The following is a 56,202-nucleotide window of genomic DNA, read 5'->3' as shown; positions in this document are numbered from 1 at the left end:
GCGCGGCCGCGCTGCGGTACGCGCCCAGCGCCTCCAGGGCCCCCGCGATCAGCAGCGGCAGCAGTGCGAGCCCCAGGAGCCCGGCGAGGAGCTGGAGCACCTGGCGGGCCGTCTCCTCGCCCACCGCCGGGTCGCCGATCGCGAACAGGTCGAGGAGCGTCAGATAGGCGGCGTGCAGCGGGTGCTCGTCCGTCGCGACGATCGCGGCGACGGTCAGCGCCGTCACGGCCGCGACGACCCCGACGAGCGCCCAGCGCAGCCGGGGCGACAGGAGTTCGCGGGGCGACGCGCCCCGGCTCGCGCGGCGGCGGGGGAGGGCCGGCTCGCGGCCGATCGCCTCCAGGACGACCGCGCCGCGCCCGGCCGCCGCCCGCACCTCGGCGTCGTCCGGCAGCAGCAGCGGTGCGAAACCGCCGCTGCTGTCGGAGCCGTCCGCGCCGGCCGGGTCGGTGCTGGTGGAGGAGAGCAGGGCGAGCGTGGCCAGACCGGGCTCGGCGAGCGCGTCCGGATCCTCCGGCAGCCGCTCGGCGGCCCGCAGCAGCAGACCGTCGGCCTGCACCACCTTCCGCGTCCCGGCGACGGCCGTGGCGGCCAGCGCGGGCGCGGCGGTGTCGGCGTCGGACAGCACGATGGTGGCGGCGTCGCGCGGCTCGGGTCCCGGGCCGGCTCCGGCGGCGAGCTGCTCGCCCGCCCGGTCCAGCAGGTCGGCCATCCGGTGCCCGAGGTTGCGGTTGTACATCCGCAGCACCAGCCGCACGCCCGGCGCGAGCCTGCGGGCCAGGAACGCGGCCCGCATGTTGACCTCGTCGTCCTCGTACAGCAGCGCCAGCGCCTCCGCCTCGCGCACCCCCGCCCGGAGCAGGGTCGGCTCGTCGGGCGCCGTGCCCTCGGCGTACCGGATCCGCGCGTGCGGACCTCCCGGACCGGGTGCGACGAGGACGACGTCCCGCCGGTACACGTCGGCCAGTTCCGCGGCGAGCCGGTGCGCGAGCGCGTCGTCCCCGAGGACGAGCATGGCCCGCTCCGCCGTCGTCACCCCCGCTGCCTCCCCCATGGCGGCCTCCGCTCAGCGCTCGTGGCGGACGGGCTCGGCGAGCGGCAGCCGCTCCTCCGCGGGGCCCGGGTCCGCGACCGGCCGGCTGCGGCGGGCGGTGACCCAGGTGGCGACGGGCTCCGTGTAGCGGGCGGTCAGCGGGCCGACGACGACCAGGATGAGGACGTACGCGGTCGCCAGCGGGCCCAGCGAGGGCTCGATCCCGGCGGAGACGGCCAGTCCCGCGATGACGATGGAGAACTCGCCGCGCGCGACCAGCGTCCCGCCGGCCCGCCAGGCGCCCTTCGCGGAGATGCCGTTGCGGCGCGCGGCCCAGTACCCGGTGGCGATCTTCGTACCGGCCGTGACCACGGCCAGCGCCAGCGCGGGCAGCAGGACGGGCGGGATGCTCGCCGGGTCGGTGTGCAGTCCGAAGAAGACGAAGAACACGGCGGCGAACAGGTCCCGCAGCGGGCTGAGCAGATGGTGCGCGCCCTCCGCGACCTCCCCGGACAGCGCGATGCCGACGAGGAACGCGCCGACCGCCGCCGAGACCTGGAGCTGCTGGGCGATGCCCGCGACGAGCAGCGTCAGCCCCAGGACCACCAGGAGCAGCTTCTCCGGGTCGTCGCTGGAGACGAAGCGGGAGATCAGCCGCCCGTACCGCACGGCGACGAAGAGCACGAGCCCGGCGACGCCCAGCGCGATCGCGAGCGTCGCGCTGCCCGCGGCGAGCCCGGCCCCGGCCAGCAGCGCCGTCACGATCGGCAGGTAGACGGCCATCGCGAGGTCCTCCAGGACCAGGATGCTCAGCACCACCGGGGTCTCCCGGTTCCCGAGCCGGCCCAGGTCCCCGAGCACCTTGGCGATGACCCCGGACGACGAGATCCACGTGACCCCGGCCAGCACCACCGCCGCCACGGGCCCCCACCCGAGCAGCAGCGCCATCGCCGCTCCCGGCAGCGCGTTGAGCGCCCCGTCGACGAGTCCGGCCGGGTACTGCGTCTTCAGATTGGTGACCAGATCGGTCGCCGTGTACTCCAGACCGAGCATCAGGAGCAGCAGGATGACCCCGATCTCGGCCCCGATGGCGACGAACTCCTCGCTGGCGCCGAGCGGCAGCAGCCCCCCTTCGCCGAAGGCGAGACCGGCCAGGAGATACAGGGGTATGGGCGAGAACTTCAGCCGCCCGGCCATCCGGCCGAGCAGGCCGAGACCGAGGATGATCGCTCCGAACTCGATGAGGAAAACGGCGGACGAATGCACCGATCACTCTCTTCCGAGGATAGTGGCGGCGGCGTCGACGCCTTCGTGGGTACCGATGACGATGAGGGTGTCCCCGCCGGCGAGCCGGAAGCCGGGGCCGGGGGAGGGGACGGCGTCCGCGCGGCGCAGGACCGCGACGATGGAGACGCCGGTCTCCGTGCGCATGCGGGTCTCGCCGAGGGTGCGCCCGTTCCAGTGGGAGACGGAGGACAGCTCGATGCGTTCGGCCACCAGGCCCAGCTCGGTGGTGTGGAGCAGGTTCGGACTGTGGTGGGCGGGCATCAGCGCGTCGATGAGCGCGGCGGACTCACCTGCGGTCAGGTGCAGGGACTGCAGGCAGGCGTCGGGGTCGTCCGAGCGGTAGACGTTGACGCTGCGCGTGCCGTCGCGGTGGGCGATCACCGACAGGTGCCGGTGTTCCCGGGTGGTGAGGTCGTACTGGACGCCGACGCCGGGCAACGGCGTCGAGCTCATCCGTGAAGTGGGCACGGCCCGGACTCCTCGTGTCGTCTCTGCGGGGGCGCGCGGCGAGGAGGCCGGTGGCCCTCCGCACGGGCGGGCGGTCCGGGGCCGCGGCCGGTCCATGCTGCCATCTCCGGGGGCCTTCGCACATGGGTGCCGGCACGGATGGACAGGGGCCCCGGCCGGGCCGCAGGATGGAACGGCGAATAGGCTTCTGCGCAGGTCAGACGGGTGCGAGCGGAGTCGGGGAGAGCGAGACGGTGTCACTGTACGGACGGATCTTCCTCCTCAACGCGGCCGTGCTGGTCCTCGCCGCCGGGCTGCTCCTCGGCCCCGTCACGGTCTCCACCCCGGTGCTCCTCGGCGAGGCGATCGTCGTCGTCTGCGGCCTCGTCCTCATGCTCGTCCTCAACGCGGTGCTGCTGCGCGTCGGCCTCGCCCCGCTCGGCCGGCTCGGCCGGGCGATGGCCACGGCCGACCTCCTCAAGCCCGGCACCCGCACCGAGGTCACCGGCCGCGGCGAGATCGCCGACCTGACCGGTGCCTTCAACGCCATGCTCGACCGCCTGGAGACCGAGCGGGCCACCAGCAGCGGCCGCGTCCTCACCGCGCAGGAGGCCGAACGGCAGCGGATCGCCCGCGAACTGCACGACGAGGTCGGCCAGACCCTCACCGCCGTGCTCCTCCAGCTCAAGCACACCGCCGACCACGCCCCGCGGGAGCTGCGCGAGGACCTGCGGCAGGCACAGGAGACCACCCGGGCGAGCCTGGAGGAGATCCGCCGGATCGCCCGCCGGCTGCGCCCCGGGGTCCTGGAGGAGCTGGGCCTGCACAGCGCCCTGCGCTCCCTCGCCGGCGAGCTCTCCACCCCGGGCCTGCGGGTCACCACGCACCTCGCGCCCGCCGCCGGCCCGCTCGACCCCGCGACGGAACTCGTCGTCTACCGGGTCGCCCAGGAGAGCCTGACGAACGCGGCCCGGCACGCGGGCGCCGGCCACGTCGAGCTCCGCCTCGGTCCCGCCCCGGGCGGCGGCACCCGCCTCCTCGTCCGCGACGACGGACGGGGCACGGACGGCGCCGCCGAGGGCGCCGGCATCGGAGGCATGCGGGAGCGCGCCCTGCTGGTCGGCGCCGAACTGCGGGTGGGGCCGGGGGAGACGGGAGGCACGGAGGTACGCCTCGACCTGCCGGTCCGGCGGACGGCGGACCCGGCGCCCGTCCCCGCGGCGGCTCCGGTCCCGGTCCCGGTCCCGGTTCCGGTGCCGGTTCCCGCGGCCGCACCCGCGCCGGGAGCCGTACCCGTGCCCTTGCCCGTACCCGCGCCTCGGCGCGCACCCGCGCCCGAGCCCGTATCCGCGCCCGCACCCGACCCCGTACCGGACCCGACTCCTGGACTCGAGCGATGACCTCCTCCGTACGCCCGCCCGCCCGGATCCTCCTCGTCGACGACCACGCGCTGGTACGGCGGGGAGTCCGGCTGATCCTCGACGCCGAGCCGGACCTGGAGGTCGTCGCGGAGGCGGGGGACGGGGCCGAGGCCGTCGCCGCCGCGCGCGCGGACGGCGGGCTCGACCTGGCCGTCCTCGACATCGCGATGCCCCGGATGACCGGGCTCCAGGCGGCCCGCGAACTCGCCCGGCTCCGGCCGGGACTGCGGATCCTGATGCTGACCATGTACGACAACGAGGAGTACTTCTTCGAGGCGCTGCGGGCCGGCGCCAACGGGTACGTGCCGAAGTCCGTCGCCGACCGGGACCTGGTCGAGGCGTGCCGGTCGGCGCTGCGCGACGAACCGTTCATCTACCCGGGCGCGGAGACCGCGCTCATCCGCAGCTACCTCGACCGGGCGCGGTCCGGCGCGGGCCTGCCCGAGCGGCCGGTCACCGAGCGGGAGGAGGAGATCCTCAAGCTGGTCGCGGAGGGGCACACCTCCAAGGAGATCGGCGACCTGCTCTTCATCAGCCCGAAGACGGTGGAGCGGCACCGCGCCAACATCCTCCAGAAGCTCGGGCTGCGCGACCGGCTGGAGCTGACGCGGTACGCGATCCGCGCCGGGCTCATCGAGCCCTGAACCCGCTACGGCGCGTCCGGTGCCGGCTTTCCGCGCCGCGAGGCCATCAGCAGCCGCTGGAGCTCGCGCGCGGCCCGCGGCGGGGCCACGTCGCTGCGGTGCGCCAGGGCGATGGTGCGGCGCAGGCCGGGCCGGGCGAGGGCGGTGACCCGCAGGTCGCGTCCGGCGCGGGCGGCGACCATGGCCGGGACGACGGCGAGCCCGAGCCCGGCGCGGACGAACCCGAGGACCGCGTCCAGCTCGCCGCCCTCGACCGTGAAGGTGGGTTCGAAACCGGCCGCCCGGCAGGCGCCCACGGTCAGTTCCCGCAGGTCGTAGCCGTGCCGGAACATCACGAGCGGCTGGTCGCGCAGATCGGTGATCCGCACCGGGCGGCGCGGCGGCGGCGCGGAGGCGGCCGAGACGACGACCAGGTCCTCGCGCAGCAGCTCCACGGTGGTCAGCGCCGGTGACGGGGTGGGCAGCGGCAGCACGACGAGCGCCAGGTCCAGCGCGCCGCGGGCCAGCTCCCGCACCAGGTCGTGCGAGCCGCCCTCCTCGATGAGCAGCTCGATCCCCGGGTGGAGGTCGTGGAAGGTGCGCAGCACGTCGGGGAGGAGGCCGGTGCAGAGGCTGGGGGTCGCGCCGAGCCGCACCCGGCCGCGCTTGAGCTGGGCCAGCTCCTGCACCTCGCGGCGGGCCGTCTCGGTGTCGGCGAGGATGCGGCGGGCGAGCGGCAGGAGGGCCTCGCCGGCGTCGGTGAGCGCGATGTTGCCCCGGGCCCGGCTGAACAGCTCCGCGCCCAGTTCCTGCTCCAGCGCCTTGATCTGCTGGGAGAGCGAGGGCTGCGAGACGTGGACGCGTTCGGCGGCCCGGGTGAAGTGGCGGGTCTCGGCGACGGCCACGAAATAGAGGAGCTGCTGGAACTGCATGACGCCCAGCCTAGGGCACGCGCATAGCTTCAGCCTATGGAGATCAGCCGGACCATGTCTTGGACCTCTCGGGTCCTTCGGCCCTAGCGTCGAGGACATGGCTCTGGCACCCAGCAAGGACACGGCGGCGCCCGCCCGCCCGCCGTCCCGCACCCCGTCCCGCGGCTTCTGGTCGTCGACCATCGGCAAGAAGACCGTGATGGCCGCGAGCGGCCTGATCATGCTCGCCTACCTGGTCGCCCACGTGGCGGGCAACCTCAAGGTCTTCTTCGGCCCGGAGGAGTTCAACGGCTACGCGCACTGGCTCCGCGTCATGGGCGCCCCGGTCCTGCACCACGAGTGGGGCCTGTGGATCGCCCGGGTGGTGCTCCTCGCCGCCGTGTTCGCGCACGCCGTCTCCGCGTACCAGCTCAGCCGCCGCGACATCAAGGCGCGCCCGACCCGGTACGCCCACAAGCGCAAGGGCTCCTCCTACGCCACCCGCACCATGCGCTGGGGCGGGATCATCCTCGGCCTCTTCATCGTCTGGCACGTCCTCGACCTCACCACCGGCACCGTCCACCCCGGCGGCTTCGAGGAGGGCAAGCCGTACCAGAACGTCATCGACACCTTCTCGACCTGGTACGGCAACACGATCTACATCGTCGCCATGCTCGCCGTCGGCCTGCACGTCCGGCACGGCTTCTGGAGCGCCGCCCAGACCCTCGGCGTCGGCAACGCCCGGCGCGAACGCGCCCTGCGCCTCGCCGCCGACACCCTCGCGCTCGTCCTGACCGCGGGCTTCATCGCCGTCCCCGTCGGCGTCATGACCGGAGTGGTGAACTGACCATGAGCTACCTCGACTTCCGCACCGGCGACCCGATCGCCGACACCAGGGCCCCGGCCGGCCCGATCGCCGAACGGTGGGACACCCGCCGCTTCGAGGCCAGGCTGGTCAACCCCGCCAACCGGCGCAAGCACCGCGTCATCGTCGTCGGGACCGGCCTCGCCGGCGGCTCCGCCGGTGCCACCCTCGCCGAACAGGGCTACCACGTCGTCCAGTTCTGCTTCCAGGACTCGCCGCGCCGCGCCCACTCCATCGCCGCCCAGGGCGGCATCAACGCCGCCAAGAACTACCGCAACGACGGCGACTCCATCCACCGCCTCTTCTACGACACCGTCAAGGGCGGCGACTTCCGCGCCCGCGAGTCCAACGTCCACCGGCTCGCCCAGATCTCCGTCGAGATCATCGACCAGTGCGTCGCCCAGGGCGTCCCCTTCGCCCGCGAGTACGGCGGCCTCCTCGACACCCGCTCCTTCGGCGGCGTCCAGGTCTCCCGCACCTTCTACGCCCGCGGCCAGACCGGCCAGCAGCTCCTCCTCGGCGCCTACCAGGCGCTGTCCCGGCAGATCGCCGCCGGCAACGTCGAGATGCACGCCCGTACGGAGATGCTCGACCTGCTCGTCGTCGACGGCCGGGCCCGGGGCATCGTCGCCCGCGACCTGATCACCGGCACGATCTCCACCCACTACGCGGACGCCGTCGTCCTCGCCAGCGGCGGCTACGGCAACGTCTTCTACCTCTCCACCAACGCGATGAACTCCAACGCCACCGCCGTCTGGCGGGCCCACCGGCGCGGCGCGTACTTCGCCAACCCCTGCTTCACCCAGATCCACCCCACCTGCATCCCGCGCACCGGCGACCACCAGTCCAAGCTGACGCTGATGAGCGAGTCGCTCCGCAACGACGGCCGCATCTGGGTCCCCAGGGCCAAGGGCGACACCCGCCCCGCCGCCGAGATCCCCGAGGACGAGCGCGACTACTACCTGGAGCGCATCTACCCCTCCTTCGGCAACCTGGTCCCCCGCGACATCGCCTCCCGCGCCGCGAAGAACGTCTGCGACGAAGGCAGGGGAGTGGGCCCGGGCGGCCAGGGCGTCTACCTCGACTTCGCCGACGCCATCGCCCGGATGGGCCGCGCCGCCGTCGAGGCCAAGTACGGCAACCTCTTCGACATGTACGCGCGGATCACCGCGGAGAACCCGTACGAGGTCCCCATGCGGATCTACCCCGCCGTCCACTACACGATGGGCGGACTCTGGGTCGACTACGACCTCCAGACCACCGTGCCCGGCCTCTTCGCCATCGGCGAGGCCAACTTCTCCGACCACGGCGCCAACCGGCTCGGCGCCTCCGCCCTCATGCAGGGCCTCGCCGACGGCTACTTCGTCCTGCCCGCCACCATCAACGACTACCTCGCCCGCCACCCGAAGCCGGAGCCCGTCACCGACGAACACCCCGCCGTCCGCGAGGTGCTGGCCGAGACCGAGGACCGGCTCCACCTCCTCCTGGCCGTCGACGGCGACCGCACGCCCGACTCCTTCCACCGCGAACTCGGCGAGGTCATGTGGGAGTTCTGCGGCATGGCCCGCAGCGACGAGGGACTGCGCACCGCGCTCCGCCGCATCCCCGAGATCCGCGAGGAGTTCTGGCGCCGCATCAAGGTCCCCGGCACCGGTGAGGAGTTCAACCAGTCGCTGGAGAAGGCCAACCGGATCGTCGACTACCTCGAACTCGCCGAGCTGATGTGCCTCGACGCCCTGCACCGCGAGGAGTCCTGCGGCGGCCACTTCCGCGAGGAGTCCCAGACCCCGGACGGCGAGGCCGCCCGCCGCGACGAGGACTTCTCCTACGCGGCCGCCTGGGAGTTCGGCGGCACCGGCGGCGCCCCCGTCCTCCACCAGGAAACCCTCGACTTCGAGTACGTCCACCCCACCCAGCGGAGCTACGCATGAAGCTCAACCTGCGCGTCTGGCGCCAGCCGAACACCGGCGCCGAAGGCGCCATGGCCACCTACGAGGTGGACGGCATCTCCCCCGACATGTCGTTCCTGGAGATGCTCGACACCCTCAACGAGGACCTCATCCTGCGCGGCGAGGACCCGGTCGCCTTCGACCACGACTGCCGCGAGGGCATCTGCGGCGCGTGCAGCCTCGTCATCAACGGCGACGCCCACGGCCCCGAGCGCACCACCACCTGCCAGCTCCACATGCGCTCCTTCCGCGACGGCGACACCATCGACGTCGAGCCCTGGCGCGCCTCCGCCTTCCCGGTCGTCAAGGACCTCGTCGTCGACCGCACGGCCTTCGACCGGATCATCCAGGCCGGCGGCTACGTCACCGCTCCCACCGGCGCCGCGCCGGAGGCCCACGCGACCCCGGTGCCGAAGGCGGACGCGGACTCCGCCTTCGAGCACGCCGAGTGCATCGGCTGCGGCGCCTGCGTCGCCGCCTGCCCGAACGGCTCGGCGATGCTCTTCACCTCCGCCAAGGTCAACCACCTCAACGTGCTGCCCCAGGGCGCCCCGGAGCGCGAGACCCGGGTCCTCGACATGGTCGCCCAGATGGACGCCGAGGGCTTCGGTGGCTGCACGCTCACCGGCGAGTGCGCCACCGCCTGCCCGAAGGGCATCCCGCTGCCGTCGATCGCGGCCATGAACAAGGAGTGGCTGCGGGCCCGGCGCAAAGTGAGGTGACGCATTCCGCGAAGGGCGGGAACCACGCGTCGGCCCGGGCCGTTCTCCCCGGGCCGACGCCGTCCCGACAGAGGAGAGTCTTGCCCGACGCACCGCGCACCACCCCGTCCGCCTCCGCCTTCACCAGCGCGTTCCCGCTGCCGTCGCTCGCCGACCAGGCCGAGCGGCTGATCGGCCTCGGGGTGCCCGCCCTCACCGGCATCGACGCCGGCGAGCTCCGGGCCTTCGCCGAGAAGGCCGCCGTCGACGCCCCGGCCGGCTCGCTGCTGGCCGTCCACCCGGACGCCGCGCCCGCCTCCGCCCTGGCCCCGTCGCTGAGGCTCGCGGACAAGCCCGGCTTCCTCGTGGTCGACATGGAGGACGTGGACGCCTTCACCCCGCAGGGCGTAGAGCTTCCCGACGGCCCCTTCTACCTGGTCCACGACCTGGACCGGGGCGACCACATGGGCAACTGGAGCCCCGAGGAGGCCCTGCCGGCCCTCACCGCCGTCGGGCGGACCCCGCTCGTCCTCACCGAGGGCATCCACTGGCTGCTCCAGCGGCCCGAGGTCCTGGAGCGCAACAAGTGCTTCATGACGATCGGTTCGCGCCTCCGCAAGGCCAACGGCTCCTTCGACGCCCGCACTCCGGCCATCTGGATCAGCAACGGCACCGGCCGCGACGGCAAGGAGCGCAAGGGCGCGCCCAAGGTCGGCTGGTGCTGGTGGAACAACCGCCACACCTGGCTCGGCTTCGGCTCGACCACCGGTCGCGCCGGCTAGTCCGCCCCCGCCGGATCCTGCCGGGCCGATCCGGAAGGAGACGCCTGGTCCGTCGCACCGGTGATCCCCAGGGCCCGGGCCAGATAGGGCGCGGTGCGGCTCTCCGCCGCCCGCGCCACCCGGTCCGGGGGGCCCTCGGCGACGATCCGGCCGCCGTCCGCGCCGCCGCCCGGGCCGAGGTCGACCACCCAGTCCGCGCCGGCCGCCACGTCCATGTCGTGCTCCACCACGACGACCGTGTGCCCGCCGTCGACCAGACCGCGCAACTGGCGCACCAGCACCTCGACATCGGCCGGATGCAGACCGGTGGTCGGCTCGTCGAGCACGTACAGGGTGTGCGCGCGGCGCGGTCGCTGGAGCTCGGAGGCGAGCTTGATCCGCTGGGCCTCGCCGCCCGACAGCTCGGTGGCCGGCTGGCCGAGCCGCAGATAGCCGAGCCCGACGTCGAGGAGGGTGGTGAGGCTGCGGGCCGCCGCCGGGACGTCCGCGAAGAACTCCGCCGCCGACTCGACGGTCAGGTCGAGGACTTCGGAGATCGTCAGGCCGCGCAGCCGCACCTGGAGGGTCTCCGGGTTGTAGCGGGCGCCGCGGCAGTCCGGGCAGGGCGCGTACGTGCTCGGCAGGAAGAGCAGCTCCACCGAGACGAACCCCTCGCCCTGGCAGGTCTCGCAGCGCCCGCCGGGCACGTTGAAGGAGAAGCGGCCCACCTTGTAGCCGCGGGCCCGGGCCTCCTCGGTCTCCGCGAAGAGCTTCCGCACCACGTCGAACAGGCCGGTGTACGTGGCCAGGTTGGACCGCGGGGTGCGGCCGATCGGCCGCTGGTCCACCGTCACCGTCCGTCCCGCGCCCTCCCCTTCGCCGGTGAGCGCCCCCACGAGCGTGGACTTCCCGGAGCCGGAGACGCCGGTGACGGCCGTGAGGGCGCCCCGGGGGAAGGCCGCGTCCACGCCGCGCAGGTTGTGCCGGGTGACGGGGCCGGTGCGCACCCACGCGCCGGGTTCGAGGGGCGGCCGCGCGGGCACGGGTTCCGGGTCGAAGAGGAAGCGGCGGGTGGCCGACTCCTCGACGTGCGCGAGGAGTCCGGGCGGACCGCTGTGGAGGACCCGGCCGCCGTGCTCGCCCGCGCGCGGGCCGACGTCGACGAGCCAGTCGGCGTGCCGGACGACATCGAGGTGGTGCTCGACGACGAAGACCGTGTTGCCCGCCGCCTTGAGCCGGTCGAGGACCACGAGCAGGGCCTCGGTGTCGGCCGGGTGCAGTCCGGCGGACGGCTCGTCGAGCACGTACACGACGCCGAAGAGACCGGCGCGGAGCTGGGTGGCGAGCCGCAACCGCTGGAGCTCGCCGTTGGACAGGGTGGGGGTGGTGCGGTCCAGGCCGAGGTAGCCGAGGCCGAGTTCGGTGACGGTCGCGATCCGGGCGAGCAGGTCCTCGGCGAGGACGCGCGCGGTCTCAGGGGCGCCGGGGGCGGCGGCCGGGGCCAGCACCTCCGCCAGCGCGGTCAGCGGCAGCGCCGCCAGTTCGGCGATGGTCCGGCCGGCGAAGGTGACGGCCAGTGCCTCCGGACGCAGCCGGCTTCCGCCGCACACCGGGCAGGGCGCGCTGGTGAGGAAGCGTTCCGCCTTCGCCCGCAGCGCGGGGCTCTTCGAGTCGGAGTAGGTGCGCAGGACGAGCCGCCGGGCCCCCGTGTACGTGCCCTGGTACGGGCGCTGGATCCGGCCGGCCTCCCGGACCGGGTGCACGGTGACGACCGGCTGCTCGTCGGTGAAGAGGATCCACTCCCGGTCCTTCGGGTCCAGCTCGCGCCACGGCCGGTCGACGTCGTGGCCGAGGGCGGCGAGGACGTGGCGGAGGTTCTTGCCCTGCCAGGCGCCCGGCCAGGAGGCGACGGCGCCCTCGCGGATCGACAGGCCGGGGTCGGGGACGAGGAGCTCCTCGCTGGTCTCGTGGATCAGGCCGAGGCCGTGGCAGGACGGGCAGGCGCCGGCCGCCGTGTTGGGGGAGAAGGCGTCGGAGTCGAGGCGGGGCGCCCCGGCCGGGTGGTCACCGGCGCGGGAGTAGAGCATGCGCAGCGAGTTCGACAGCGTGGTGACCGTGCCGACGGAGGAGCGGGCGTTCGGGGCGGCCCGCCGCTGTTCGAGGGAGACCGCGGGGGGCAGTCCGGTGATCTCCCCGACCTTCGGCGCGCCGACCTGGTGGATGAGCCGGCGGGCGTAGGGGGCGACGGACTCGAAGTAGCGGCGCTGGGCCTCCGCGTAGATCGTCCCGAAGGCGAGGGAGGACTTCCCGGAGCCCGAGACGCCGGTGAAGACGGTGAGGGTGTCGCGGGGGATGTCGACGTCCACGCTCCGGAGGTTGTGCTCGCGGGCGCCGCGGACACGGACGAAGGGGTCATGGCCGGAGAGGGGATCCTGCATCTGGAGATTTTATCCAATATCCGTTTCTCCGCCGGTCCGGGGGTGCTCCCGTCGGACGTTCCCGTCCCCCGGACCGGTGAGGGCGTCCCCGCCCCCGCGCGGCGCGAGCCCGGCGGCCCTGGCCAGCCCGCGGTACGAGGCGAGCAGCGCCTCCCGGTCGTAGGTGCTCGTCGTCACCAGGACCTCGTCCGCCCCGGTCTCCTTCACCGCGAGCGCCAGCCCCTCCGCCACCCGGTCCTCGGTGCCGTACAGGTGCCCGGTGAGGCCGTCCTCGTAGAGGCCGCGCTGGCGGTCCGTCATCACCAGCCCCTCGATCCGCTCCGGCGGCGCGAGGGGCGGGAAGTCGCCCCGGGTGCGGGCGTGCGCCGTCGCCCACGCCTCCGGCACGAGCAGCCGGCGGGCCTCCTCCCCGGTCGGGGCCACCGCGACCGTGCCCGCGACGACGACGTACGGCTCCCGGGCCCAGGCGGAGGGCCGGAAGGCGGAGCGGTACGCGTCCACGGCGGCGAGCAGCCGCTCGCGGCGGCGCAGATCGCCCACGACCAGCGGCAGCCCCGCCTCGGCCGCGATCCGGGCGCCCTCGCCCGTCGCGAGCACGAACGGCGGCACCCGCAGGCCCTCCGCCGGACGGGCGTGGACACCGGGGTGGCCCGTCCCGGTGCCGGTGAACCAGCCCAGCAGCTCCTGGATCCGCTCCGGGAAGGTCTCGGCCTCGTCCATGTCGTGCCCCAGGGCGCGGCGGACCCCGTCGGTGAAGCCCAGCGAGCGGCCGAGACCCATGTCGATCCGGCCCGGGAACAGCGACTCCAGGACGCCGAACTGCTCGGCCACCACCATGGGCCGGTGGTTCGGCAGCATCACCCCTCCGGTGCCCACCCGGATGGCCGAGGTGGCGCCAGCGATGGCCGCCGCGAGCACGGTCGGCGCCGAACCGGCGACGCCGGGCACGCCGTGGTGCTCCGAGACCCAGAAGCGGTGGTAGCCCAGCGCCTCCGCCTCCCGGGCGAGCCGGACGGTGTCGCGCAGGGCCTGGGAGGGTTCCTCACCCTCGCGCGTGCGGGAGCGGTCGAGGACCGAGAGGCGGAAACCCGGGGGCAGTGTGCTCATGCCAGGTCCAACGCGCGGAGGCCGCCCGCATTTCCCGGTGGCGCGAGCGGCGGGCCACGCGGGCGGGCTCGGCGGGAGGGCCGGGGACGGGTGGCCGGGAGACGGCGGGCGGGGGCGGACGGGCCGGGGACGGACGGCCCCCGGGGGACGGGCGGGCTCGGGCGCGACCGGCCCCGGACTGCGGCCCAGGCGCCGGGGGCGGGCGGCGTCCGGCGGGCGGGGGTGTCGGTGGCGGCTCCTACGCTGGACGCGTGACAGGTGACACCCGGCCGCTGGCCGTCTTCGACCTCGACAACACCCTCGCCGCCACGGCGCACCGGCAGCACTTCCTGGAGCGCAGGCCCCGGGACTGGGACGGTTTCTTCGCGGCGGCGCCCGACGACCCGCCGCTGGCGGAGGGCGTGGCGCTGTGCCGGTCGGCGGCCGAGGAGTGCGAGGTCGTCTACCTGACCGGGCGGCCGGAGCGCTGCCGGCGCGACACCCTGGCCTGGCTGGCCGCCCAGGGGCTTCCCGAGGGGCCGGTCCACATGCGGCGGCACCGTGACTTCCGGCCCGCGCGGGTGACCAAGGTGGAGATCCTGCGCCGGCTCGGCGCCGGCCGGGAGGTCCGGATGCTGGTGGACGACGACGCGCTCGTCTGCGACGCCGCCGAGGCCGCGGGCTTCCCGGTGGTCCGCGCCCGCTGGGCGACCCCGTCGGAGGCGCTGAGCGAGGCCCAGGAGCGCGAGGGCAGGACCTGATCCGCCGCCGCGCGGGTGCCCGCCGCCGCGCGGCGGCACGGCGGCCGGCGGGCGGCCAGGCGCCGGCGCCGTCGTCCAGGACGGGCGGTCAGGCTCCGTCGTCCAGCCGGAAGCCGACCTTCAGGCCGACCTGGTAGTGCTCGATCCTCCCGTCCACCAGGTGCCCGCGCACCTGGGTGACCTCGAACCAGTCGAGCCCGCGGAGTTTCTGCGAGGCGCGCTCGATGCCGTTGCGGATGGCCTGGTCGACGCCCTCGGTGGAGGTGCCGACGATCTCGGTGACGCGGTACGTGTGGTTCGACATGGGGGCCGAACTCCTCTCGGTGCCCTGGTGGGTTCCCTCCACCGTGCCCCAGGGCGGGGAACCTCGCGACACGGCGCGGGCGGTCCGGCCCCCTTCGCCCGTACCCGTGGGTAACCGTGCCGATTGTCCCGCCCGCTCCGGGAACGAGATGGTCAAGGACTTGACCACTCGGTTGGTCCAGACCAGAATCCAGGCCACATACCCGCGCGAACACCCCGTTCGGTCCCCCCACGTCGGGTCAGCTCCCCCTGCCGCACCGCCGTGTGCTGAACCGAAGGTGACCTCCGTGAAGAACCGCTTGCTCGCATGTCCGCTGGCTGCCGCCACCGCGCTCGCCCTCGCGGGCTGCGGGCTGTTGCCCGGGACCGGGGGCGAGACCCGCACGGTCGACCTATGGCTCATGCGGGACAGCGTCAGCGAGGAGTTCCTGAAGCGCTTCACCGCGGCGTACGAGGACGAGCACGACGACGTCGAGCTCAACGTCACCATCCAGGACTGGACCGGCATCGGCAAGAAGGTCACCGAGGCCATCAAGGGCGGCGGCGGACCGGACCTCATCGAGGTCGGCAACACCCAGGTCGCCCAGTACGCCGACACCGACCGGCTCTACGACCTCACCCTGGAGTCCGTCCGCGACCTCGGCGGCGAGGACTGGCTGCCCGGTCTCGCCGAGCCCGGCAGCGTCGGCGGCTCCCAGTACGGCATCCCCTGGTACGCCGCCAACCGCATCGTGATCTACAACAAGGACCTCTTCGCCCAGGCCGGCGTCGCCGAGCCGCCCGCCACGCGCGCGGAATGGCTCGACGTCACCGAGAAGCTCAACCGCCAGGGCTCCCAGGGCATCTACCTGGCCGGCCAGGACTGGTACACCCTCGCCGGCTTCATCTGGGACGAGGGCGGCGAGCTCGCCGTCGACGAGGGCGGCCAGTGGACCGGCACCCTCGACAGCCCCGAGGCGCTGCGCGGCATGGACTACTACAAGGAACTCCAGGCGCTCGGCTCCGGCCCCAAGAACGCCGACGAGCAGAACCCGCCGCAGGCCGAGGTCTTCGCCCGGGGCGACGTCGCCCAGATCGTCGCCGTGCCCAGCGCCGTCTCCGCCATCCTCAAGGCCAACCCCGCCCTCAAGGACAAGCTCGGCTACTTCCCCATACCGGGCAAGAAGGCCGGCACCCCGTGCGCGGTCTTCACCGGCGGCTCCGACCTGATCATCCCGGAGAACGCCCCCGACCGCGGCGCCGCCCTCGACGTCGTCAAGGCGCTGGCGGGCGAGAAGTGGCAGACGGACCTCGCCCGGTCCATGGGCTACGTGCCCAACAAGAAGAGCCTCGCCTCCGTCGTCTCCGGCGAGGAGGCGACCGCCGCCATGGCCGCGGGTGCCGCCAACGGCCGCGCCACCCCGAACTCCCCCCAGTGGGCCGACGTCGAGGGCGACAACCCCATCAAGCCGTTCATGACCGCCGTCCTGGAGGGCGAGAACGCCAGGAAGGCGGCCCGCACCGCCTCCGAGGCCATCTCCGACACCCTGGCCGAGTAGCCTGCCGCGGCGCCCCCGGGAAGGGGGCGCCGCGGAGCATTCAGCCTTCCCACACCCGCGATCCCCCGGCCGGTCATGTCGAATCCAGTCGGCGGCGGAAGAAACGAGGGGCCGGGCCGCACCGCTCGCGGACCGGCACCGACCTTCACCTTCCGTACGCCGGAGGAGACCGCCATGCCCGCACCCTCGCCCGCGCTCGCCGACACCACCGTCCCGGCCGTCCCCGTGCCGGCCGGCATCCAGCCCGTCGTGGCGCTCCCCGCACAGCCGGGCCCGGACGGCGGAGCGCAGCCCGCACCCCGCTACGTCGTGGGGCTCGCCCGCGACCAGGACGACGTCCGCGCCGCCCAGCGCCTGCGCCACCTGGTCTTCGCCGGCGAGATGGGCGCCCGCCTCGACGGACCCGAACCGGGTCTCGACACCGACGCCTTCGACGCCTACTGCGACCACCTCCTGGTCCGCGAGGAGACCACCGGCGAGGTCGTCGGCACCTACCGGATCCTCCCGCCGGAGCGGGCCGCGGTCGCCGGACGCCTCTACTCCGAGACCGAGTTCGACCTCGCCCGCCTCGCCCCCCTCCGCCACGACCTCGTCGAGGTCGGCCGCTCCTGCGTCCACCCGGCCCACCGCAACGGCGCCGTGATCGCCCTCATCTGGGCCGGACTCGCCCGCTACATGACCCGCACCGGCCACGAGTGGCTGGCCGGCTGCTGCTCCGTCCCGCTCGCCGACGGCGGCACGCTGGCCGCCGCCACCTGGGACACCGTCAAGGCGAAGCACCTCGCCCCGGAGGAGTACTGGGTCACCCCGCACAAGCTGTGGAACTCCGACGGCGTCCCCCGCCCCGAGGGCCGCACCGAACTGCCCGCCCTGCTCCGCGGCTACATCCGGCTCGGCGCCTGGGTCTGCGGCGCCCCCGCCCACGACCCCGACTTCGGCGTCGCCGACCTGTACGTGCTGCTCTCGCTGCGCCGGACCAACCCGCGCTACCTGCGCCACTTCCTCTCGCTCGCCCCGGCGTCGTGAACCGCGCGGTCCCGCTCCCCTCGCCGTGGCTCCCCACGGCGCCGTGCACCCCGGGCCGCCGCTGCGCGGCCCACCCGGACCCCGCACCGGCCCCCGGGACCGCCCGCGCCGCCTTCCGGCCCGCGCCCGCTCCGCTGGCCTGCGCCCGCCTGGCGGCCGGGCTCGCGACCGTCCTCCTCGGGGTGGTCCTCCTCCCGGCGGTGGGCCTGCTGCCCGCCGCCGGGAGGCTCGCCCTGGTACGGCTCTGGGCCCGGACGGTCGTCCGCGCCTTCGGCGTCCGGCTGGCCGTCACCGGGGCCCGGCCGCCCGCCGGCCGGGCCGCGCTCGTGGTCGCCAACCACGTCTCCTGGCTGGACATCCCCGTGGTCGCCGCCGTCCTGCCCGGCCGCATGGTCGCCAAGCGGGAGGTGCGCGGCTGGCCGGTGCTCGGCACGCTCGCCGCCCTCGGCGGCACCCTCTTCATCGACCGCGACGGCCTGCGCCGGCTGCCCGGCACCGTGCGCGAGGTCGCGGCGGCCCTGGCGGCGGGCGGCCGGGTGACCGCCTTCCCGGAGGGCTCCACCTGGTGCGGACGGCACGGCGGGTGGTTCCGGCCGGCGCTCTTCCAGGCCGCGCTGGACACCGGATCCGATGTCCAGCCGGTACGGATCGGCTACCGGCCGCACGGGGCGGCGGGGTACGTGGGGGAGGACCCGCTCGGCGCGTCGCTCTGGCGGGTGGTGCGGACCCCGGGACTGGCCGCCGAGATCCGGATACTGGAACCGATATCCGTGATCCGGTGTCCCGACCGCAGGAGCCTCGCCGCGGCGGCCCAGCGAGCCGTCCACCCCGCGGCCGCACCGCCCGTCCAGGCCCGACCGCCCTCCACTTCGGGCGGTCCCGCCCTGCCGGCGGCCGCCCCGCTCCCCGCCGTCCCCCGGCAGCCCGTCCCGGCCCCGGGCGTCCGGGAATCCGGCGTCCCGGCCTCCTACCGGGCCGTCGCCAGCGACAGCGCGAACCGGCCTCCGTCGTCCGTCCACCATCGCGCCAGCTCGAACCCGGCCTCGGCCAGCTCCGCCCGCACCCCCTCCTGACGGAACTTCGCCGACACCTCGGTCCGCAGCTCCTCGCCCGCCTCGAACGGCACCACCAGATCGAGGTCGGGGATCTTCACGGTCAGCGCGTGCCGGGCCCGCAGCCGCATCTCGATCCACTCCCGCTCCCGGTCCCACCGGGCCACGTGGTCGAAGTCGGCCGGATCCGCGTCCGCCCCCAGCTCCCGGTCGATCACGGCCAGCACGTTCTTGTTGAACTCCGCCGTCACCCCGGCCGCGTCGTCGTACGCGGCCACCAGGGTCGCCTCGTCCTTCACCAGGTCCGTGCCGAGCAGGAAGCCGTCACCGGGCGCCGTCATCGCCCGCACCGAGCGCAGGAAGGACCGCCGCTCCTCGGGGAGCAGATTGCCGATCGTCCCGCCCAGGAAGGCGACGAGGCGCGGTCCCGGCGTCTTCGGGAGGGCGATCCCCCGGGTGAAGTCGGCGATCAGCGCGTGCACCCGCAGCTGCGGCCGGTCGGCGAGCAGCGCCTCCGCCGCCCCCGTCAGCGCCGACTCGCTCACGTCCACCGGGACGTACGCGGCCAGCCCGGGCAGCAGCGCGTCGATGAGGAACCGGGTCTTCTCCGACGACCCCGACCCCAGCTCCACGAGGGTCCTGGCCCCCGTCGCCGCCGCGATCTCCGGGGCCCGCGCGATCAGGATCTCCCGCTCCGCCCGCGTCGGGTAGTACTCGGGCAGCCGGGTGATCTCGTCGAACAGCTCGCTGCCGCGCGCGTCGTAGAACCACTTCGGCGGCAGCTCCTTCGGCGAGCTGGTCAGCCCGCGCAGCACGTCGGCGCGCAGATCGGCGGCGGCCGCGTCCGGGGCGAGGGTGCGGGTCAGCTGGAAGGTGCTCACGCGGACGACTCCTTGAGCGGGGTGAGGACGACGTCCGCCCGCGAGGCGGTGACGAGCGTGTGCTCGGGCACCTCCCGCCAGTGCGGATCGTCGTCGTACGGTTCGGAGGCCACGACCACCCGGCCGGGACCCGGAAGGCACCAGAGACTGTTCCCCCACGCCGTCGCCGCGACCTGGTCGCCGTCGGTGAGCAGCAGATTGAGCCGCGCCTCCGGAGCGGCCTCGGCCGCCGCCAGGACCGTCCCGGCGAGCGCGTCCCCCGGACTCCGGCCCGCCCGCAGCCGGTGCAGCACCAGGGCCCACAGCAGCGCGGAGTCGGTCCGCGCCTCCAGGTCGAGGAGCTCGGCCGCCGGCAGGGCCGCGGCCAGCGGCGTCAGCGACCCCGGCCACCCCGGCACGGCGCCGTTGTGGCTGAAGAGCCACGGCCCCGAGCCGAACGGCGCGGCCGCCGCCTCCCCGTCCGCGCCCGGAAGCGTCGCCCCCCGCACCGCGCCGAGCAGCGCCCGGCTCCGTACCACCCGGGCCAGGTCGGCGAAGGAGAGGTCGCCCCAGATCGGGCCGGTGCGCCGGTACCGGGCCGGGACCGGGTCCCCGTCCGCGTACCAGCCGACACCGAATCCGTCCGCGTTCACCACCCCGCTGCTCTGCGTGCGCGGGGCCCACGCCTGGCGCAGCAGCGCGTGCGGCGGCCGGACGAGCAGTTCGCCGAGCGCCACCGGGTCGCCGAGATAGGCGACATGACGGCACATCAGTCGAGCTCCGCGGAGCGGGCGGTGCGGAAGCCGGCGAAGATCTGCCGCCGCACCGGATAGTCCCAGTTGCGGAAGGTGCCCCGGCAGGCGACCGCGTCCACCGCGAAGGAACCGCCGCGGAGCACCTTGTGCTCGGGGCCGAAGAAGACCTCCGAGTACTCCTTGTACGGGAAGGGCCGGAAGCCCGGGTAGGGCAGGAAGTCGCTCGCCGTCCACTCCCACACGTCACCGATCAGCTGCCGCACCCCGAGCGGCGAGGCGCCCGCCGGGTAGCTCCCCGCCCGGGCCGGCCGCAGGTGCCGCTGGCCCAGGTTGGCGTGGTCGGGGCCCGGATCGGCGTCGCCCCACGGATAGCGGCGCGAGCGGCCGGTCACCGGGTCGTGCCGCGCCGCCTTCTCCCACTCGGCCTCCGTCGGCAGGCGGCGGCCCGCCCAGCGCGCGTAGGCGTCGGCCTCGTACCAGCTCACGTGCACCACGGGCTCGTCCTCCGGCACCGGCTCGGTCACCCCGAACCGGCGGCGCAGCCACCGGCCGGCCTCCTGCCGCCAGAACAGCGGTGCCACGATGCCGTGTTCGCGGATCTGCGCCCAGCCGTCCGGATGCCACCACCGCCGGTCGGTGTAGCCGCCGTCCGCCATGAACGCCAGATAGGAGCCGTTGGTGACCGGAGCCGTGTCGATGTGGAAGGCGGCCACGGTACGGGTGTGCGCGGGGCGTTCGTTGTCGAGCGCCCACGGTTCGTCCGAGGTGCCCATCGTGAACGGTCCTCCGGGCACCAGGACGTCGTCCGGGAGCGGGCCGGAGGGGTGGAACGGCGGCGGGGGAGCGGACAGCGCGGCCGGCCCCTTCCGCAGCTGATGCGTGATCAGCATGGTCTCGTCGTGCTGCTGTTCGTGCTGCGCGATCATCCCGAAGGCGAAACCCGCGTCCAGCAGCGGACGCCCGTCCATCCGCGCCCCGGCCAGCACGTCCAGCACCCGGGTCCGTACCTCGGCGGCGTACGCCCGGGCCTCCCCGGGCGACAGCAGCGGCAGCGAGGGGCGCTCGGAGCGCGGGTGCGCGAAGGCGTCGTACAGCGGGTCGATCTCGGGCCGCAGCGCCTCCCGGCCCGCGACCTCCCGCCACAGCCACTGCTCCTCCTGGTTCCCGATGTGCGCCAGGTCCCAGACCAGCGGTGACATCAACGGCGAGTGCTGGGCCGTGAGTTCACCGTCCTCCACACAGTCCGTGAGGAGCGCGGTGCGGGCCCGGGCCGCGGTCAGCGCCTCCAGGGCGCGGGTCCGCAGCGCCTCCGCGTCCGCCGTCGTCCCGGTCACGGTCGATCCGCCCTCGGTCGTTCCGGTCATGACGTCATCACCTGGAGCTCGTCGGCCGGGCAGACCCCGGGATCCACGTACCGTTCCCGGAAGGCGCCCACGGCCCGCCGCACCCGCTCGCTCGCGCCGATCCGCCGCAGCGCGGGCCCGGCCGCCGCGAAGACGTCGCGGGCCGCCTGGTGCAGGGCCGGATCGGCGAGTCCGTCGCGGGCCGCCCGCAGCCACAGCGGGTTGCGGGGCGCCGGCTCGTCTCCGGCGAGCCCGGCCAGCGGCCGTACCGCCCGGTACACCGCCTCGGCCGCCTCCGCGTCCTCGAAGACCGCGGTCGTCACCGCCACCGGCACCATCCAGCCGTCCGCGCCCGGCTGCGCGTCGATCATCCGCAGCTCCAGGTGGCCGCGCGGCCGCACCGGCGGGAAGAGCGTCGTCATGTGGTACCGCAGGTCGTCGGCGTCGGCCGGCCGGGGCAGTCCCGTCCGCAGCCACTCCCGGAAGGTCAGCCCCTCCGGCACCAGCCACGGCCCGTCCTCCGCGCGCACGCAGAGCACCGGCGTGTCCAGGACGTGCGCGGTCCACTCGGCGCGCGGGTCCCCGTCCGCCGGCGGCGCCAGTGTCCGCCGCGGATCGAGGTCCGCCCACAGCGACTGCCGGGTGGAGCGCCAGCCGGTGCGACGCCCGCCGTGCTGCGGCGAGTTGGCGAAGACCGCCACCAGCACCGCGCCGAACAGGTGCGCCAGCTCCCAGCGGCGCCGATAGCCGAGCGGACCCGCCTCCTCGAAGCCGGCGTCCACGCAGACCTGCACCGAGGCAGACTCGCACATCATGGCCCGGCCCGCCGGACCCGTCCGGGCGAGCGCGGTCTCCATCGCGTCGTACCGCGGTTCGCGCAGCACCCGCTCGCGCGGCGCGTGCCAGGGATCGACCCCGTACCCGCTCAGCGTCAGGCCGAGCGGACCGAGCGCCGACCGCACCGCCGCCAGGTCGGAGGCGAGCGAGTCCAGGCATTCCATGAGGGAACCGGCCGGGCGCGAGCTGAGCTCCAGCTGCCCTCCGGGCTCGAAGGTGAGCGCCGACACCAGCGGCAGGGACCGTACGGCGTCGAGCGCGGCCGCCAGCCGGGGCGGACGCACCGGCTCGCGCGGGTCGCGCAGATCGTGGACGAGCCATTCCAGCTCCGCCCCCACGGTCCGGGGCGGGCCGGTCTTGAAACAGATACAGCGCAACAGGTCCTCCGCCGACTCCTCGGTGAGGGGCGGGCCGCCGTGCGGGGTGCCGCTGGGCGTCATCCGTGCACCTCCAGGTGCTGGTCGCGGAACCGTTCGGGAAGCCGCTGTCTTCCACCTAAAGGCACCGCCGGGCGGCGTGCAAGAGCGCCTCATCGCCCCCACGCGCGCCCCCCGTGCCCCCGGACGTCCGTAAACCACCGCTCGGGCCCGGACCGGCGGCGGGGAAGGAAAAACCGTTTGTCCCGGACACGCCGAAACGATCATCCTGCGGGTATGAGTGCACGACTGCGCGAGATCGCGCGGCAGACCGAGGCGATCGTCGCCTCGGGCTCCTACACCGCCCCCGACGGGCGAACCGTCTCCCTCCGCGAGGACCTCGAGGCCGCCTTGGCCGGAACCCGTCTGTACGGGCCCGAGCCCGTTCCCGTCACCCCCGGCACCGGCCGCGCCGGCCGGATCGAGGTGACCGGCGAGAGCAGCCTCGCCGCGGCCCGCCGGATGACCGGCGCCGACCCCGGCGCTCCGGTCGCCGTCCTGAACTTCGCCTCCGCCCGCAACCCCGGCGGCGGCTACCTCAACGGCGCGCAGGCACAGGAGGAGGCCCTGTGCCGCTCCTCGGCCCTGCACGCCACCCTGCTCCGCGCCCCCGCCTACTACGAGCACCACCGGGGCGAGCGCGACACCCTCTACACCGACCGGGTGATCCACTCGCCCCGGGTCCCGGTCTTCCGCGACGACCGGGGCGCCCTGCTCACCGCCCCCTTCACCGTCGGCTTCCTGACCTCGCCGGCACCCAACGCCGGCGTCGTCCGCCGCCGGGACCCCGGCCAGGCCCACCGCCTGCCGGCCGTCCTGGCCTCCCGTGCCGAGCGGGTCCTGGAGACCGCGGCCGCCGAGGGGTACCGCCGGATCGTCCTCGGCGCCTGGGGCTGCGGCGTCTTCCAGAACGACCCGGCCGAGGTGGCCGGCGCCTTCAAGGCGCTGCTGAGTGGCGGCGGCCGGTTCTCCGGCCACTTCGACGAGGTCGTCTTCGCCGTTCTGGACCGGTCCTCCGGGACCCCGACCCTCGCCGCCTTCCGCCGGGTCCTGGATCCCGTGGCCCGCCAGGGCGCCTGATCCCTCCCGTAATGCGTGCTTCGTACTCCCGTGCGAGCCTGAAGGGACATGGATTCCGGCACGGGAGGCATCATCGTGGGCAAGAAGCAGACCCGGGTGAACAAGGGCGCCCGCACCGGCGGCCACGAGCACCGCGAGGCGGTGTCGGCCAAGGAGAAGAGCGGGACCGCTGCCGTCAGCGAGTCGCCGCGGTCCGTCATCGAGACGGCGTCCCACCGCAAGGAACGGAAGTTCGGCCACAACTGAGCGGCCACGACCGGGCCACGGGGGCGAGGGCACGGGGACGCGGGGCACGGGAGACGGACCGGGGCCCGGCGCCGTCACGGCGCCGGGCCCCGGTCCGCGTGCCTCGCGGGCGGTCGGGTCACTCGTCGTCGCCGACGGTGATCTCCACCGTCGTCACCTCCTCCTCGCCGCCCCGCGCCGCCGGTACGGTGACGGCCGGCCGGTCGGTGCCGTTCGGGCCCATCGTGGACAGGAGCTGACGGGCGAGGCCGAGCCCCGTCCCTCCCATGGTCAGGGCCTTGGCGAACATCTCCGCCATGCCGTCGGCGCCGTTCAGGAGGACCATCTGGTCCACGTTGCCGAAGGCGGACGCGCCGGCCTCCACGATCTCCGGCCACCTCTCCGCCAGCTGCTGCGCGACCACGGCCTCCTGGTTCTCCGCGAGGGCCGCCGCCCGCGCCTTGATCGCCTCCGCCTCGGCCAGACCCTTGGCCCGGGTGGCCTCGGCCACCGCGAGACCCTTGGCGTGCGCCGCCGCGGCCTCGGCCTCACCGGTGACCCGGGTCGCCGTCGCCGTCGCCGCGCTCGCCAGCTCGGTCTCCCGGGCCTTGGCCTGGGCCGCCGAGATCCGGGCGTCGCGCTCGGCCTCGGCCAGCGTCCGGGTCTCGTACGCCATCGCGTCGGCCGGCTTGCGGACCTCCGCCTGGAGCTGCTGCTCCTTGCGGTGGCCCTCCAGCTCCGCGACCCGGGTCTCCTGGACGACGACCTCCTGGCGGGAGGCCGCCTCGGCGAGCGGACCGGCCTGCCGGGCCCGGGCGCTGGCCTGGTCCCGCTCGGCCTGGTAGCCGGCCTGGAGGATCTCGCTGTCGCGGGTCGCCTCCGACATCCGGGCCGCCGCCTGCTGCTCGGCCTCGGTCGCCCGCCGGTTGGCCTCCGCCTGCGCGATCCGGGCGTCGCGCTGGACCGCGGCCGCGTGCGGAGCGGCCAGGTTCTTGATGTAGCCGGTCGGGTCCTCGATCTCGTGGATCTGGAGCGAGTCGACGATCAGACCGAGCTTCTCCATCTCCGTGCCACAGGCCGAACGGGCCTGCCCGGTCAGCTTCTCCCGGTCACGGATCATGTCCTCGACGGTCAACCCGCCGACGATGGCGCGGAGATGACCCGCGAACACGATGTGGACCCGCTCGCTCATCAGCTTCTGCTGGTCGAGGAAGCGGCGGGCCGCGTTGGCGATCGACACGAAGTCGTCGCCCACCTTGAAGATCACCACGCCCCGGACCTTGAGCGGGATGCCCTGGTGGGTGACGCACTCGACCGACAGCTGCGTCTCGTTGAGGTCCAGCGAGAGCTTCCGCACCGCCTGCACGCCGGGCACCACGAGGGTGCCGCGTCCGGTCACGATGCGGAACCCCATGCCCTCGCCGAGGCCCTCGTTCTTGTGGTTGGAACCGGAGATGATGAGCGCCTCGTTGGGTTCCGCGACGCGCCACATCATCTTGAACAGGACGATCAGGACGACGAGCGAGCCGACGACGGCGCCCGCCAGAATGCCGATGCCCATGGGCAAGATCCCCCTTCACCGGAGCCGTGCGGACCCGGTGAAGGGAGTGTGCGCCCGGGACGGGCGCCGCTCAACGGTCGTGCCGGACGTCGTGTCAGACGTCGTACACGGCTGTGACATAGACGGTGCGCGGAGGCAGGTGTTCCATCACGGTGACGAGCGTGCCGACCTCGATCCGCTGCTTCGGGGAGGCGGCGTAGGCGAGGAAGTGCTCGGCCCCGCCGCGGATCCGTAGGATCACCTCGCCGACGAGCCCCGGTCCGATGGTCCCGGTCACCCGGCCGAGCAGTCCCACCATCGAGCTGTCCATCGACGCGTCCATGTCCGAACGGTACGTCAGAATCACTGCGTCCGGCGCGGGTCGCGCGCCCTCGTGATCAGCGGACCGAGCGGATCGGCCGGACCGCGACGGCGCCCAGGACGGAGAGGACGGCGGCGACGAGGAACAGGGGCGTGTAGCCGCCGCCGATCGAGACCACCGCGGAGGCGACGAACGGCGCCACGATCTGCGGTCCGGCGTTGGCGATGTTCAGGACGCCCATGTCGCGGGCCGCGTCCTCCGCCCTCGGCAGCACCATCGTCACGAGGGCGGTGTCGACCGCCATGTAGCAGCCGAATCCGAGTCCGTTGACGATCGAGAAGACGAGCATCGCCGTCCAGCTGCTGGAGACCGCCGGGACGAGCAGGGCGGCGGCGGCCAGCGCGGCCGAGGCGCCGACGAACAGCTTGCGGCGGTCGAAGCGGTCGGACAGCCAGCCGCCGAGGACCGTGGAGACCACCATGGCCACGGAGTTGACCGGCATGAGGAGGGCGACGGCCTCCTCCGCGGAGAGCCCGGCCGGCAGGTCGGTGTGGTCCTTGAGGATGTAGAGCTGGAAGCCGGAGACCGCGAAGTAGCCGAGGACGAGCAGCGCCCGGCCGATGAACGCCCAGCGGAAGTCGTGGTCCTTGAGCGCGCTGCCGAAGGCGGCGATCTGCGCCCTGACCGGCAGTGGCGCCCGGGCCGGCAGCCGTTCCTCGCGGGCGAGCGAGGTGAAGACGACCGAGGTCACCGCGATGATCGCGCCGAGGACCAGGTATCCCGTCCGGTAGTCCTCGGAGCAGGCCGCGCCGACCAGGGCGCCGATCGTGGAGCCGATCGGCAGCCCGAGGCCGACCGCAGCCGACGCCTTGCCGCGCGAGGCCGGCGGGACCCGGTCGGGCACCACGGAGGTGATCGCCGCCTGGTAGACGTTCATCACCGCCTGGCCCAGACACCAGGCGATGGTCACCAGCAGGATCGTGTGCACGCTGCCGAGCAGCAGCATCACCGGCACCGCGAGCAGGCCGCCGCCCAGGATCCACGGGTTGCGGCGCCCGGTGCGGTCGGAGAGCGCCCCCGCGACCGGGTTGAAGACGGTCGCGAAGATCGCCGATACGCCGGCGACGAGCCCGAAGTTGGCCACCTTCCCGGCCGGGTCGATCGCCTCGATCTGGAGGGCGAGCAGCATGCCCGCCACGCCGACGTAGAGCGCGTACATCGCGCTGTTGCCGAGCAGCAGCAGCGGCAGCAGTCCGCGGGTGGGCCGGGGAGGGGCGGGAGAGGCGGGAGAGACGGGGGAGCCGGGGCCGGCGGCGGAATCGGAGCCCGTACCGGCTCCGGTCCCGGGGGAGGAAAGGGCCACGTTGCCCTCCAGGGGAGAACGCCCGATGAGGGGGCGGAAAGCGAATGATTTCGGGGTAGTGACACGTGTCAGTGACGCGTGTCAGCATTGTGTAGCACCCACTTCCGGCCATCCGCCAGACCTGGCGCCGGATTGTTCTGGAAAGATGCCGAAGCGATGAGTCAGTCGATCGAACAGCCTGCCGACGGCACCCCGGGCCGCACCCCCGCCCGTGCCGTGCCGACCAGCGCCGACGTGGCGCGCCTCGCGGGCGTCTCCCGGGCCACCGTCAGCTACGTCCTGAACAACACCTCCGCCGTCCGCATCAGCGAGCCGACCCGCGAGCGGGTCCGCGAGGCGGCCCGCGAGCTGGGCTACGTCCCCCACGCGGCCGCCCGCACCCTGCGCGCCGGCCACAGCAGGACGGTGCTCCTGCCCACCGCCCACGTGCCGGTCGGGCCGCTCTACAGCCGGTTCTACAACGACCTCCAGTGGGCCCTGCGCCGCCTCGACTACACCGTCGTCCAGTACGGGAGCGTCGGCCTCGCCCCCGAGGACGCGGCCCGCGCGTGGGCCGAACTGCGGCCCGCCGCCGTCGTCTCCACCGGCGAGGTGGAGGTGACGCCCGCCGCCGTGGAGATCCTCAGGCGCTCCGGCGTCAAGGCCGTGATCACCGTCGGGACCCGGCCCTCCGACGACACCCACTCCCTCGTCCTGGACCAGCCCCGGGTCGGCGAGGCCGCCGTCGAGCACCTGATCGCGACCGGCCGGCGGCGGATCGGCGTGGTGGTGCCCGAGGAGCCCGGCCTCGGGATGTTCTCCGGACCGCGCCTGGAGGGCGCCCGCCGCGCCGCCGAGGCCGCCGGCGCCACCGTCGTCCCCCTGTCCCTCGCGTACACCGAGGAGTCCGCCGAGGAGCTGGCCGCGCGCTGGCCCCGCCTCGCGCTCGACGCCGTCTTCGCCTACAACGACGAGTACGCCATGCTCCTGATGCGCGCCCTCCAGGACGCCGGCACGGCCGTGCCCGGGGAGACCGCCGTCGTCGGCGCCGACGACCTCCTCCTCGGCCGCCTGCTCCGCCCCCGTCTGAGCACCGTCCGCATCGACCTGATCCCCGGCCGCGAGCTGGCCGAGATGGTCGACGCCGCCGTGAACGGCACCGCCCCCGGCGCGAGCACCCGCTCCCTCCTGGACTCGCGCGTGATCCGGCGCGAGTCCAGCTGACCGGCCCGCGCCCCGTCCCGGCCCGCCCCCCGTCCCAGCCCGCCCCCCGGCCCGCCCTCGGCCCGCGCCCCCGTGGCCCGGCCCGCCCGCCGGGTCCGGCGGGCCGCCCGGCGGGAGGCGGAGGGAGCGCTTAGCGTCGGGGCATGAGCACTCATCCGAAGCGTTACGAGATCCTGCTGGTGCCCGCGCACGTCGAGGACCGGGGCGGCGCCGCCGTCGCCGACAGCGCGGTCCGGTCGGCCGTCGTGGAGCGGACCGGACGGCACGGAGAGTCCGGGTATCCCATCTACGAGGGGCACGGCATCGTCGCCGACGTCGACCCCGCCACGCGCACGGTGGAGGCCCTGCTCGTGGACGGACGGGAGCTCGACTACGGCCTGGTCGCGCTGGTCCGGGACGCCCCCGAGAGCTGAGCCCCGCGACAGGGGCCCGTTGACAGGGCGGACCGGCGGGCCCAGACTCTGCGCGCGCAGCAGCGCGAAACTTCTTTCACCAGGCGAACAGAGTCGTTCCGCCGGTCATCCGGGAGAGATCCGATGAGCATCCGCGACGTGTACATCGTCGACGCCGTCCGCACCCCGATCGGGAAGTTCGGCGGCGGCCTCGCCTCCGTACGGCCGGACGACCTCGCCGCCCATGTCGTCGCGTCCCTCGTCGGCCGCACCCCCGACCTCGACCCCGCCCTCGTCGACGACGTCTACTTCGGCGACGCCAACGGCGCCGGCGAGGACAACCGCGACGTGGCCCGGATGGCCGTCCTGCTCGCCGGCCTGCCCGTCACCGTCCCCGGCGTCACCGTCAACCGGCTCTGCGGCTCCGGTCTGGAGGCCGTGATCCAGGCCGCCCGCGCGATCGCCCTCGGCGACGCGTCCGTGGCGATCGCCGGCGGCGTCGAGTCCATGTCCCGCGCCCCCTGGGTCCTGCAGAAGCCCGAGCGCGCCTTCCCCGCCGGCCACCAGCAGCTCCACTCGACCACCCTCGGCTGGCGCATGACCAACCCGCGCATGCCCGCCGAGTGGACCGTCGCCCTCGGCGAGGGCGCCGAACTCGTCGCCGACAAGCACGCCATCGGCCGCGACCGCCAGGACGCCTTCGCCCTCGACAGCCACCGCAAGGCGTCCGAGGCGTGGGCCAAGGGCCTGTACGACGGCGAGGTCGTGCCCTACCCGGGCGCGGAGCTCGTCCGCGACGAGTGCGTCCGCGACACCACCTCGCTGGAGGCGCTCGGCCGCCTCAAGCCGGCCTTCCGGCCCGACGGCGGTACCGTCACCGCCGGCAACGCCTCCCCGCTCAACGACGGCGCCGCCGCGCTCCTCCTCGTCGACGAGGACGGGCTCCGCGAGACCGGCCGCGAACCCCTCGCCCGGATCCGCGCCTCCGCCGTCACCGGCATCGAGCCGCAGCTCTTCGGCCTCGGCCCGGTCGCCGCCGTCCGCCGCGCCCTCGGCAAGGCCGACCGCTCCTTCGCCGACCTGACCACCTTCGAGCTCAACGAGGCGTTCGCCGCCCAGGCCCTCGGCTGCCTCGCCGAGTGGCCGGAACTCGACCCCGCGATCGTCAACCCGCGCGGCGGCGCCATCGCCCTCGGCCACCCGCTCGGCGCCTCCGGGGCCCGCCTCGCCGGCTCCGTCGCCCACCAGCTTGCCGCCGCCGGCTCCGGCACGGGCCTCGCGGCCCTCTGCATCGGCGTCGGACAGGGCCTGGCCCTGGTCCTGGAGCGCTGACCGCGGCGGTCGCGCGGGACGACGTACGGACACGGCGGAGCCCCCGCCGGAGCGGGGGCTCTCACCGTGCGCGGGACGTCCGGGTCACCCGGCCTGCTGCTGCGCCGCGACGGCCTTGCGGACCTCGTCCATGTCCAGGTTCCGCGCCTGGCCGATGACGTCCTCCAGCGCGGCCTCCGGCAGCGCGCCCGGCTGCGCGAACACCGCCACGTTGTCCCGGACGATCATCAGCGTCGGGATCGAACGGATCTCGAAGGCGGCGGCCAGCTCCTGCTGCGCCTCGGTGTCGACCTTGGCGAAGACCAGGTCCTGGTGGCGCTCGGAAGCCGCCTCGTAGACCGGGGCGAACTGACGGCAGGGTCCGCACCAGGAAGCCCAGAAGTCGATCAGGACGAACTCGTTCCCGCTCACGACCTCGTCGAAGTTGTCCTTGGTGAGCTCGATGGTGCTCATGCCTCCGCCTTTCCGTCTCCGGTGGTGTCCTCACGGTCCCCTGGGGACTCGCCCCGCACAACGGCCTATCGAGCCGCGCTATTCCGGCCCCCACCCACCAGACTGTTCCCCATGACGCGAACGGTGGAGAACGAGCACGAGTACGACGTGGTGGTCCTGGGGGCGGGGCCGGTCGGCGAGAACGTCGTCGACCGGGTGCGGGCGGCCGGTCTGACCGCCGCGATCGTCGAGGCCGAGCTGCTCGGCGGCGAATGCTCCTACTGGGCCTGCATGCCCAGCAAGGCCCTGCTCCGCCCCGTCCTGGCCCGCTCGGACGCGCGCAAGGTCCCCGGACTGCGCGAGGCGGTCTACGGTCCGCTGGACGCCCTGGACGTCTTCGCCCACCGGGACGAGACCGTCGGGCACTGGAAGGACGACGGGCAGGTCGACTGGCTCGACTCGATCGATGTACGCGTGTACCGGGGGCACGGGCGCGTGCGCGGGCCCCGCACGGTGGTCGTCGACGGCCCCGAGGGCGAACGCCACGTCCTCACCGCCCGGCACGCGGTGGCCGTCTGCACCGGCAGTCGCGCCGTCCTGCCCCCGCTGCCCGGGCTCTCCGGCGCCCGTCCGTGGACCAGCCGCGAGGCGACCAGCGCCGACCGGGTGCCGGGCCGCCTGATCGTCGTCGGCGGAGGCGTCGTCGGCGTCGAGATGGCCACCGCCTGGCACGCCCTCGGCTCCCACGTCACCCTGCTGGTCCGCGGTGGCGGACTGCTGCCGCGGATGGAGCCCTTCGTCGGCGAGCGCGTCGCCGAGGCCCTGCGGGCGCGCGGCGCCGACGTGCTCACCGGCGCCCCGGTCGAGGCGGTCGTCCGGGACGGCGGCAGCGGCCCCGTCACCGTGGTCCTGGAGGGCGGCGACACCGTCGAGGGCGACGAGGTCCTCTTCGCCACCGGCCGCGCCCCGCGCACCGAGGACATCGGCCTGGAGACCATCGGCCTGGAACCCGGCGCGTGGCTCGACGTCGACGACAGCCTCCGCGTCACCGGCAGCGACTGGCTCTACGCGGTCGGGGACGTCAACCACCGGGCGCTCCTGACCCACCAGGGCAAGTACCAGGCGCGGATCGCGGGCGCCGCCATCGCCGCCCGCGCGGCCGGCACCCCGCTCCGGGACGCGGCGCCCTGGGGGCCGCACGCGGCCACCGCCGACCACGCGGCCGTCCCCCAGGTGGTCTTCTGCGACCCGGAGGCCGCCGCCGTCGGCCTGAGCCTGGCCGAGGCCGAACGCGCCGGACACCGGGTCCGCGCGGTCGACGTCGAGATGAGCTCGGTCGCCGGGGCCGGGCTCTACGCCCACGGCTACCGCGGCCGGGCCCGGCTCGTCGTGGACCTCGACCGCGAGGTCCTCCTCGGCGCCACCTTCGTCGGCCCGGCCGTCGGCGAACTGCTGCACGCCGCCACCGTCGCCGTCACCGCCGAGGTGCCCGTCTCCCGCCTGTGGCACGCCGTCCCCTCGTACCCCACGATCAGCGAGGTCTGGCTCCGGCTCCTCGAGGCGTACCGGGACGGCGCCGACCCGGCGTGAGCCCCGAGGAGCGCGCCAACGCGTACGACGCCGTCTGCGCCCGCTGCGGCGGTCCGGTCCCGGCGGGCACCGGAGTGCTCCGGCACGGGGCCCGGGGATGGGACGTCCACCACCGCGAGCACGCTCCCGCCCCGGGCCCGCCACCGGCCGGCGACCATCCGGGCTGGCACCGGCGGCACCTGCTCTCCCTGGACATCGCGTCCACCGGGAACGACCCGGCGAGGGACCGGATCACGGCGGCGGCCGTGCGGGGGAGCGACGGGGCGGGGCGGGACTGGGTACTGGATCGCGGATCCGACGTCCCGGGGACGCACACGGGATCCGGTGTCGCCCCGCACCCCGCGCCCGCCCCACCCGCCCAGGCCCTGGAAGAGCTGGCCGCGCTCCTCGCCGGACACCTCGCGAGCCACGAACTCCTCGTCGTCTGGTACGCCCCGCACGTCCTGGCGACCCTGCACGCGGAGCTCCTCCGCCACGGCCTGGCCCCGCTCGCCGCCCGTCTCCCGGACGGCGTCGTCGCCCCGGTCTGCGACCCGCTGGTGCTCGACCGGCACGCCGACCGCTACCGTCCCGGCGGGCGTCCGCTGCCCGTCGTGGCCGAGTGGTACGGCGTCCCGCACGAGCGCCCCGGCGACCCGGCCTCGGACGCGCGGGCGGCGCTGGGGGTGGCGGAGGCCGTCGCCGCCTCGTACCCGGCCGTCGCGCGGCTCTCGCGGCCGGCCCTGCACACGGAGCAGATCCTCTGGTACGCGGAGCAGACGGCGCGTCACCCCGACGCGCCCGCCTGGCCGTTCGATCCGGTGGACCCCGTCGGCGCCTGAAACCGGTGTCAGGCGCGGGGGACCAGCAGCGCCGCCGCGGCGCGGGCGGCGTCCAGCGGCGGCCGGGGGTCGGGGGCGGAGTCCTGGCCGAGGACGACCCGGGTGCTCAACCCGTCCAGGAGGGCGAGGAGTTCGGAGGCGCGGGCGGTCGCGTCGAGCGGGGCGAAGCGGCCGCGTTCGGCGCCGGCGGCGAGCAGGGACTCCAGGTCGCGCTGCCAGTCCGCGTCCAGCTGCCGCTGGGCCTCGCGGAGCTCGGGGTTGCCGGGGGTCCTGGCCCAGAGCTCGATCCAGAGCGTCCAGCGCGGATCGCGCGGGCCGCGGGGGAGGTAGAGCCGCAGGAAGTCGTCGAGCTTCCGCTCGGCGGTGGTCCGGCGGGCGAGCAGGGCGCGGCGCTCGTCGGCGAGCGCGGCCTCGCTCCAGCGCAGCGCGGCGAGCAGCAGCCGGTCCTTGGACCCGAAGTAGTACAGGATGTGGCCGCCGCTGGTGCCGAGCCGTTCGGCCAGCGCCGACATCGTCAGGGAGGCGAGGCCGTCCTCGGCGATCGCCGCCATGGCCTCCTCCAGCATCCGCTCCTGCGTGACGTGTCCGTCGCGCCGCCGTGCCGCCCCTGCCACCGTCGTCCCGCCCCGTTCGTCCGGCCCGGTCCCGCCCTCGTGCGGCGCCGGCTTCGACTCCGACCTTAACCGGACTTCCCCGGGGTCTTGACGCGACCGGAACCCGTCACTCATCTTGAATGCCATTCAAGAACTTAGAACGCCATTCAAGATCCAGGCAGGGGTTCAGGCATGCGAGGAGAGGAGCGCGGGGTGCTCGATCACGAGACGACGGCCACGACCGTCACCAGGGACGAGGTCTTCCAGGTCGAGGAACACGGCATCGACCCCATCCCCGACGCGGAACGCCACGGCAGCGCCAAGGACGTCTTCTGGGTCTGGTTCGGCTCGAACCTCACCTTCACCTACGTCATCAACGGCGCCCTCGCCGTCGCCTTCGGCCTCTCCTTCTGGCAGGCCACCGCCGTCGTCGTGATCGGCGGCCTCTCCTTCCTCGCCATCGGCGCCGCCGGCCTCGGCGGCGTCCGCACCGGCACCGCCACCCTCGTGCTCTCCCGCGCCGCCTTCGGCCCCCGCGGCAACCGCCCCGCCGGCGCGCTCAACTGGATCGTCAGCATCGGCTACACGGTCGTCAACACCGTCGTCGGCACCCTCGCCCTGGAAGCCTTCCTCGCCTCCCTCGGCTGGTCCGGCGGGCCCCTGCCCCGCGCCCTGGCCCTCGCCGTCACCCTCGCCCTGACCTTCGCGATCTCCTTCTGGGGCCACGCCACCGTCCAGTTCGCCGAGCGCTGGATGGCGTACGTCCTCGCCGCCGGCTTCGGCGTCCTCGTGGTCCTCCTGGTTCCCGGCGCCGACACCTCCGCCCCCGCGACCGGTCCCGGCGCCGCCGGCTGGAGCCTGGCCTTCGTCGTGATGCTCGCCGGCCCGTTCTCGTACCTCCCGATGCCCGCCGACTACACCCGCTACCTGCCCCGCACCACGAGCCTGCGGGCCGTCACCGTCAGCGGCGCCCTCGGCGGCTTCCTCTCCTCGGTCGCCCTCGGCGTCGCGGGCGTCGCCGCCGCCACGCGGACGGACATGACCGACGCGGTGGCGGGCGCCGAGAGCCTGCTGCCCGGCTGGTTCCGGCCGGTCTTCCTCGCCCTCGTCCTCGGCGGCTCCGTCACCAACTCCGTCATCACCCTCTACTCCTCCGGCCTCAACCTCCAGGTCCTCGGCATCCCCTGGAACCGCACCCGCGCCCTCGCCATCAGCGCCGCCGTCACCGCCGCCGGCTCCCTCGGCGCCCTCTTCCTCACCGACTTCACGACCTCCCTCCTCTCCTTCCTCTCCCTCCTGATCATCGTCTTCGCCCCCTGGGGCGGCGTCTTCCTCGCCGACATGGTGCTGCGCCGCTGCCGGTACGACTCCGACGCCCTCCACCGCACCGACCCCGGCGGCGCCTACTGGTACCGCGCCGGCTGGCACCCGCCGGGCGCCGCCGCCCTCCTGGCCGGCGGACTCTTCTCCGCCCTCACCTGCGACTCCGCCCTCTGGACGGGCCCCCTCGTCGCCCCGCTCGGCGGCGCCGACCTCACCCTGCTCGGCGCGCCCGTCGCCGCGCTCGTCTACGTCCTCCTGGCCCGCCGCACCGCCACCCCGCACCCGGCCGCCTGACCCGCGACCGCCGCCGCCCCGCTCCCGGCCGCCTGACCCGCGACCGCCGCCGCCCCGCTCCCGGTCGCCTGACCCGCGACCGCCGCCACCCCGCTCCCGGTCGCCTGACCCGCGACCGCCGCCACCCCGCTCCCGGTCGCCTGACCCGCGACCGCCGCCACCCCTCCCGCACGACAAGGAACGCACCCCGCATGAACGGCACCACCCCCGCCCCCGCCGACCTGCTCCTCACCGGCGCCCGCATCCACACCGTCGACCCCGCGCTGCCGGAGGCGGAGGCGATGGCCGTACGGGACGGGCGGATCGTCTGGCTCGGCGCCGACGCCGACGCGGCCGCCTGGACCGGCCCCGGCACGCGCGTCCTCCCCGCCGGCGGCCGGCTCGTCCTGCCCGGCTTCGTCGACGCCCACAACCACGTCCGGCTCGGCTCCGACGACGCCTGCGTCCAGCTCGCCGGCGCCCGCACCCTCGACGAGATCCACGCGCGCGTGCGGGCCTGGCGCACCGCCCACCCCGACGCCCCCTGGATCGAGGCCGAGGCGTTCGACTACTCCGCGATCCCCGGCGGCCGCATGCCCACCGCCGCCGACCTCGACCCCGCCACCGGCGACACCCCCGCCCTCGTCCTCAGCTACGACGTCCACACCGCCTGGCTCAACACCGCCGCCCTCCGCGCCCTCGGCGTCGACCGCGACCACACCGACCTCCCCTTCGGCACCGCGGTCACCGATCCCGCCACCGGCGAACCCACCGGCTTCGTCAAGGACTTCGCCGTCAAGGGACTCTCCCGCGACGGCCACCGCGCCCTGCGCGCCCTCGGCGTGCCCTGGGCCTCGCCGGACCGCCAGTACGGCCGCCTCGCCAAGAGCCTCGACGACGCCATCCGCTTCGGCATCACCACCGTCGTCGAACCCCAGAACTCCCTCGACGACCTCGCCCTCTTCACGCGCGCGCGTGCCGAGGGCCGGCTCCGCTCCCGGATCGTCGCCGCCCTCTTCCACCCCCGCGGCACCACCGACGCCGACCTCGACGCCTTCGAGACGGCGGCCGGGGAGCACGCCGACGACCGCTTCCGGGTCGGCCCCCTGAAGCTGTACATCGACGACGTCGTCGAACCCCGCACCGCCGCCCTCCTGGAGCCCTACGCCGGCTGCGCCCACCACCGGGGGGACACCTTCTACCCGCCCGAGGAGTTCGCCGGCCTGCTCGCCCGCCTCGACGCGCGCGGATTCCAGTGCTTCGTGCACGCCACCGGCGACCGCGGCATCCGGACCGTCCTCGACGCCGTCGCCCACGCCCGCGCGGTCAACGGCCCGCGCGACGCCCGCCACCAGGTCGTCCACGTCGAGTGCCTCGACCCCGACGACACCCCGCGCTTCGCCGCCCTCGGCGTCGTCGCCTGCATGCAGCCCCGGCACGCGGCCCCCGACATCGCGGGACCCGGCCAGGACTGGGCCGAGAACATCGGCCCCGAGCGCTGGCACAAGGCATGGCCGCTCCGCGACCTGCGCGACGCCGGAGCCGTACTGGCCCTCTCCAGCGACTGGAACGTCGCCGAGATGGACCCCATGGTCGGCATCCACGCCGCCGTGACCCGCCGCCCGCTCGACGGCGGCGCGCCCTGGACGGAGGGGCAGACCCTCACCGCCGCCGAGGCCGTCGAGGGCTACACGATGGGCTCCGCGTACGCCAACTTCCTGGAGCACGAGCGGGGTTCGCTCACCGTCGGCAAGCTCGCCGACTTCGTGGTCCTCTCGCGGGACATCCTGCGGATCGCTCCGGAGGAGATCCCGGGCACGGTCGCGGAGACCGTCGTCGTCGGCGGCGAGATCGTCGCGCGGGCCGCCGCCGTGTGACCCCGGCGTCCGGCTCCGCGCTCAGTGCCCGCCGGAGCCGGACGCCACCTCCATGCGGCGCGCGAACGAGCGGCCCGCGTCCCGCGACTCGTACACCCCGTCCTGCGTGGCCACGAGCAGCCGGCGCGCGTCGACGGCGGTCAGCGCCTGCGGGCGGCCGCCCGGCGCGGTGCCGACGCGGCTCCAGGCGCCGCCGCCGTCCGCGGAACGGAAGAGGCCGCCGTCCGGCGCCACCCCGTACAGCGCGTCGGCCGCGCCCCAGGAGACGTACGCGAGCACCTGCCCCGCCCCGGGCGCGAAGGTCCTGCCGCCGTCGGTGCTGCGGGCGACGCCGGTGTCGGTGGTGGCGACCAGGGTGCCCGGGGCGGTCGGGGAGACGGCGATGTCGAGGGCGCGGAGCCGCGCCCGGTCCTCCCAGGCCACCTGGTCACGGGTGACGCGCAGCCGCCCGTGAGTGGAGTCGTATCCGTAGACGGTCCCGTCGGGCGCCGTGTCCAGGGAGTGGAAGTCGACCTCGCCGCCGAGCGACTTCTCGGTCCAGCTCCGGCCCGAGTTGGCGGAGGCGATCAGCCCCAGATCGGACGGGCCCCCGCTGCCCGGCGCCGGGTGCCCACTGGCCAGGAAGGTGCCGTCGCGGGCGACCGTGAAGCCCATGAAGTCGTCCCTCCGGTCGCCGACGAGCACGGGGGCGCCGTCGGCGCCGGGGGAGTGGATCCCCTCGTGCGTGGCGACATAGAGGTTCTCGTCGAGGATCCCGAGGCCATGGATGTGGGTGAGCGCGGAGGCCGCTTCCGCGCCGGTGCCGGCGGGCCGGGAGCAGGCGGCCAGCACGAGGGAGAGGGAGAGGGCGGCCGCGGCGGAGGCGGCCGTGGTCCGGGTGAGGCGGAGCTTGGTCATGGTTCTTTCGTTCGCCGAGAAGTGAGGGGAGGGGAGGAAGGGGCGGCGCGCGGAGATCGCACTGGGGATCCGGTATCCGGTATCCGGTATCCGGTATCTGGTATCCGGGATTCGTGATCCGAGATCTTGGATTCCGGATCCCGGGTCCCGTCGGCCCGCCCCGAAGGGTCGAGGCGGGCCGACCCGACCGAACCGGCCGGGGACGCGGGTCAGAGCCGGTCGAGGATCTTCCGCAGCTCGGCGATCTCGGCGGTCTGGGCCCGGACGACCTCACCGGCCAGGGCCTTCGCCTCGGCGTTGGCGCCGTCCTTCTGTTCGTCCTTCGCCATCTCCACCGCTCCCTCGTGATGGGCGATCATCAGCTCGGCGAAGGTGCGGTCGAAGCCCTTGCCCTTGGCGTCGGCGAGCTTCTTCATGTCCTGCTCGGTCATCATCCCGGCCATCGAGTGGCCCATCCCGGCGGACTCGGGCTCGCCCCAGCCCTTCAGCCAGGACTTCATCTTCTGGATCTCGGGGTCCTGGGCCTTCTCGACGGCGGCGACGATCGTCCTGATGCCGGCGTCCTCGGCCCGCCCGTCGGCGAGCTTCGCCATCTCCAGGGCCTGCTCGTGGTGGGGGATCATCATCTGCGCGAACATCACGTCCGCGTCGTTGAAGGCCCCCGAGGCCGACGGCGCGGCGGAGGACGCGGCCGGCGCGGTGGCCGAGGCGGCCGGGCCGTCGTGGTCCATCCCCTTCATGGCGCCGTCGTCGCCGCAGGCGGCGAGGAGCAGGGCGGCCGCGGCGACGGCGCCGCTCAGGCCGAGGGTGCGGGTGGTGCGTCGGCGGAACGTGCGCATGGTGACACCTCGTGTGCTGTACGTACGGTCATGGGCTCATACCGGGAGGCGCGCGGGCAGCCGGAAGCGGCCCGCGGCGAGGGGGTACGGCCTAGATCCGCAGGACGGACAGGCGGGCGAGGTCGGGTGGCCGGCGCGGCGGGGCGTGCGGCCCGAGCGCGGGCCTGAGCCGCGCGAGGAGGAGGACGAGCCAGCCGGGCCGGCGGCCGAGCGCGGCCCTGACGAGACCGGCGAGCAGCCAGCCGGCGAGGACGGCCACGCAGAGCGTGGTCATGTCCATCCCGGAGCCGGGCGCGTGGCCCTCGTCCGGCCGGTCGGACGCGTGGGAGCCGCCGGCTCCCCGCGCGTGCGCCGCCGCGGCGCCCATGTCGGCGGTCGCGGTCATGCCGGTCATGCCGGTCGTACCGGTCGTACCGGTCACGCCGGTCGTGCCCGAGGACGGGCCGTCCGGGTGACCCGTGGAGTGCATCATGAACACCCCGAGCGCGAGCACGACGACGAGCAGGAGGTGCGCGAGGGCACCTCCCGCTCGCTCGCCGTGGCGCGGCCGGGGTGTGGGCATGATCAGGACCTCCTGGGGCCCGACCATACCGTGCCGGGGTATCAGATCCGCGTCAGGACGGCAGTTCGCCGCTCATCGCGGCGGCCATCCGCAGGTGCGGGGCGGCCTCGTCGGCGCGGCCCTGGCGCTCCAGGGTGCGGCCGAGCATCAGCCGCGCGTAGTGCTCCACCGGGTCCCGCTCCAGGATGGTGCGCAGCTCCGTCTCGGCGAGCTTGAGCTGGGCGGAGTGGTAGTAGGCGCGGGCGAGCAGCAGCCGCTGGGCCGTCTGGTCCGGGTGCTCGGCGACGAGGCCGCGCAGGACGCGGACGGCGGTCTGGTACTCCTTCGCGTCGAAGAACAGCTGCGCGCGGCTCCAGCGGTCGGCGGCCGTTCCGAACTCGTAGTACGTGTCGCTCACTTGCTCTCCCTGTTCCGGGGTGCGGGATCTGTCACCCTGTGGGGTGGTCCGCCCTCGTCAACGCCACAGAGTAGTTGAACATTCCACGACTGGATTTCTCCCCGATCTCCCCCCACTGGAGAGGTGTCGATCCCCGATGAGCAATCTCGACCGCCAGGCCGAGCTCGCGGTGTGCGGTGGCCGCGGCTTCGTCGTCGCAGAGCCCGTACGCGAACTCCTCAGCCCCCGTCACGTCCAGCTCGGCGAGTCGACGGAGGTGCGGCGGCTGCTGCCGAACCTCGGCCGGCGGATGGTCGGCGCCTGGGCCTTCGTCGACCACTACGGCCCCGACGACATCGCCGACGAACCCGGCATGCAGGTCCCGCCCCACCCCCACATGGGCCTCCAGACCGTCAGCTGGCTCCACGAGGGCGAGGTCCTGCACCGCGACTCGACCGGCAGCCTCCAGACGATCCGCCCCCGGGAGCTGGGCCTCATGACCTCGGGCAAGGCGATCTCCCACTCCGAGGAGAGCCCCCGCCCGCACGCCCGCCTCCTGCACGGCGCCCAGCTCTGGGTGGCCCTGCCCGACGCCCACCGGCACGTCGATCCGCACTTCCAGCACCACACCGACCTGCCCCGGGTCACCGCGCCCGGCCTCACCGCCACGGTGATCCTCGGCTCGCTCGACGGTGCGACCTCGCCGGGGACGACGTACACCCCGATCGTCGGCGCCGACCTCGCGCTCACCGCCGGCACCGAGACCGAGCTCCCGCTCGACCCGGACTTCGAGTACGCCGTCCTCGCCATGTCCGGCGAGGCCCATGTCGACGGAGTCCCCGTCCTCCCCGGCTCCATGCTCTACCTCGGCTGCGGCCGCCTCACCCTCCCGCTCCGCGCCGTCTCCGACGCGGGTCTGATGCTCCTCGGCGGCGAACCCTTCGAGGAGGAGATCGTCATGTGGTGGAACTTCGTCGGCCGCACGGACGAGGAGATCCGCCAGGCCCGCGAGGAGTGGATGGCGGGCGACCGCTTCGGCGAGGTGAAGGGCTACGACGGCGACCCCCTGGCGGCCCCGGAGGTCCCCGCCAACCGCCTGAAGGCGCGCGGCCGGGTCCGCTGATCCCCGGGTTCCTCTCCCCTTGGCCGAACGCGAGGCCGATGTGGTGAGGGCTCGCGGGTGGGGGCCGGCGCGTGGGCGTGCGCGCCCCCTCTGATCCGGTGCCGTCCGGTCGCGCGCCGTGTGCGACCGAACGCCCCCACCCGTCGAGCGACCTGCCGGATCCCCGGCCGGATCGAGGTCGTCACCGACACGGAGGAGGGGCCGCCGCGGTGGACCTGGTGGTCCTGGGCCGCACCCGGAGGGGCCGGGAAGGAGGCGGGCGGGCGTGACCTCGGCGGCGGTGCCGGCGACGGCCGTCGCCGCCGGGGCGATCGGGTCCATGCGCGAGAGCCGTGCCGATGGCTCGCCCCGGCAGGGGCGCGTCCGCGGGACGGGCGCGCTCGCTCCCCCGTCCCGCGGACGCGCCTCCTACGCGCTCGCCGCGGTCGTGGAGGGTGCGTCCTGGCGGTAGAAGATGTCGATGTCCACCTCTTCGCCCCCGACGATCAGGGTGTCCCACGCGCCGCTCTCCCACAGGGTGCGCAGGGTCGAGGCGTCGAGGGACTCCAGGTGGCCGCGGAGCGTCGGGTCGTCGGGCATGCCGGGGAGGCGGGAGGCCAGCCGGTCGCGGATCGCGCGCAGACGGTCCATGAGGGCGTCGACGTCCGCGTCCTTGTCGAGGTCCTTCCCCTCGCACTCCGCGATGCTCTGCGCGATCAGTTCCTTGATCGGCCGGCTGACGCCGTTCTCGTCGGTGGTGATCATCGTGTTCCAGGCGCGGCTCTTGTGCCGGTACTGGAGCATGGACATCGCCGCCTCGTGGCGCGCGAAGTCGGCGTCGCGGAACGGCCGGCCCGTCCAGGCGCCGTTGAGGGACCGGGCCAGCGAGATCGCGGAGCCGAGGCCGCTGTTGAGCCCGCGCCCCGGCCAGAAGTGGATCGCGTTGGCGGCGTCGCCGAGGAGGAACCCGTACGTCCCCGGCGAGGTGGACGTGGCCGAGTGGAGGCGGGTGGTGAACCGGGGCCGCTGCACCATGTCGAGCCGGAACGCGGTGACGGCGCTCAGGTCCTTCTCGGCCACGCCGAACAGCGCCAGCCCCTCCAGCACCCGCTTCCACAGGGCCGAGCCCCGGACCATGGCGGGCAGGAAGAGCGTGCTGTGCGTCGAGCACTGGAAATCGCCGTGGTCGTCGCGTCCCATGACGCACGGGCGGGAGGCGATGCATTCCTCGAAGACGTGCCGCACCGGATCGATGCCGACCACTTCCGCGGCCTCGGCGTCGGTGAGCCGCATGTTCAGGAATCCCTCGCCGCGCAGCGCGTTGAGGAGAAAGCGGTTCTGGGCGACGGTCAGCAGGACCGTCATCGGATCCGTCAGGGTCGATCGGACGCGCAGGCCGAGGACGACATCCTGAATGTGCTGACCGTGCAGCGAGTAGATGGACTTGTCGGCGCTGCCGAATTTGTCGGCGAAATGCTCCCGCGTCCGCGAACGGCCGCCCTCGCAAATGGCGAGCACATGATTCCTGGTCCCGGATTCCTGGTGCGCGGCCGGGTCGAAGACCTCGGGGACCAGCCGGATGCGGTCCGGCTTCTCGTTGGCCATCTCGAGCAGCGTGTCCTCGATGTACGCGATCCGGAGGTTCCTCGGACCGCGGCCGCGGATGGAGTCGGGGCCGACGGGCCACATCTCGGAGAACGCGTCGCCGCGGAAGAGGCGTTCCTGCACCGCCTCGGGGAGGTTCAGGTACTGGCGGCTCTGCACCGTGACGACCTGCTGCCGGCGCACGTTGCCCTGGCTCTCGTCCTTCCAGACGACCTTCGTCCCGTCCTGGGTCCAGCGGCCGTCGTACACGGTGAGGGAGACGCGATGCCCCATGAGGTGTTCCAGGAGCAGGGCGAAGGCTAGGCCGACGGGACCGCCGCCCGAGACCGTGACGTGCAGGACCGGCCCCGCCGCCAGCGTCGCCTGGGCGGCCGGGCCGAGCGGGCGCAGGACGGACAGGTCGAGAATGGTCTCCATGGCGTCGGCCGCCTCGAAGCGGAACGTCTCGGTGCCGATCTCGACGAGATCGCCGGGCTGCAGCTCGTGGGAGGTCACCCGCACGCCGTTGACGTGCGTTCCGTTGCTGCTGCCGCTGTCGTACAGCACGAATCCGTGTTTCTCGCGGCGCACTTCCGCGTGAAAGCGCGAGACGTTCTCGCCGGATATCACGATGGTGTTGTCGCCGTTGCGACCCAGGGTCAGCGGTGTGGTGCCGATCGGGAACTGCTGTCCGTTCAGGGAGCCTTGATGGCCGACGAGCCGAGGAGGCATGGGTCACCCAATTCCATGAGTCACGGATCCGATGACGAATTGCGCGACCGGTGACCCGGCAGTATCACCCCGCGTCACCCACTGCGAGTCGTCCGGTACGCAGGGCAATCCTACGGGCGCCGCGACGCCGGTGAGAAGGCGTGCGGACCGAACGATCGCCACATGGTGGCCATTCCGTGAAGATGTCACGGGAACGGCCCGGGTGGGGTGGAGGGGACCCGTGTGAGAACTGCGCCGTGTGATGTCCGCTGGGCGCCGGACGAGGGGTTCGTCGCCCCTTCGCCCGACGCTTCGGCCCGGCGCCTCGGTCCTGCCCCTCCGTCCGGCGCCTTCCGCCCTACAGCGGAATCCCCTTGCTGCGCTCCAGCAGACGGTTCAGCCGGGGCTCGAACTCGTCCGCTATGCGCATGAACTCGTGGTTGTCCTTGCAGAACCGCCGGCCGGCCTCGACGACCGTGAGGATCCGGCGGAGGGTGTCCTCGACCTGTGCCACGGAGAGCGACACCTCGCACGCCTCCACCCACTCGGTGCCCCGTCGCGCGATCACCGAGAAGGAGTGCGGAGAGGCGCCGCCATGGCGCCGCGTGACGTCCTCCAGCACGCTGATGGCCTCGAACGCCCGGTCGCGCAGGCTGTTGTCGACCGGGCTCTCCGTCGACCGGCGCAGCCTGATCGCGCTCCACGCGGTGAGGACGAAGTGGTCGGTGGCGCCCCCCTCGCATCCCTGGGCGGTCTCCAGATGGTTCTCGGCGATCCCCAGGTCGCCCCGTTCGAGCTCGTACTCGCCGCGCTGGAGCCAGTAGTGGAAGTTGTCCCGCAGCAGCTCGTGCACCGTGCTGTAGATGTCCCGCACCTGCCCGGGCTTGAGCCGGAGCGACACCATGAGCGAGTGGCTGAGCAGCCGGATCAGGATCCTGCGGTACGGGTCGTCGTTGTCCCGGATGTCGGCCGCGTACTGCGCGTAGAACCGCAGCAGGTGCTCGACGACGCCGGCGAGGTGGTCCGCGTTCTTCTTGAGGACCGTCTCGACCACGGTGTCCGCGATCGTCCGCTGCCGGCAGCGGACGGTGCCGTCCGGGGCGATGTGGAGGAAGCGCCGGTCCACCAGCCGGTTGATCGCCCGGTTCAGCGACGGCTTGGGGGCGCCCCGCCCGGAGACGATCTGGAGCAGGTCCTCCTGCTCGATGCCGCGCTTCTTGAAGACGATGGCGGACTCGAAGAGGCACACGGTCGCGTAGACCGCCACCTGGTCGCGCTCCAGCTCGCGGTACTCGCTGGCGACCTTCTCCTCGAAGCGCTTGCCGGTGACCACCTGGATCATGGCCGCGAGCAGGCTGCGGTCGCACAGCTCCCGCAGCTTGTCGATCTTCTCGGGCCGGAGCTTCTGCCGCTTGAGGATCCCCGGCAGGCCGTGCGCGTGCAGGACGTCGACGATGTGCCCCAGGTCCTCGTCCCTCAGCGGCTCGTCCGCCGACACCCGCTGGGCCTGGAAGGTGACGTCCAGCTCGTCGGCCCGGGTCGTGCGGATCGCCGCGACGACCAGCGTCCGGCCGCCGTTGCTGAGCTCCCGCAGGAGCGAGGCGCCCAGGCTTCCGAAGATGTCGACGTCGTCCACGAAGATGGCGTCCGCCGACATGCCGCGGGCCTGCGCCTTCAGGTTCGGCAGCGGGTCGGTCGCCTCGCGGTCGATCCACGCCACGGTGCGGCCCGACTGGTGCAGCTCGTGGGCGTACTGCATGAGGGCCGTGGTCTTGCCGGACCCCGCCCGGCCCTCCACCAGGACGATCCGGTGCCGTCCGTCCTCCGCGGGCTGGGCGCCGGCCCGGATGCGGTCGGTGATGGACAGCTTCACGGCGAAGCCGCCCCTGACGTCGCCCCACGTCGGGTCCTGCCCCTTCAGGAACTCGACGCTCCCCGCCGGCGCGCTGTCGACGAGGGACGACACGAGCTTGATCCCGGAACCCCGCCTCGCGCTGCCCTGGATGTCGGCCAGTCGCCGCTTGCCCTGCTGGAGCGCCTCCAGGCCCGGCCGCAGCTGCCGCACCGCGAACGCGTGCGGGGAGATCTGGATGTGGGTCAGGCCGGCCCGCCGGATCCGGGCGCGGTCCGCCTCGGTCCCCGGCCCCGTGACGAGGAAGCGCGGGAAGCGTTCCTCCCCGGTCTGCGGCGGCATCAGCGCGAGCGCGTCCCACAGCGACCGGCTGCTGGGGGAGGCGGCCATGTAGACCGTGGGGTGGGTCAGCAGCTCCGCCTTGAGCTTGCGGAACCACAGGGCGCGCGGCGAGAGTTCGTCGTCCGCGGGCACGGTGAAGTCGAGGCTCTCGGGCCCGGTGGGGCTGCCGTGCATGGCGACCGCCTCGACCGTGGCGTTGCCGGCCGCGGGCTTGCGCACCAGGGCGTCGACGAACGAGTTGGTCTCCGCCGTCCGCGGGTCCGTCTCCAGGAGTGACGAGAAGACGTCGGTCGCCGTGAAGTCGTAGATGCGCCGCCAGGGGGCCTGGAGGATGCGACGGGCGGCCGCCGCGGACTCCTGGTCCGCGCCGCGCAGCCCGGCGACGTACTCGCCGACCGTCCGGGAGCCCAGTTCGGCGAGGGCGGTGCCCCAGATCTCGGCCGTGGTGGGCGCCGGGTCGGGCACCAGCCCGTACACCGCCTGCGTCAGGTCGCGGGTGAGCCCGTCGGTGTCGATGGAACCGGCCTCGCCGTGGACGCCGGAGACGGCCACCAGGATCATCCGGCCGGTGCCGATCTGCTGGTAGAACTCCTCCATCGAGGGCTGCTCGCCGTCCGCCTCCGGGGCCGGCCGGACGACCGCCCCGGTGCGGTTGCCGGAGCGCCGGGGGCTCGGCAGCGGCACCGGCTGTTCGGCCGCCGGTGCCGCGAGGTCACGGACCTTCGGCGCACCCGGGGCGGTGATCTCCACGCGCAGCAGCCGGTGCTGGCGGGTCGTGCCGCGCGAGGCGACCAGCCAGCGGGCGGCGGAGCCGGACCGGTCGGGCTCCCCGTCGGGGGCGAGCAGCACGGTCTTCGGCAGGACGGGGGCGATCTGCGGCGGGACGACGGCGGAGTGGCCCGCGACCACGAGGGTGAGGTCGTTCGCGTCGGCCCACGGGAGGTACTCCCCGCCGACCGCCCCGTCCAGCTGGCCCAGGGCGCAGGTCGCCAGGTCGGCGGTGCCGTCGGGCACGGCCATCCGGAAGACGGAGTTCACGACGACGATCCCCAGGGTGCCCGTGCCGCCCGCCCCGAGCCGGACCGACCCCTCGCCCGGCAGGACGCCCGGCCGCCACCGGGGGAAGGCCGTGTGCCCCTCGGACCACGCCACGAAGTCCGCGAACGGGGTGGCGCGCAGGGCGTCCACGATGTCCTGCTCGTCGCCCTGCCATAAGCCCCGCTCGGTGTCGCCCCAGTACCGGGTGAGCGCCCGGGTGAGCATGCCCTGGCCGGGGCCGATCCGGCTGATGTCGTGCCGTCCCGGCACGGCCGTCACCGGCGGCAGCCGGTTCGGTTCGGCCTCCAGGCATTCCAGGATCACCGTCTCCAGGAAGTCCTGGGTCTCGGACGGCGCGACGCGCCGTGGCTCGTCGGCGCCGGCGCCCAGCACGAGGATGCCGTCGATGCGATCACCCTTGGCGTGCACCGCTCGCACGGTGTCGAGCGCGGAGTCGTGTTGGACGAGTGGGGTGAAGCACAGGAGGTGGAAGACCGCGCCCATGTCGGTGATCATTTCCCTTCCATAGCGATGGCCTGGACGGCTGACTTGGGTATCACCAGCTTGATTTCCTTGCCGGCCGCGTTCCCGCACTCCTTTCCGGCGACCGTGATGCTCACGAAGGGCTTGGCGAGGGAGGACGTGTCGATGCTGCCGGTGAGCCGTTCGCCCTTCAGGGCGCACACCGTGCGGAGGGTCGTGGCGTACGCGGGCGAGACGACGATCGAGCCGGAGGCGTTCTCCTCCTTGGGGCCCAGGACGGCCGCGAGGCCGACGGTGAGGACGGTGACGGCCAGCGCCGCGACCACCACCCGGTTGGCGTGCTTCTGCCGCCGGTCCACCTGCGCGGCCTCGTCGTCGGCCCGCTTGAGCACGGCGTTGAGGAGGTCCAGGCGGTCGCGCGCGTGGCTCGGCCCGGCGAGGGCTCCCACCGGCTGCGCCACGGCGCGCAGATAGAGGACGGCGGCGAGCAGCCACAGGGCGACCGCGGCGACCCCCGCCCACTGGGTGATCACCGGCCGGTCGGCGAGCTGGGTGAAGGTCAGCGCCGCGACGATGCCGCCCGCGAACAGGGTGACGGTGGACTGGGCCGCCTGGGCCCTGGCGCGCGCCCCGCTGCCCGACCGGACGCGCTCGGCGTAGTACGCCTCGCTGGCCGGTCCGAGGACGGCGTCCAGCACCCGCTCACGCTCGTCCGCCAGGCTGCCGTCGGAAGGTGGTTGCGTCGTCATCGAGCCCCCGTCGTGCACGTCGGATGAGCATCGTAGATGCTCGACACCCCTTTGGTGAGGTGTGTGTTGAAGTCGGTGGGAGCGTCCTCCGCGCCGCGCGCCGGGTGGCGCGCCGCCGCTGCCGGGGTCACCCGGTGCGGGGCGGCGCGTTCCGGGTCGCGGCGAGCCGGGCGTGGAGCCGGGCGAGGGTGGCCTCGCCCCCGTCCCGGACCCCGCGCTCGAACGCGTCGGCGAATTCCGTCGTGCCCAGGGACGCCCGTACGGTGGCGGTGACGCGGTCGGCGTCGCCCCGTTCGGCGGCGGGCAACGGAGCCCCCGCGCCCCGGCGTTCGGCGTCCGCCGCGCCCAGCAGCGCGGCCGCCCCGGCGGGGGAGCCGGCGGCGAGCGCGCCCGCCAGGCCCTCCAGGCAGAGGGCGAGGGCGCGGGGCTCGCCGAGGGTACGGGCCACCGCGAGCGCGCGCAGATGGTGCCCGGCAGCCTCGCCGGGGCGGCCGCGCAGCTCCGCGAGGAAGCCGAGCTCGGCATGGCGCAGGTGCTCCCCGGCGGGCGAGGAGGCCCGGGCGAACCGGTCGCGCAGTCCCGCCAGATGCTCCTCGGCGGCCGTCAGGTCGCCGGACCTCCGCGCGCCGAGCGCCAGCCCCATCCGGGCGTGGATCTCGGCGTACGCGTACCCCTGCTCGGCGGCGATCGCGAGGGCCCGCCCGTGGAGGGTGCGAGCCCGCTCCCAGTCGCGGTCCAGCAGGGCGAGCCGGCCGAGGCCGGAGAGCCGGGCGGACACCTCGGCGGTGAGGCCGAGGTCGCGGGCGATCCGCAGCCCGTCCCGCTGCCGGCGGTCGGCCTCCGCGTAGGCGCCCTTGATCTCGGCGAGCGTCGCCAGTGGCGGCACCGTCTGCAGTTCGCCCCAGCGGTCGCCGAGTTCGCGGAAGAGCCGCGCGCTGTGCTCCCCGTCGCGCCCCAGCCCCGCGAGGTCGCCCCGGTCCAGGGCGAGCCGGGCGCGCAGGCTCAGGGCGGCGGCCGTGCCCCAGGTGTCCCCGAGAGCGCTGAACCGCTCCAGCGCCCGGGAGTTGACCGCCTCGGCCTCCTCCGGCGCGCCCGCGCTGAACAGCCCGTACGCGCACAGCCATCGGGCGCGGACCCGGCGGGCCGCGGTCTCGGCGGGGGTGCCGGCGCGGTCGTCGCCGAGGGGCGCGTCGAAGGGGTTGTCCAAGGCGCCTCCGAGGGACCCGGCGAGGGACTCGCCGGAGGGGTCGCCGAGGAGAGGGGCGGGGTGTTCGCCGGTGGTGGGGTCCTCGTCCGCTCCGGTGTCACGGCCCTCGGTCAGGAGGGCGAACGCGCGGTGCAGCAGGAGGAGTTCGGCGCGCTCGTCCGTCGCGGCGGGCCGCGCTTCGAGGACGGCGCGCACGGTCCGCCGGGCTTCGGAGAGGCGGCCGCGCAGCAGCCACCACCAGGCCAGGGACCGGCAGAGGCGGGCGGCGGACGCGTCGCCGGGGGGCAGGCGCAGGGCCGTGTCGAGGGCGGTCCGCAGGTTGCCCGCCTCGGTGTCGAGCCGGTCGAGCCGTTCGCGCTGGTCCGGGCCGCGCAGCGCGGGCTCGGCGCGCTCGGCGAGCTCCAGGTAGTGGGCGAGGTGCCGGGCCCGTACGGCGTCGGGGGCGCCCGCCTCGGCGAGCCGTTCCAGGGCGTACGCGGCCACCGACTCCAGCAGGCCGTAGCGCGGTCCGGAGGGGCCGGCCGTCACGGTCACCAGGGAGCGGTCGACGAGCCGGGTGACCAGCTCCCAGACGTCCGCCCCGGCCACGCCGTCGCCGGCCGCGACGACGGTGACCGCCGCCAGGTCGCAGCCGTCGCCGAAGACGGCGAGGCGGCTCAGCACGAGACGCTCGGGCGGGGTGAGCGGCTCCCAGCTCCAGTCGATCACCGCGCGCAGGGTCTGCTGGCGGGCGGGGGCGCCGCGCCGCCCTGCGGTGAGGAGCCGGAAGCGGTCGTGGAGCCGGGCGGCGAGCTCCCGTACCCCCAGGGCCCGTACGCGGGTGGCGGCCAGTTCCAGGGCGAGCGGGATGCCGTCCAGCCGACGGCAGATCTCCTCGACGGCGGCACGGTCGTCCGGCGCCATCGACGCCGGATCGGCGGGGAAGCCCGGCGCGGAGGAGGCGGCCCGCTCGGTGAAGAGCCGGACCGCGTCCCGGGGGCCGAGCGGCTCGACGAGGACGACCGTCTCGCCGTTCAGCCCCAGCGGTTCCTGGCTGGTGGCCAGCACCCGCAGGCCCGGGGCGGCCGCCAGCAGCCGCGCGGCGAGCTCGGCGGCGGCGTCCACCACGTGCTCGCAGTTGTCCAGCACCAGCAGGCCGCGCCGGTCGCGCAGCGCGGCGGCCAGGCGGCCGGCGGGGGAGAGCGCGGGGTCCGCGGTGCGGGCGTCGTCCCGCAGCCCGAGCGCGGTGGCGACGATCTGGGCCAGGTCGGCGACGGAGCCGGACCGTACGCCGGCGAACTCCACCAGCCACGCGTCGGGAGCCGACGCCCGGGCGGCCGCGACGGCCACCCGCGTCTTCCCGACCCCGCCGGGGCCGGTGAGCGTCACCTGCCGCGCGGTCCCGAGCACCTGCCGCACGCGGGCGAGGAGCGCGGCGCGGCCGACGAGCGGGGTGAGCGGCGCGGGCAGGCCGGCGTGGGGCGCGGGCAGGTCCGGGGCGGGGACGACCGGGTCCGGGCCGGCGGCGCGTGCGAGCGGGTCTCCGGGAGACCCGGGCGCGGCGGGTGCGGACAGCTCCGGGGCGTGGCGGAGGAGCGCGGTGTGCAGGGAGGCCAGTTCGGGGCCGGGGTCGACGCCGAGGTCCTCGGCGAGGCGGTGGCGCAGCGCCTCGTACGCGGCGAGCGCCTCGCCCTGGCGTCCGGCGGCGTACAGGGCGCGCAGGTGGAGGGCGTGCAGCCCTTCGCGGAGCGGGTGCGCGGCGACGAGTCCCGCCAGCTCGGCGACGAGGGTCGCGTCGCCGCCGGTGGCGAGGCGGGCCCGGGCCCGCTCCTCCAGCGCGGCCAGCCGTTCCTCGTCCAGGCGGGCGGCGGCGGGGCGGACGAGCCCGTGGTCCGCGGCGTCCGCGTACGCGGGGCCCCGCCACCCCTCCAGCGCCTCGGTGAGCATCGCGGCGCGGTCACGGGGGTCGGGCACGGCGGCGGCCCGGGCCACCAGCGCGCGGAACCGGGTGGCGTCGACCTCGTCCGGGCGCAGGTCCAGGCGGTAGCCAGGGGGGCGGCGCACCACCCGGTGCCTGCCCAGGACCCGGCGCAGCTGGGAGACCCGTGCCTGGAGGGCGCCGGCGGGGTTGCCCGGCAGGCGGGTGGTCCACAGGGCGTCGATGAGGCGGTCGGCCGGGACGGTCTCCCCGTCGTGGGCGAGCAGCAGGGCGAGCAGGGCGCGGACCTTGGCCTCGGGGACGGGGACCTCCTCGCCGTCGTCGTTCCAGACCACGACCGGCCCGAGCACCCCCCACCGCATGCCGGCCAGCCTATCCGCCCGGCTCCGGGCACGTCCGGCAGGTGCCCGGCCGTCCGCGCCGCGGGCCCCGCGTCCGCAGCGGATCCGAAGGATTCCCGAAGGGCCCTCCCGCAGAGTCGCCGCGGCGGCGCGGACGTACGGACGGGCACCCCGGCCGCGTCCCCTCACCGCCCCTCACCGTCCTCTCCCGTCACGGCACTTGGAGCACCCCATGAGCACCGCACCGGACACCGCACCGGACACCGGACCGGACACCGCACCGGACACCGGACCGGCAGCGCCCGTACCACCGGAGACCGCACCGGACTCCGCACCGGACTCCGCACCGGACTCCGCACCGGACACCGCGGCTCCCGCCGACGCGGCAGCGCCCGTACCACCGGACACCGGCGAGTCCGGCGAGTCCGGGGAGTCCGCGAAGCTGCCGCTCCTCGCGCTGCTGGCGCTGGCCACCGCCGTCTTCGTCACCAGCCTCACCGAGACCCTGCCCGCCGGTCTGCTGCCCGCGATGAGCGGCGACCTCGGGGTCGGCGCGCCGGCGGCCGGGCAGACGGTGACCGTGTACGCCCTCGGCACCGCGCTGACGGCGATCCCGCTCACTGCGGCGACGGCCGCGTGGCGGCGCAAGCGGCTGCTGCTGGTGTCGATGACCGGCTTCGCCGTGGCCAACACCGTCACGGCCGTCTCCTCGGTGTACGGCCTGACGATGGCCGCGCGGTTCGTGGCGGGCATGGCGGCCGGGCTCGCCTGGGCGCTCCTCGCGGGGTACGCGCGCCGGCTGGCCCCGGCGCGGCTGGAGGGCCGCGCCCTCGCCGTCGCGATGGCCGGCATCCCCGTCGCGCTCTCGCTGGGCGTGCCCGCGGGGACGTATCTGGGCGAGGTCACCGACTGGCGGGTCGCGTTCCTGGCGATGACCGGGCTGACCGTGCTGCTCCTGGGGTGGATCGCGGCCGCCGTCCCGGACCGGCCGGGGGCGGCGTCCGGTGAACGCCCCGGCATGCTCCGGGCCCTGAAGGTGCCCGGCGTGCCGGCCGTGCTCTTCGTGACGCTGGTCTTCGTGCTGGCCCACACCGTCCTGTACGCGTACGTGGCCGCGTTCCTCGACGACCTCGGCATGGGCGACAGCACCGACCTGGTGCTGCTGGAGTTCGGCGCGGCCTCGCTCGTGAGCATCTGGGTGGTCGGCGCCCGGATCCACCGGCAGCTGCGCGGGCTGACCGTGGCCGGCGCGCTGCTGGTGGCGCTCGCGGCGGCGCTGCTCGGCGTCCTCGCCGACCACACGCTCTTCGTCCACCTCGCCGCGATCGTGTGGGGGCTGGGCTGGGGCGGTGTGCCGACGCTGCTCCAGACGGCCGCGGGGGAGGCGGGCGGCGCCGAGGCGGACGGCGCGCAGGCCATGCTGGTGACGCTCTGGAACGTGGCCATGGCGGCGGGCGGCGTGATCGGGGGCGTCCTGCTGGACACGGCCGGCAGCGGCGCCTTCCCCTGGACCCTGGTGGTGCTGCTCGTCCCCGTACTGGCGGTCGTGCTCCGGGCGCGGTCGCACGGCTTCCCCGCCCGCCGATCCGGGCGCTGAGCGTCCGGCGGCTTCCCGAGGGGGCCCGCGGAGCCCCGGGTTCCGGTGAATGATGGCGGGATGGAGTCGATCATCTCCCGTCTGCCGGCGGACTTCTGGACCGTCCGCTACGACGGATCCCGTTTCCCGGGCGCCGCCGCGGTGGCCGCCTCGCCGGGCCTCGGGCCCGGCGCCAACTGTCAGCTGTACGCCTACGAAGTGCTCCGGCACTTCGGTCTGACCCCGCCGGAGCTGCGCTCGTCGGACCTCTGGGAGGACACGGGGTCCACCGTCCGCGTCCCGGTCGCCCGCCCCCTCGACCTGCTCCTGTACAACGCCACCGACCGTGCCTACGGCGCCCACGTCGCCGTCTGCGCGGGGGACGGCGCACTCCTCCACCTCTGCGCCGAGGTCGGGCGTCCGGCGGTCTGGCGGCCGGAGGACTTCGCGGCGCGCGCCCGCTACCGCGTCCTGCTCGGCGCCAAGCGGATCCTGCCGCCCCGGTCGGGCTGACGGGCGCGCCGCCGGGGCCCGGCTCGCGCTCCCGCGCTCAGCCGGCGGGGGCGGCGGTGACGCTGATGAAGCCCTCGGGGTCGGTGAGCGGGATGAGGCCGGCGGCCAGGAAGACGCTGGTCAGAGCGGTGTCCAGGGCGGTGCGGATGCCGTTGATCTCGGCGGCGGCATGGATGTCGGGGTCCGAGGCGTGGGCCGCGATGGTGGGGCGGATGAGCCGGTCCGGATGCCAGGCGACGATCACCGCGACGCCCTCGCTCCGGGCGGTCAGACCACTGCCGGGGCCGAAACCGGCGTCGGCGAGCACGGTCTGGACCTTGCGGACGAGTTCGCGGCTCATGGAGTGCTCCGGTCGGGGTGGGCCGTCACAGGGACGCCTACTGCGAGTGTCCGCTTTATAATGAAACGCGTCAATATTTGCATGAAATGCGTTTCGCATGATCCTGAGGAATCCGGGGGAAGGGACCTGTATGGGAGTGAACGGAAACGGTCAGCCGGGGTGGACCTTCCTCACCAACCACGCCCGCGTCCTGCTCGCCATCACCCGGGATCCCGAGGTACGGCTGCGCGACGTGGCCGCGCGCTGCGGCGTGACGGAGCGGACCGTCCAGACGATCGTCGCCGACCTCGAAGAGGGGGGTTACGTCGCCCGGGCCCGGGCCGCCGACGGGCGTCGCAACCGCTACCGCGTCAATCCGGACGCCCCCTTCCGGCACCCCGCCGAGGCCGGACACGAGATCGCCGGACTGCTGGAACTCCTCGCCCGCGAGTCCGACCGGGAATCCGGCCACGAGGACGGCCGCCCCTCCGCCCGCCCCTCCGCCCGCCCCTCCGGCCGTCCTTCCGGCCGTCCTTCCGTCGGCGCGGAATCCTAGGCAGCGGAATCCTGGGCAGCGGAATCCTGGGCAGCGGCCGAGCGCCGTCGCCGCGGTCAGCGCCGGCCGCGGCGGAGGGCGAGGAAGAGGCCGAGGACGATGCCGACGAGGAGCGTGACGGTGAGGACGGTCCAGAGCGGGAGCGTGACCGTCGGGATCCAGAGCCGGATGGTCACGGAGCCGGTGTTGGCGGCGATGAACCAGATGGCGAGTGCGGCGACCAGGACGAATCCGAGGGTCTTCAGCCGCATGTCCCGCCCCTTGACCGTCACGGTCGCCGGCTGGTGCGGCGTCTTCGCGGTGTTCCGGGGCATGAGCCGGTTCCTCTCTCGGGGAGGAGGCGTTCCCTCCCCAGTATCGAGGCCGACGGGACCCGTGTCCCGCTGGACCGGAGCCCCGCGCGGGGCACCGGCCTGTGGAGAACCCGCCGGACGGAGACGGGAGGCGCGCGTCGTCCACAGGCTCCGGCGGTCGGCCCGGCGGGGGTGTCCGGGCGGCTAGGCTTTTCGGGTGGCCCTCATCGACGCTTCCTCCGACGCCTCCTCCGCTCCGAGCCCCGACGGATCCTCCGACTCCCTGGAGGTCCTCCACCGGGTCTTCGGCTACAGCGCCTTCCGGGGCGAGCAGCAGGAGATCATCGAGCACGTCGTGGCCGGCGGCGACGCCCTCGTGCTCATGCCGACCGGTGGCGGCAAGTCGCTGTGCTACCAGATCCCGGCGCTGGTGCGGCCCGGCACGGGCGTGGTGATCTCCCCGCTGATCGCGCTCATGCAGGACCAGGTGGACGCGCTCAACGCCCTCGGGGTCCGGGCCGGCTTCCTGAACTCGACCCAGGACCCGTACGAGCGGCAGACCGTCGAGCAGGCGTTCCTCGCGGGCGAGCTGGACCTGCTCTACCTGGCCCCCGAGCGGCTGCGCACCGAGGGCGCCCAGCGGCTGCTCGACCGGGGGACGGTCTCCGTCTTCGCGATCGACGAGGCGCACTGCGTCTCCCAGTGGGGCCACGACTTCCGCCCCGACTACCTCGCGCTCTCCCTCCTCCACGAGCGCTGGCCCAAGGTCCCCCGGATCGCGCTGACCGCGACCGCCACCGAGGCCACCCACGGAGAGATCGCCACCCGGCTCGGCCTGGAGGAGGCCCGCCACTTCGTCGCCAGCTTCGACCGGCCCAACATCCAGTACCGGATCGTCGCCAAGAACAGCCCCACCCGGCAGCTCCTCGACCTCATCCGCACCGAGCACGCCGGGGACGCCGGAGTCGTCTACTGCCTGTCGCGCTCCTCCGTGGAGAAGACCGCCGCCTTCCTCGCCGAGAACGGGGTCGACGCCATCCCGTACCACGCGGGCATGGACGCCGCCACGCGCGCCGCGAACCAGGCGCGGTTCCTCCGCGAGGACGGCGTCGTGGTCGTCGCGACCATCGCCTTCGGCATGGGCATCGACAAGCCCGACGTCCGCTTCGTCGCCCACCTCGACCTGCCCAAGTCCGTCGAGGGCTACTACCAGGAGACCGGCCGCGCCGGGCGTGACGGCGAGCCCGCCACCGCCTGGCTCGCGTACGGCCTCCAGGACGTCGTCCAGCAGCGCAAGATGATCGACGGCTCCGAGGGCGACGAGAACCACCGGCGCTCCCTCGCCGCCCACCTCGACGCGATGCTCGCCCTCTGCGAGACCGTCGAGTGCCGGCGCGTCCGTCTGCTCGCCTACTTCGGCCAGAAGTCCGGGCCGTGCGGGAACTGCGACGCCTGCCTGACCCCCGCCGAGTCGTGGGACGGCACGGTCGCCGCCCAGAAGCTGCTCTCCACCGTGTGGCGGCTGGCCCGCGAGCGGCGCCAGAAGTTCGGCGCCGGCCAGATCATCGACATCCTCCAGGGCAAGAAGACCGCCAAGGTCGTCCAGTTCGACCACGACACCCTCTCCGTCTTCGGCATCGGCGCCGACCTCGGCACGGCCGAGTGGCGGGGCGTCGTCCGCCAGCTCCTCGCCCTGGGGCTGCTCGCCGTCGAGGGCGACTACGGCACCCTCGTCCTCACCGAGGCCAGCGGCGAGGTCCTCGGCGGGCGGCGCGAGGTCGCCCTGCGCAAGGAGACCGCCAAGGCCGCGGCGCCCCGCAAGGAGAGCGGCGGACGCTCCGGGAAGTCCCGCGTCCCGGTCGACCTGCCCGCCGGCGCCGTGCCCGTCTTCGAGGCCCTGCGCGCCTGGCGCGCGGCGACCGCGCGCGAGCAGGGCGTGCCCGCGTACGTCGTCTTCCACGACGCGACGCTCCGAGAGATCGCGACGACGCTCCCCACGAGCGTGGCCGAGCTGGGCACGGTCGGCGGCGTCGGCGAGGCCAAGCTCGCCAAGTACGGGGAGGGTCTCCTGGAGGCCCTCGCCGAGTTCGCCGGCGAGGGCGGCGCGGCCCCGGCGCCCGCCGGGGCCCCGGAAGGACCCCCGGCCCGCGCGGCCACCGAGGCGG

Annotated in this window: 50 protein-coding genes (1 of these 50 only partly in view); 24 read left to right on the top strand and 26 right to left on the bottom strand. The window is 74.5% G+C overall.

The features are described 5' to 3' along the window. The 3 genes in view from ACFVU3_RS34615 to ACFVU3_RS34605 are tightly spaced (at most 12 nt apart) and all read right to left on the bottom strand, a layout consistent with a single transcriptional unit that may run on beyond the window. On the bottom strand, positions 1–1,054 hold the 5' portion of the coding sequence (locus tag ACFVU3_RS34615; RefSeq protein WP_390072644.1) for an NAD-binding protein. 812 nt of this gene lie to the left of the window's left edge; only the first 1,054 of its 1,866 coding nucleotides appear in the window; it begins with the start codon at positions 1,052–1,054; its stop codon lies off the left edge, out of view. A 12-nt stretch (positions 1,055–1,066) separates the two neighbouring features. Further along, positions 1,067–2,299: a cation:proton antiporter gene (locus ACFVU3_RS34610; RefSeq protein WP_390072642.1), complete on the bottom strand. Its 1,233-nt coding sequence runs from the start codon at positions 2,297–2,299 to the stop codon at positions 1,067–1,069. Between the two features lie 3 nt (positions 2,300–2,302). Further along, entirely contained in the window at positions 2,303–2,773 is a 471-nt protein-coding gene (locus tag ACFVU3_RS34605; RefSeq protein WP_390072662.1) for a cation:proton antiporter regulatory subunit, read from the bottom strand. Between the two features lie 248 nt (positions 2,774–3,021). Here ACFVU3_RS34605 and ACFVU3_RS34600 point away from each other — a divergent pair, with 248 nt between their 5' ends. Together ACFVU3_RS34600 and ACFVU3_RS34595 are read left to right on the top strand one after the other, a co-directional pair. Next, positions 3,022–4,167: a HAMP domain-containing sensor histidine kinase gene (locus ACFVU3_RS34600; RefSeq protein WP_390072640.1), complete on the top strand. Its 1,146-nt coding sequence runs from the start codon at positions 3,022–3,024 to the stop codon at positions 4,165–4,167. Continuing rightward, positions 4,164–4,832: a response regulator gene (locus tag ACFVU3_RS34595; RefSeq protein ID WP_390072638.1), complete on the top strand. Its 669-nt coding sequence runs from the start codon at positions 4,164–4,166 to the stop codon at positions 4,830–4,832. Before ACFVU3_RS34600 ends, ACFVU3_RS34595 begins: the two co-directional genes overlap by 4 nt. 5 nt (positions 4,833–4,837) lie before the next feature. On the opposite strand, the gene ACFVU3_RS34590 is transcribed toward ACFVU3_RS34595, so the two are convergent. Then, positions 4,838–5,743, bottom strand: a complete 906-nt coding sequence (locus ACFVU3_RS34590) for a LysR family transcriptional regulator (protein WP_390072636.1) — start codon at positions 5,741–5,743, stop codon at positions 4,838–4,840. Between the two features lie 97 nt (positions 5,744–5,840). On the opposite strand from ACFVU3_RS34590, the gene ACFVU3_RS34585 reads away from it, so the two are divergent. The 4 genes from ACFVU3_RS34585 (at position 5,841) to ACFVU3_RS34570 (ending at position 10,019) form a co-directional block, all read left to right on the top strand. Continuing rightward, a complete protein-coding gene (locus tag ACFVU3_RS34585) occupies positions 5,841–6,569 on the top strand; it encodes a succinate dehydrogenase (RefSeq protein WP_390072635.1) in 729 nt (242 codons plus the stop codon). Positions 6,570–6,571: 2 nt separating this feature from the next. Continuing rightward, positions 6,572–8,518, top strand: a complete 1,947-nt coding sequence (locus ACFVU3_RS34580; RefSeq protein ID WP_390072633.1) for a fumarate reductase/succinate dehydrogenase flavoprotein subunit — start codon at positions 6,572–6,574, stop codon at positions 8,516–8,518. Continuing rightward, positions 8,515–9,258 carry a succinate dehydrogenase/fumarate reductase iron-sulfur subunit gene (locus ACFVU3_RS34575; RefSeq protein ID WP_390072632.1) on the top strand — a complete coding sequence of 248 codons (744 nt, stop codon included), beginning with the start codon at positions 8,515–8,517 and terminating at the stop codon, positions 9,256–9,258. Before ACFVU3_RS34580 ends, ACFVU3_RS34575 begins: the two co-directional genes overlap by 4 nt. An 80-nt stretch (positions 9,259–9,338) precedes the next feature. Further along, positions 9,339–10,019 (top strand): DUF5701 family protein, encoded by a 681-nt coding sequence (locus tag ACFVU3_RS34570; protein WP_390072630.1) that lies wholly within the window; start codon positions 9,339–9,341, stop codon positions 10,017–10,019. On the opposite strand, the gene ACFVU3_RS34565 is transcribed toward ACFVU3_RS34570, so the two are convergent. Then, positions 10,016–12,436 carry an ATP-binding cassette domain-containing protein gene (locus tag ACFVU3_RS34565; protein ID WP_390072628.1) on the bottom strand — a complete coding sequence of 807 codons (2,421 nt, stop codon included), beginning with the start codon at positions 12,434–12,436 and terminating at the stop codon, positions 10,016–10,018. The two genes, ACFVU3_RS34570 and ACFVU3_RS34565, sit on opposite strands and share 4 nt — an antisense overlap. Before the next feature lie 9 nt (positions 12,437–12,445). After that, positions 12,446–13,543, bottom strand: coding sequence for an LLM class flavin-dependent oxidoreductase (locus ACFVU3_RS34560; protein ID WP_390072626.1), 1,098 nt, complete (start codon positions 13,541–13,543; stop codon positions 12,446–12,448). A gap of 251 nt (positions 13,544–13,794) precedes the next feature. On the opposite strand from ACFVU3_RS34560, the gene ACFVU3_RS34555 reads away from it, so the two are divergent. Further along, complete coding sequence (locus ACFVU3_RS34555) at positions 13,795–14,283, top strand: hypothetical protein (protein ID WP_390072624.1); 489 nt, start codon at positions 13,795–13,797, stop codon at positions 14,281–14,283. Positions 14,284–14,371: 88 nt separating this feature from the next. Here ACFVU3_RS34555 and ACFVU3_RS34550 read toward each other — a convergent pair whose 3' ends face one another. Continuing rightward, entirely contained in the window at positions 14,372–14,587 is a 216-nt protein-coding gene (locus ACFVU3_RS34550; protein ID WP_390072622.1) for a dodecin, read from the bottom strand. A 286-nt stretch (positions 14,588–14,873) separates the two neighbouring features. Here ACFVU3_RS34550 and ACFVU3_RS34545 point away from each other — a divergent pair, with 286 nt between their 5' ends. From ACFVU3_RS34545 to ACFVU3_RS34535, 3 genes are all read left to right on the top strand, one after another. Beyond that, positions 14,874–16,124, top strand: a complete 1,251-nt coding sequence (locus ACFVU3_RS34545; protein WP_390072620.1) for an extracellular solute-binding protein — start codon at positions 14,874–14,876, stop codon at positions 16,122–16,124. 174 nt (positions 16,125–16,298) lie between these two features. Beyond that, positions 16,299–17,150 (top strand): GNAT family N-acetyltransferase, encoded by an 852-nt coding sequence (locus tag ACFVU3_RS34540; RefSeq protein ID WP_390072618.1) that lies wholly within the window; start codon positions 16,299–16,301, stop codon positions 17,148–17,150. Continuing rightward, entirely contained in the window at positions 17,147–18,223 is a 1,077-nt protein-coding gene (locus tag ACFVU3_RS34535; protein WP_390072616.1) for a lysophospholipid acyltransferase family protein, read from the top strand. The genes ACFVU3_RS34540 and ACFVU3_RS34535 overlap by 4 nt, the downstream gene beginning before the upstream one ends. Here the strand turns inward: ACFVU3_RS34535 and egtD are convergent. Genes egtD through egtA form a run of 4 tightly spaced genes read right to left on the bottom strand, consistent with a single transcriptional unit; the run spans position 18,118 to position 22,437 of the window. After that, the gene (egtD, locus tag ACFVU3_RS34530) at positions 18,118–19,083 is read right to left on the bottom strand and encodes an L-histidine N(alpha)-methyltransferase (RefSeq protein ID WP_390072614.1); all 966 of its coding nucleotides are present in this window, start codon (positions 19,081–19,083) and stop codon (positions 18,118–18,120) included. The two genes, ACFVU3_RS34535 and egtD, sit on opposite strands and share 106 nt — an antisense overlap. After that, entirely contained in the window at positions 19,080–19,832 is a 753-nt protein-coding gene (gene egtC, locus ACFVU3_RS34525) for an ergothioneine biosynthesis protein EgtC (RefSeq protein ID WP_390072613.1), read from the bottom strand. Before egtC ends, egtD begins: the two co-directional genes overlap by 4 nt. Continuing rightward, complete coding sequence (gene egtB, locus ACFVU3_RS34520; RefSeq protein ID WP_390072611.1) at positions 19,832–21,181, bottom strand: ergothioneine biosynthesis protein EgtB; 1,350 nt, start codon at positions 21,179–21,181, stop codon at positions 19,832–19,834. Before egtB ends, egtC begins: the two co-directional genes overlap by 1 nt. Continuing rightward, a complete protein-coding gene (gene egtA, locus ACFVU3_RS34515) occupies positions 21,178–22,437 on the bottom strand; it encodes an ergothioneine biosynthesis glutamate--cysteine ligase EgtA (RefSeq protein WP_390072609.1) in 1,260 nt (419 codons plus the stop codon). Before egtA ends, egtB begins: the two co-directional genes overlap by 4 nt. Positions 22,438–22,650: 213 nt before the next feature. Between egtA and ACFVU3_RS34510 the strand changes: the two genes are divergently transcribed. After that, positions 22,651–23,493 (top strand): TIGR02452 family protein, encoded by an 843-nt coding sequence (locus tag ACFVU3_RS34510; RefSeq protein WP_390072607.1) that lies wholly within the window; start codon positions 22,651–22,653, stop codon positions 23,491–23,493. A gap of 48 nt (positions 23,494–23,541) precedes the next feature. Continuing rightward, positions 23,542–23,739, top strand: a complete 198-nt coding sequence (locus ACFVU3_RS34505; protein ID WP_390072605.1) for a hypothetical protein — start codon at positions 23,542–23,544, stop codon at positions 23,737–23,739. A 118-nt stretch (positions 23,740–23,857) separates the two neighbouring features. Here the strand turns inward: ACFVU3_RS34505 and ACFVU3_RS34500 are convergent, their stop codons facing one another. The 3 genes from ACFVU3_RS34500 to ACFVU3_RS34490 all read right to left on the bottom strand — a co-directional run bounded on the left by ACFVU3_RS34500 (position 23,858) and on the right by ACFVU3_RS34490 (position 26,943). Then, on the bottom strand, positions 23,858–25,279 hold the full coding sequence (locus tag ACFVU3_RS34500) for a flotillin family protein (RefSeq protein ID WP_390072604.1): 1,422 nt from the start codon (positions 25,277–25,279) through the stop codon (positions 23,858–23,860). A gap of 94 nt (positions 25,280–25,373) precedes the next feature. Then, positions 25,374–25,577 (bottom strand): hypothetical protein, encoded by a 204-nt coding sequence (locus tag ACFVU3_RS34495; protein ID WP_388879635.1) that lies wholly within the window; start codon positions 25,575–25,577, stop codon positions 25,374–25,376. A 79-nt stretch (positions 25,578–25,656) separates the two neighbouring features. Continuing rightward, positions 25,657–26,943, bottom strand: a complete 1,287-nt coding sequence (locus tag ACFVU3_RS34490) for an MFS transporter (protein WP_390072602.1) — start codon at positions 26,941–26,943, stop codon at positions 25,657–25,659. 156 nt (positions 26,944–27,099) lie between these two features. Here ACFVU3_RS34490 and ACFVU3_RS34485 point away from each other — a divergent pair, with 156 nt between their 5' ends. From ACFVU3_RS34485 to ACFVU3_RS34475, 3 genes are all read left to right on the top strand, one after another. Further along, positions 27,100–28,146 (top strand): LacI family DNA-binding transcriptional regulator, encoded by a 1,047-nt coding sequence (locus ACFVU3_RS34485; protein ID WP_390072600.1) that lies wholly within the window; start codon positions 27,100–27,102, stop codon positions 28,144–28,146. 143 nt (positions 28,147–28,289) lie between these two features. After that, complete coding sequence (locus tag ACFVU3_RS34480; RefSeq protein WP_390072599.1) at positions 28,290–28,559, top strand: hypothetical protein; 270 nt, start codon at positions 28,290–28,292, stop codon at positions 28,557–28,559. A 123-nt stretch (positions 28,560–28,682) separates the two neighbouring features. After that, entirely contained in the window at positions 28,683–29,870 is a 1,188-nt protein-coding gene (locus ACFVU3_RS34475; protein WP_390072598.1) for a thiolase family protein, read from the top strand. Positions 29,871–29,954: 84 nt separating this feature from the next. On the opposite strand, the gene trxA is transcribed toward ACFVU3_RS34475, so the two are convergent. Further along, positions 29,955–30,323, bottom strand: a complete 369-nt coding sequence (gene trxA / locus ACFVU3_RS34470; protein WP_390072596.1) for a thioredoxin — start codon at positions 30,321–30,323, stop codon at positions 29,955–29,957. A gap of 111 nt (positions 30,324–30,434) precedes the next feature. On the opposite strand from trxA, the gene ACFVU3_RS34465 reads away from it, so the two are divergent. Both ACFVU3_RS34465 and ACFVU3_RS34460 read left to right on the top strand, forming a co-directional pair. Next, entirely contained in the window at positions 30,435–31,892 is a 1,458-nt protein-coding gene (locus ACFVU3_RS34465; protein ID WP_390072594.1) for a dihydrolipoyl dehydrogenase family protein, read from the top strand. Continuing rightward, the gene (locus tag ACFVU3_RS34460) at positions 31,889–32,713 is read left to right on the top strand and encodes a 3'-5' exonuclease (RefSeq protein ID WP_390072592.1); all 825 of its coding nucleotides are present in this window, start codon (positions 31,889–31,891) and stop codon (positions 32,711–32,713) included. Before ACFVU3_RS34465 ends, ACFVU3_RS34460 begins: the two co-directional genes overlap by 4 nt. A gap of 8 nt (positions 32,714–32,721) precedes the next feature. Here the strand turns inward: ACFVU3_RS34460 and ACFVU3_RS34455 are convergent, their stop codons facing one another. Continuing rightward, on the bottom strand, positions 32,722–33,327 hold the full coding sequence (locus ACFVU3_RS34455; RefSeq protein ID WP_390072590.1) for a TetR/AcrR family transcriptional regulator: 606 nt from the start codon (positions 33,325–33,327) through the stop codon (positions 32,722–32,724). A gap of 192 nt (positions 33,328–33,519) precedes the next feature. On the opposite strand from ACFVU3_RS34455, the gene ACFVU3_RS34450 reads away from it, so the two are divergent. Continuing rightward, on the top strand, positions 33,520–34,923 hold the full coding sequence (locus ACFVU3_RS34450) for a purine-cytosine permease family protein (protein WP_390072588.1): 1,404 nt from the start codon (positions 33,520–33,522) through the stop codon (positions 34,921–34,923). 191 nt (positions 34,924–35,114) lie between these two features. Continuing rightward, complete coding sequence (locus ACFVU3_RS34445; RefSeq protein WP_390072586.1) at positions 35,115–36,779, top strand: amidohydrolase; 1,665 nt, start codon at positions 35,115–35,117, stop codon at positions 36,777–36,779. 21 nt (positions 36,780–36,800) lie between these two features. On the opposite strand, the gene ACFVU3_RS34440 is transcribed toward ACFVU3_RS34445, so the two are convergent. The 4 genes from ACFVU3_RS34440 to ACFVU3_RS34425 form a co-directional block, all read right to left on the bottom strand. Beyond that, a complete protein-coding gene (locus ACFVU3_RS34440) occupies positions 36,801–37,676 on the bottom strand; it encodes a F510_1955 family glycosylhydrolase (RefSeq protein ID WP_390072584.1) in 876 nt (291 codons plus the stop codon). Between the two features lie 209 nt (positions 37,677–37,885). Next, the gene (locus tag ACFVU3_RS34435) at positions 37,886–38,515 is read right to left on the bottom strand and encodes a DUF305 domain-containing protein (RefSeq protein ID WP_390072582.1); all 630 of its coding nucleotides are present in this window, start codon (positions 38,513–38,515) and stop codon (positions 37,886–37,888) included. Between the two features lie 91 nt (positions 38,516–38,606). Beyond that, positions 38,607–39,077: a DUF6153 family protein gene (locus tag ACFVU3_RS34430; RefSeq protein ID WP_390072580.1), complete on the bottom strand. Its 471-nt coding sequence runs from the start codon at positions 39,075–39,077 to the stop codon at positions 38,607–38,609. A gap of 52 nt (positions 39,078–39,129) precedes the next feature. After that, positions 39,130–39,474, bottom strand: coding sequence for a tetratricopeptide repeat protein (locus ACFVU3_RS34425; RefSeq protein WP_390072578.1), 345 nt, complete (start codon positions 39,472–39,474; stop codon positions 39,130–39,132). Between the two features lie 136 nt (positions 39,475–39,610). On the opposite strand from ACFVU3_RS34425, the gene ACFVU3_RS34420 reads away from it, so the two are divergent. Beyond that, positions 39,611–40,576 carry a pirin family protein gene (locus ACFVU3_RS34420; RefSeq protein WP_390072576.1) on the top strand — a complete coding sequence of 322 codons (966 nt, stop codon included), beginning with the start codon at positions 39,611–39,613 and terminating at the stop codon, positions 40,574–40,576. A 408-nt stretch (positions 40,577–40,984) separates the two neighbouring features. Here ACFVU3_RS34420 and ACFVU3_RS34415 read toward each other — a convergent pair whose 3' ends face one another. The 4 genes from ACFVU3_RS34415 to ACFVU3_RS34400 all read right to left on the bottom strand — a co-directional run bounded on the left by ACFVU3_RS34415 (position 40,985) and on the right by ACFVU3_RS34400 (position 50,801). Then, the gene (locus ACFVU3_RS34415; RefSeq protein ID WP_390072574.1) at positions 40,985–42,871 is read right to left on the bottom strand and encodes an FHA domain-containing protein; all 1,887 of its coding nucleotides are present in this window, start codon (positions 42,869–42,871) and stop codon (positions 40,985–40,987) included. Positions 42,872–43,208: 337 nt separating this feature from the next. Further along, on the bottom strand, positions 43,209–46,598 hold the full coding sequence (locus ACFVU3_RS34410) for a hypothetical protein (RefSeq protein WP_390072572.1): 3,390 nt from the start codon (positions 46,596–46,598) through the stop codon (positions 43,209–43,211). Then, positions 46,595–47,314 carry a hypothetical protein gene (locus ACFVU3_RS34405; protein WP_390072570.1) on the bottom strand — a complete coding sequence of 240 codons (720 nt, stop codon included), beginning with the start codon at positions 47,312–47,314 and terminating at the stop codon, positions 46,595–46,597. Before ACFVU3_RS34405 ends, ACFVU3_RS34410 begins: the two co-directional genes overlap by 4 nt. A 127-nt stretch (positions 47,315–47,441) precedes the next feature. Further along, positions 47,442–50,801, bottom strand: coding sequence for a BTAD domain-containing putative transcriptional regulator (locus tag ACFVU3_RS34400; protein ID WP_390072568.1), 3,360 nt, complete (start codon positions 50,799–50,801; stop codon positions 47,442–47,444). A gap of 211 nt (positions 50,802–51,012) precedes the next feature. Here ACFVU3_RS34400 and ACFVU3_RS34395 point away from each other — a divergent pair, with 211 nt between their 5' ends. Next, positions 51,013–52,377 (top strand): MFS transporter, encoded by a 1,365-nt coding sequence (locus ACFVU3_RS34395; protein WP_390072566.1) that lies wholly within the window; start codon positions 51,013–51,015, stop codon positions 52,375–52,377. A 60-nt stretch (positions 52,378–52,437) separates the two neighbouring features. After that, on the top strand, positions 52,438–52,869 hold the full coding sequence (locus tag ACFVU3_RS34390) for a hydrolase (protein WP_390072564.1): 432 nt from the start codon (positions 52,438–52,440) through the stop codon (positions 52,867–52,869). 37 nt (positions 52,870–52,906) lie between these two features. Here the strand turns inward: ACFVU3_RS34390 and ACFVU3_RS34385 are convergent, their stop codons facing one another. Beyond that, entirely contained in the window at positions 52,907–53,209 is a 303-nt protein-coding gene (locus ACFVU3_RS34385) for a hypothetical protein (RefSeq protein ID WP_390072562.1), read from the bottom strand. 130 nt (positions 53,210–53,339) lie between these two features. On the opposite strand from ACFVU3_RS34385, the gene ACFVU3_RS34380 reads away from it, so the two are divergent. Then, positions 53,340–53,744 carry a MarR family transcriptional regulator gene (locus tag ACFVU3_RS34380; protein ID WP_390072560.1) on the top strand — a complete coding sequence of 135 codons (405 nt, stop codon included), beginning with the start codon at positions 53,340–53,342 and terminating at the stop codon, positions 53,742–53,744. Positions 53,745–53,800: 56 nt separating this feature from the next. Here ACFVU3_RS34380 and ACFVU3_RS34375 read toward each other — a convergent pair whose 3' ends face one another. Then, a complete protein-coding gene (locus tag ACFVU3_RS34375) occupies positions 53,801–54,058 on the bottom strand; it encodes a LapA family protein (protein WP_390072558.1) in 258 nt (85 codons plus the stop codon). Between the two features lie 196 nt (positions 54,059–54,254). Between ACFVU3_RS34375 and recQ the strand changes: the two genes are divergently transcribed. Beyond that, the coding region (recQ, locus tag ACFVU3_RS34370; protein ID WP_390072557.1) for a DNA helicase RecQ at positions 54,255–56,202 on the top strand (1,948 nt) is incomplete at its 3' end.

Origin of the sequence: Streptomyces sp. NPDC058052 (assembly GCF_042885515.1) — a bacterium.
Classification (GTDB): domain Bacteria; phylum Actinomycetota; class Actinomycetes; order Streptomycetales; family Streptomycetaceae; genus Streptomyces.
Note: the sequence above shows the minus strand (reverse complement) of the source record. Positions and strands in the feature narration are given on the sequence as shown.

Coding starts and splice junctions, on each gene's coding strand:
- ACFVU3_RS34605 (WP_390072662.1), bottom strand. CDS start 2,773: ATGAGCTCGACGCCGTTGCCCGGCGTCGGCGTCCAGTACGACCTCACC.
- ACFVU3_RS34595 (WP_390072638.1), top strand. CDS start 4,164: ATGACCTCCTCCGTACGCCCGCCCGCCCGGATCCTCCTCGTCGACGAC.
- ACFVU3_RS34590 (WP_390072636.1), bottom strand. CDS start 5,743: ATGCAGTTCCAGCAGCTCCTCTATTTCGTGGCCGTCGCCGAGACCCGC.
- ACFVU3_RS34585 (WP_390072635.1), top strand. CDS start 5,841: ATGGCTCTGGCACCCAGCAAGGACACGGCGGCGCCCGCCCGCCCGCCG.
- ACFVU3_RS34580 (WP_390072633.1), top strand. CDS start 6,572: ATGAGCTACCTCGACTTCCGCACCGGCGACCCGATCGCCGACACCAGG.
- ACFVU3_RS34575 (WP_390072632.1), top strand. CDS start 8,515: ATGAAGCTCAACCTGCGCGTCTGGCGCCAGCCGAACACCGGCGCCGAA.
- ACFVU3_RS34565 (WP_390072628.1), bottom strand. CDS start 12,436: ATGCAGGATCCCCTCTCCGGCCATGACCCCTTCGTCCGTGTCCGCGGC.
- ACFVU3_RS34560 (WP_390072626.1), bottom strand. CDS start 13,543: ATGAGCACACTGCCCCCGGGTTTCCGCCTCTCGGTCCTCGACCGCTCC.
- ACFVU3_RS34550 (WP_390072622.1), bottom strand. CDS start 14,587: ATGTCGAACCACACGTACCGCGTCACCGAGATCGTCGGCACCTCCACC.
- ACFVU3_RS34540 (WP_390072618.1), top strand. CDS start 16,299: ATGCCCGCACCCTCGCCCGCGCTCGCCGACACCACCGTCCCGGCCGTC.
- egtC (WP_390072613.1), bottom strand. CDS start 19,832: ATGTGCCGTCATGTCGCCTATCTCGGCGACCCGGTGGCGCTCGGCGAA.
- egtB (WP_390072611.1), bottom strand. CDS start 21,181: ATGACCGGAACGACCGAGGGCGGATCGACCGTGACCGGGACGACGGCG.
- egtA (WP_390072609.1), bottom strand. CDS start 22,437: ATGACGCCCAGCGGCACCCCGCACGGCGGCCCGCCCCTCACCGAGGAG.
- ACFVU3_RS34510 (WP_390072607.1), top strand. CDS start 22,651: ATGAGTGCACGACTGCGCGAGATCGCGCGGCAGACCGAGGCGATCGTC.
- ACFVU3_RS34505 (WP_390072605.1), top strand. CDS start 23,542: ATGGATTCCGGCACGGGAGGCATCATCGTGGGCAAGAAGCAGACCCGG.
- ACFVU3_RS34500 (WP_390072604.1), bottom strand. CDS start 25,279: ATGGGCATCGGCATTCTGGCGGGCGCCGTCGTCGGCTCGCTCGTCGTC.
- ACFVU3_RS34495 (WP_388879635.1), bottom strand. CDS start 25,577: ATGGTGGGACTGCTCGGCCGGGTGACCGGGACCATCGGACCGGGGCTC.
- ACFVU3_RS34485 (WP_390072600.1), top strand. CDS start 27,100: ATGAGTCAGTCGATCGAACAGCCTGCCGACGGCACCCCGGGCCGCACC.
- ACFVU3_RS34480 (WP_390072599.1), top strand. CDS start 28,290: ATGAGCACTCATCCGAAGCGTTACGAGATCCTGCTGGTGCCCGCGCAC.
- ACFVU3_RS34475 (WP_390072598.1), top strand. CDS start 28,683: ATGAGCATCCGCGACGTGTACATCGTCGACGCCGTCCGCACCCCGATC.
- trxA (WP_390072596.1), bottom strand. CDS start 30,323: ATGAGCACCATCGAGCTCACCAAGGACAACTTCGACGAGGTCGTGAGC.
- ACFVU3_RS34465 (WP_390072594.1), top strand. CDS start 30,435: ATGACGCGAACGGTGGAGAACGAGCACGAGTACGACGTGGTGGTCCTG.
- ACFVU3_RS34445 (WP_390072586.1), top strand. CDS start 35,115: ATGAACGGCACCACCCCCGCCCCCGCCGACCTGCTCCTCACCGGCGCC.
- ACFVU3_RS34440 (WP_390072584.1), bottom strand. CDS start 37,676: ATGACCAAGCTCCGCCTCACCCGGACCACGGCCGCCTCCGCCGCGGCC.
- ACFVU3_RS34435 (WP_390072582.1), bottom strand. CDS start 38,515: ATGCGCACGTTCCGCCGACGCACCACCCGCACCCTCGGCCTGAGCGGC.
- ACFVU3_RS34430 (WP_390072580.1), bottom strand. CDS start 39,077: ATGCCCACACCCCGGCCGCGCCACGGCGAGCGAGCGGGAGGTGCCCTC.
- ACFVU3_RS34420 (WP_390072576.1), top strand. CDS start 39,611: ATGAGCAATCTCGACCGCCAGGCCGAGCTCGCGGTGTGCGGTGGCCGC.
- ACFVU3_RS34415 (WP_390072574.1), bottom strand. CDS start 42,871: ATGCCTCCTCGGCTCGTCGGCCATCAAGGCTCCCTGAACGGACAGCAG.
- ACFVU3_RS34410 (WP_390072572.1), bottom strand. CDS start 46,598: ATGATCACCGACATGGGCGCGGTCTTCCACCTCCTGTGCTTCACCCCA.
- ACFVU3_RS34405 (WP_390072570.1), bottom strand. CDS start 47,314: ATGACGACGCAACCACCTTCCGACGGCAGCCTGGCGGACGAGCGTGAG.
- ACFVU3_RS34400 (WP_390072568.1), bottom strand. CDS start 50,801: ATGCGGTGGGGGGTGCTCGGGCCGGTCGTGGTCTGGAACGACGACGGC.
- ACFVU3_RS34395 (WP_390072566.1), top strand. CDS start 51,013: ATGAGCACCGCACCGGACACCGCACCGGACACCGGACCGGACACCGCA.
- ACFVU3_RS34390 (WP_390072564.1), top strand. CDS start 52,438: ATGGAGTCGATCATCTCCCGTCTGCCGGCGGACTTCTGGACCGTCCGC.
- ACFVU3_RS34385 (WP_390072562.1), bottom strand. CDS start 53,209: ATGAGCCGCGAACTCGTCCGCAAGGTCCAGACCGTGCTCGCCGACGCC.
- ACFVU3_RS34380 (WP_390072560.1), top strand. CDS start 53,340: ATGGGAGTGAACGGAAACGGTCAGCCGGGGTGGACCTTCCTCACCAAC.
- ACFVU3_RS34375 (WP_390072558.1), bottom strand. CDS start 54,058: ATGCCCCGGAACACCGCGAAGACGCCGCACCAGCCGGCGACCGTGACG.